General features: G+C 74.1%; 42 protein-coding genes and 1 pseudogene (1 of these 43 running past the window's edge). 18 read left to right on the top strand and 25 right to left on the bottom strand.

The genetic code is table 11. The features are described 5' to 3' along the window. A protein-coding gene (locus HCK00_RS24690) for a YcxB family protein (protein WP_168104250.1) crosses the window boundary here: on the top strand, positions 1-542 show its 3' portion. It extends 37 nt beyond the left edge of the window; only the last 542 of its 579 coding nucleotides appear in the window; the start codon falls outside the window, past its left edge; its stop codon occupies positions 540-542. Between the two features lie 493 nt (positions 543-1,035). Here the strand turns inward: HCK00_RS24690 and HCK00_RS24685 are convergent, their stop codons facing one another. The 5 genes from HCK00_RS24685 to HCK00_RS24665 all read right to left on the bottom strand — a co-directional run bounded on the left by HCK00_RS24685 (position 1,036) and on the right by HCK00_RS24665 (position 7,186). Beyond that, a complete protein-coding gene (locus HCK00_RS24685; protein ID WP_168104249.1) occupies positions 1,036-2,163 on the bottom strand; it encodes an ABC transporter permease in 1,128 nt (375 codons plus the stop codon). Continuing rightward, positions 2,156-3,661, bottom strand: a complete 1,506-nt coding sequence (locus tag HCK00_RS24680) for a sugar ABC transporter ATP-binding protein (RefSeq protein ID WP_168104248.1) — start codon at positions 3,659-3,661, stop codon at positions 2,156-2,158. Before HCK00_RS24680 ends, HCK00_RS24685 begins: the two co-directional genes overlap by 8 nt. Positions 3,662-3,809: 148 nt before the next feature. Continuing rightward, entirely contained in the window at positions 3,810-4,874 is a 1,065-nt protein-coding gene (locus tag HCK00_RS24675) for a sugar ABC transporter substrate-binding protein (protein WP_168104247.1), read from the bottom strand. Between the two features lie 207 nt (positions 4,875-5,081). Beyond that, on the bottom strand, positions 5,082-5,882 hold the full coding sequence (locus HCK00_RS24670; protein ID WP_206320901.1) for an SDR family NAD(P)-dependent oxidoreductase: 801 nt from the start codon (positions 5,880-5,882) through the stop codon (positions 5,082-5,084). Next, entirely contained in the window at positions 5,879-7,186 is a 1,308-nt protein-coding gene (locus HCK00_RS24665; RefSeq protein ID WP_168104246.1) for an enolase C-terminal domain-like protein, read from the bottom strand. Before HCK00_RS24665 ends, HCK00_RS24670 begins: the two co-directional genes overlap by 4 nt. A gap of 351 nt (positions 7,187-7,537) precedes the next feature. Here HCK00_RS24665 and HCK00_RS24660 point away from each other — a divergent pair. The 5 genes and pseudogenes from HCK00_RS24660 to HCK00_RS24640 all read left to right on the top strand — a co-directional run. Continuing rightward, a pseudogene (locus HCK00_RS24660) lies at positions 7,538-8,227 on the top strand (FadR/GntR family transcriptional regulator); the annotation flags it as partial. 298 nt (positions 8,228-8,525) lie between these two features. Continuing rightward, entirely contained in the window at positions 8,526-9,383 is an 858-nt protein-coding gene (locus HCK00_RS24655; RefSeq protein WP_168104245.1) for a fumarylacetoacetate hydrolase family protein, read from the top strand. Beyond that, positions 9,380-10,495 (top strand): aldo/keto reductase, encoded by a 1,116-nt coding sequence (locus HCK00_RS24650; RefSeq protein WP_168104244.1) that lies wholly within the window; start codon positions 9,380-9,382, stop codon positions 10,493-10,495. The genes HCK00_RS24655 and HCK00_RS24650 overlap by 4 nt, the downstream gene beginning before the upstream one ends. Further along, positions 10,492-11,445 carry an amidohydrolase family protein gene (locus tag HCK00_RS24645; RefSeq protein ID WP_168104243.1) on the top strand — a complete coding sequence of 318 codons (954 nt, stop codon included), beginning with the start codon at positions 10,492-10,494 and terminating at the stop codon, positions 11,443-11,445. Before HCK00_RS24650 ends, HCK00_RS24645 begins: the two co-directional genes overlap by 4 nt. Positions 11,446-11,863: 418 nt before the next feature. Then, entirely contained in the window at positions 11,864-14,095 is a 2,232-nt protein-coding gene (locus HCK00_RS24640) for an alpha-L-fucosidase (RefSeq protein ID WP_168104242.1), read from the top strand. 296 nt (positions 14,096-14,391) lie between these two features. Here HCK00_RS24640 and HCK00_RS24635 read toward each other — a convergent pair whose 3' ends face one another. The 3 genes from HCK00_RS24635 to HCK00_RS24625 form a co-directional block, all read right to left on the bottom strand. Beyond that, complete coding sequence (locus HCK00_RS24635) at positions 14,392-15,237, bottom strand: oxidoreductase (protein ID WP_168104241.1); 846 nt, start codon at positions 15,235-15,237, stop codon at positions 14,392-14,394. A gap of 303 nt (positions 15,238-15,540) precedes the next feature. Further along, positions 15,541-15,738 carry a DUF397 domain-containing protein gene (locus HCK00_RS24630; protein ID WP_311765472.1) on the bottom strand — a complete coding sequence of 66 codons (198 nt, stop codon included), beginning with the start codon at positions 15,736-15,738 and terminating at the stop codon, positions 15,541-15,543. Next, the gene (locus tag HCK00_RS24625; protein ID WP_168104239.1) at positions 15,731-16,585 is read right to left on the bottom strand and encodes a helix-turn-helix domain-containing protein; all 855 of its coding nucleotides are present in this window, start codon (positions 16,583-16,585) and stop codon (positions 15,731-15,733) included. Before HCK00_RS24625 ends, HCK00_RS24630 begins: the two co-directional genes overlap by 8 nt. 356 nt (positions 16,586-16,941) lie before the next feature. Here HCK00_RS24625 and HCK00_RS24620 point away from each other — a divergent pair, with 356 nt between their 5' ends. Then, positions 16,942-17,397 carry an NUDIX hydrolase gene (locus HCK00_RS24620; protein WP_240966123.1) on the top strand — a complete coding sequence of 152 codons (456 nt, stop codon included), beginning with the start codon at positions 16,942-16,944 and terminating at the stop codon, positions 17,395-17,397. Positions 17,398-17,412: 15 nt separating this feature from the next. Here the strand turns inward: HCK00_RS24620 and HCK00_RS24615 are convergent, their stop codons facing one another. Then, on the bottom strand, positions 17,413-17,628 hold the full coding sequence (locus HCK00_RS24615; RefSeq protein WP_168104237.1) for a DUF397 domain-containing protein: 216 nt from the start codon (positions 17,626-17,628) through the stop codon (positions 17,413-17,415). Further along, positions 17,625-18,458, bottom strand: coding sequence for a helix-turn-helix domain-containing protein (locus tag HCK00_RS24610; protein WP_168104236.1), 834 nt, complete (start codon positions 18,456-18,458; stop codon positions 17,625-17,627). The genes HCK00_RS24615 and HCK00_RS24610 overlap by 4 nt, the downstream gene beginning before the upstream one ends. A gap of 236 nt (positions 18,459-18,694) precedes the next feature. Here HCK00_RS24610 and HCK00_RS24605 point away from each other — a divergent pair, with 236 nt between their 5' ends. The 7 genes from HCK00_RS24605 (at position 18,695) to HCK00_RS24575 (ending at position 26,662) form a co-directional block, all read left to right on the top strand. Continuing rightward, positions 18,695-19,270 (top strand): hypothetical protein, encoded by a 576-nt coding sequence (locus HCK00_RS24605; protein ID WP_375782002.1) that lies wholly within the window; start codon positions 18,695-18,697, stop codon positions 19,268-19,270. Positions 19,271-19,882: 612 nt separating this feature from the next. Continuing rightward, entirely contained in the window at positions 19,883-20,170 is a 288-nt protein-coding gene (locus HCK00_RS24600; RefSeq protein WP_168104234.1) for a hypothetical protein, read from the top strand. Positions 20,171-20,484: 314 nt separating this feature from the next. Next, entirely contained in the window at positions 20,485-20,715 is a 231-nt protein-coding gene (locus tag HCK00_RS24595; protein WP_168104215.1) for a hypothetical protein, read from the top strand. 350 nt (positions 20,716-21,065) lie between these two features. Further along, positions 21,066-21,686 (top strand): hypothetical protein, encoded by a 621-nt coding sequence (locus tag HCK00_RS28585; RefSeq protein ID WP_311765471.1) that lies wholly within the window; start codon positions 21,066-21,068, stop codon positions 21,684-21,686. A gap of 148 nt (positions 21,687-21,834) precedes the next feature. Then, positions 21,835-24,228: a hypothetical protein gene (locus HCK00_RS24585; protein WP_168104233.1), complete on the top strand. Its 2,394-nt coding sequence runs from the start codon at positions 21,835-21,837 to the stop codon at positions 24,226-24,228. A gap of 418 nt (positions 24,229-24,646) precedes the next feature. Next, the gene (locus HCK00_RS24580) at positions 24,647-25,477 is read left to right on the top strand and encodes a GNAT family N-acetyltransferase (protein WP_168104232.1); all 831 of its coding nucleotides are present in this window, start codon (positions 24,647-24,649) and stop codon (positions 25,475-25,477) included. Positions 25,478-25,660: 183 nt separating this feature from the next. Next, positions 25,661-26,662 carry an ArsR/SmtB family transcription factor gene (locus HCK00_RS24575; RefSeq protein ID WP_311765470.1) on the top strand — a complete coding sequence of 334 codons (1,002 nt, stop codon included), beginning with the start codon at positions 25,661-25,663 and terminating at the stop codon, positions 26,660-26,662. 178 nt (positions 26,663-26,840) lie between these two features. On the opposite strand, the gene HCK00_RS24570 is transcribed toward HCK00_RS24575, so the two are convergent. Further along, positions 26,841-27,260, bottom strand: coding sequence for a hypothetical protein (locus HCK00_RS24570; protein WP_168104231.1), 420 nt, complete (start codon positions 27,258-27,260; stop codon positions 26,841-26,843). A gap of 643 nt (positions 27,261-27,903) precedes the next feature. On the opposite strand from HCK00_RS24570, the gene HCK00_RS24565 reads away from it, so the two are divergent. Then, positions 27,904-28,824, top strand: a complete 921-nt coding sequence (locus HCK00_RS24565) for a methyltransferase domain-containing protein (protein WP_168104230.1) — start codon at positions 27,904-27,906, stop codon at positions 28,822-28,824. Between the two features lie 341 nt (positions 28,825-29,165). Here HCK00_RS24565 and HCK00_RS24560 read toward each other — a convergent pair whose 3' ends face one another. From HCK00_RS24560 to HCK00_RS24525, 8 genes are all read right to left on the bottom strand, one after another. Beyond that, entirely contained in the window at positions 29,166-29,600 is a 435-nt protein-coding gene (locus HCK00_RS24560; protein WP_168104229.1) for a hypothetical protein, read from the bottom strand. 93 nt (positions 29,601-29,693) lie between these two features. Continuing rightward, positions 29,694-30,761: a hypothetical protein gene (locus HCK00_RS28300; protein ID WP_168104228.1), complete on the bottom strand. Its 1,068-nt coding sequence runs from the start codon at positions 30,759-30,761 to the stop codon at positions 29,694-29,696. Between the two features lie 8 nt (positions 30,762-30,769). Beyond that, the gene (locus tag HCK00_RS24550; protein WP_206320899.1) at positions 30,770-33,046 is read right to left on the bottom strand and encodes a hypothetical protein; all 2,277 of its coding nucleotides are present in this window, start codon (positions 33,044-33,046) and stop codon (positions 30,770-30,772) included. 292 nt (positions 33,047-33,338) lie between these two features. Continuing rightward, complete coding sequence (locus HCK00_RS24545; protein WP_168104227.1) at positions 33,339-36,149, bottom strand: aminotransferase class III-fold pyridoxal phosphate-dependent enzyme; 2,811 nt, start codon at positions 36,147-36,149, stop codon at positions 33,339-33,341. Continuing rightward, the gene (locus HCK00_RS24540; RefSeq protein WP_168104226.1) at positions 36,146-37,777 is read right to left on the bottom strand and encodes a cytochrome P450; all 1,632 of its coding nucleotides are present in this window, start codon (positions 37,775-37,777) and stop codon (positions 36,146-36,148) included. The genes HCK00_RS24545 and HCK00_RS24540 overlap by 4 nt, the downstream gene beginning before the upstream one ends. A gap of 444 nt (positions 37,778-38,221) precedes the next feature. Continuing rightward, positions 38,222-39,499 carry a polyprenyl synthetase family protein gene (locus HCK00_RS24535; RefSeq protein WP_168104225.1) on the bottom strand — a complete coding sequence of 426 codons (1,278 nt, stop codon included), beginning with the start codon at positions 39,497-39,499 and terminating at the stop codon, positions 38,222-38,224. A 164-nt stretch (positions 39,500-39,663) separates the two neighbouring features. After that, positions 39,664-40,983, bottom strand: coding sequence for a terpene synthase family protein (locus HCK00_RS24530; RefSeq protein ID WP_168104224.1), 1,320 nt, complete (start codon positions 40,981-40,983; stop codon positions 39,664-39,666). Next, on the bottom strand, positions 40,980-42,410 hold the full coding sequence (locus tag HCK00_RS24525; RefSeq protein WP_168104223.1) for a cytochrome P450: 1,431 nt from the start codon (positions 42,408-42,410) through the stop codon (positions 40,980-40,982). Before HCK00_RS24525 ends, HCK00_RS24530 begins: the two co-directional genes overlap by 4 nt. A 603-nt stretch (positions 42,411-43,013) precedes the next feature. On the opposite strand from HCK00_RS24525, the gene HCK00_RS24520 reads away from it, so the two are divergent. Next, positions 43,014-44,546 carry an MFS transporter gene (locus HCK00_RS24520; RefSeq protein WP_168104222.1) on the top strand — a complete coding sequence of 511 codons (1,533 nt, stop codon included), beginning with the start codon at positions 43,014-43,016 and terminating at the stop codon, positions 44,544-44,546. Positions 44,547-44,915: 369 nt separating this feature from the next. Here the strand turns inward: HCK00_RS24520 and HCK00_RS24515 are convergent, their stop codons facing one another. Beyond that, positions 44,916-47,213, bottom strand: coding sequence for a glycoside hydrolase family 9 protein (locus tag HCK00_RS24515; RefSeq protein WP_168104260.1), 2,298 nt, complete (start codon positions 47,211-47,213; stop codon positions 44,916-44,918). Between the two features lie 598 nt (positions 47,214-47,811). On the opposite strand from HCK00_RS24515, the gene mgrA reads away from it, so the two are divergent. Beyond that, on the top strand, positions 47,812-48,804 hold the full coding sequence (mgrA, locus tag HCK00_RS24510; protein WP_168104221.1) for an L-glyceraldehyde 3-phosphate reductase: 993 nt from the start codon (positions 47,812-47,814) through the stop codon (positions 48,802-48,804). Between the two features lie 118 nt (positions 48,805-48,922). Here mgrA and HCK00_RS24505 read toward each other — a convergent pair whose 3' ends face one another. Next, positions 48,923-49,921, bottom strand: coding sequence for a phosphorothioated DNA-binding restriction endonuclease (locus HCK00_RS24505; protein WP_168104220.1), 999 nt, complete (start codon positions 49,919-49,921; stop codon positions 48,923-48,925). 416 nt (positions 49,922-50,337) lie between these two features. Further along, complete coding sequence (locus tag HCK00_RS28295) at positions 50,338-51,081, bottom strand: polysaccharide deacetylase family protein (RefSeq protein ID WP_206320897.1); 744 nt, start codon at positions 51,079-51,081, stop codon at positions 50,338-50,340. 559 nt (positions 51,082-51,640) lie between these two features. On the opposite strand from HCK00_RS28295, the gene HCK00_RS24495 reads away from it, so the two are divergent. After that, positions 51,641-53,260, top strand: coding sequence for an MFS transporter (locus HCK00_RS24495; RefSeq protein WP_168104218.1), 1,620 nt, complete (start codon positions 51,641-51,643; stop codon positions 53,258-53,260). A 248-nt stretch (positions 53,261-53,508) separates the two neighbouring features. Here the strand turns inward: HCK00_RS24495 and HCK00_RS24490 are convergent, their stop codons facing one another. From HCK00_RS24490 to HCK00_RS24480, 3 genes are all read right to left on the bottom strand, one after another. Then, the gene (locus tag HCK00_RS24490; RefSeq protein WP_168104217.1) at positions 53,509-54,906 is read right to left on the bottom strand and encodes a glycoside hydrolase family 6 protein; all 1,398 of its coding nucleotides are present in this window, start codon (positions 54,904-54,906) and stop codon (positions 53,509-53,511) included. 630 nt (positions 54,907-55,536) lie between these two features. Next, entirely contained in the window at positions 55,537-56,040 is a 504-nt protein-coding gene (locus HCK00_RS24485; RefSeq protein WP_168104216.1) for a DoxX family protein, read from the bottom strand. Further along, complete coding sequence (locus tag HCK00_RS24480) at positions 56,037-57,065, bottom strand: glycoside hydrolase family 6 protein (RefSeq protein ID WP_206320895.1); 1,029 nt, start codon at positions 57,063-57,065, stop codon at positions 56,037-56,039. Before HCK00_RS24480 ends, HCK00_RS24485 begins: the two co-directional genes overlap by 4 nt. Positions 57,066-57,671 lie beyond the last annotated feature (606 nt).

The following is a 57,671-nucleotide window of genomic DNA, read 5'->3' as shown; positions in this document are numbered from 1 at the left end:
TGGTGTACCAGCCCACGGCCGAGGACATCACCGAGGCCCTGCGCGCCCGCGCGCGGCTGGCCCGGACGCGGAACGCCGTACGGGCGGGCGTGGTCTTCCTCCTCATCTTCGTCTTCCTCACCGGTCTCGCCCACCTCTCCGGGGATCCCGACCCCGTCCTCTCCTCGGCGACCGGCACGGCGGTCGCGGCCGTGGCGGGTGGTGTGGCCCTGCTGCTGGGGCACCGGATGCAGGGCCGGATGGTGCGGCGGCTCGTCGAGGCCCAGGGCCGGTGCCGTACGACGGTGGACGACACGGGCATGCGCACGGCCGGTGAGCGCGGTGAGTCGACGGCCACCTGGGAGAACTATCCGCGCTACCTGGAGACGGAGAACCTCTTCGTGGCGCTGAGCCGGGACCGGCGTTCGACCGGGGTCGGCGCGCTGCCGAAGCGGGGCCTGAAGAAGGCGGCGGACGCCGACCGGCTCCGGGAGATCTTCGACCGCAACGCCCGGCGGGCCGGCCCGCCCGCCGCCGCGGAGGGCGCGGTCAGGGGCGGCTGAGGGGCGCGCCCGGGCTGCTGCCGGCCGTCCCGCCCGCGGTGTCCCGGCGGGGCCGGGGTGCCCCCGGGCCGGGAACACGTGTACCAGGGGCCGGCAGCCCGCTCCCCTCACGGGGAACGAGGGCTGCCGGCCCACGGTGTCATCCGGCGGCCGCGCGGGGACCCCCAGGCTCACACGCCTCTGCCGGAGGACGGGCTCATGCAGGGCCGCCGCGCCGGTGGAGCGCCGTGCGTGGCACCCTCCGGACGGCCGGGCGGGCCGTCGCGAACGCGAATGCGGGACCGGGGAGCGGCATGGTGGAACTCCCGGAAGGTGGGGGCCGGTCCGGTGCCGGAGAGCCGGGCGCCGGGTCGTGGGAGCGTTCCCACTATAGGAAGGGCCCGGTGCGGGTGCAATGCCGCGTACGGTCCCCGCCCGGCCCGGTTCCCCGGGTTGAGGAACTGTCCCGGCACGCGCTCCCCGGCACCCGCCGGGCCGCGCGCCCCGGCCCGGGTCAGTCCTGTGCCTTCCCTCCCGTCACGCGGGAGAGCGCCAGGGCGATCAGGATGATGGCGCCGTTCAGGGCACCGATCCACTGGGCGGGTACGCCGCCCAGGGTGAGGACGTTCTGGATGAGGAAGAGCAGGAGGATGCCGGTGAAGGCGCCGAACACGCTGCCCTTTCCGCCACTGAGGCTGATGCCGCCGATCACGGCCGCCGCGAAGACGGTGAAGATGTAGCCCTCACCCTGCGCGGACGCCACGGAGGCGAGGCGGCCGGAGAGCATCAGGCCGCTCAGCGCGGCCAGCCCCCCGGCGGTGACCATCACGGTCCACAGCACCCGCTCGGTCCGGATGCCGGCCGCCCGCGCCGCGTCCACGTTGCCGCCGATCGCGTACAGGGAGCGGCCGAAGCCCGTGAAGCCGAGGACGACGATGCCCACCGCGAAGAGGACGAGGCACACCCACACCGACGCCGGCATCCCGAACCACTGGGCGGTGCCGAGGTAGAGCATGGACTCGGGCAGATGGAAGAAGGTCTGCCCGCCGGAGATGCCGGTGAGGATGCCGCGGAGCACGATCAGCATGCCCAGGGTGACGATGAATCCGTTGAGGCCGAAGTTGACGATGAACAAGGCGTTGACCGCGCCGATGAGCAGCCCCACGGCGAGGGTCACGGGCACCGCCCAGCCGCCGGGGAGGAGGCCGAGGCCGTGCCCGGCGCCCACCGGCACGACCAGCCAGGCCGCGATGCCGGGGGCGAGGCCGCAGGTGGACTCCAGGGACAGGTCCATCTTCCGGACGATCAGGACCATCGTCTGGGCCAGTACCAGGACGGCGATCTCCGACATGGTCTGAAGGACGTTGACCAGGTTGTCCGCGCGCAGGAAGACCGAGTTGACCATCTGCCCGACGATCGCGATGACGATGATCGGCGGGATCAGCGCCAGGTCGCGCAGGCGGGCGAAGGCGATCCGCCGCTCGGCCCGGCCCGCCGGGAACTCCGGTGGCGCGGGGGCCTCGGGGCCACCGTCCTTCCCGCCGCCGTGGGCGCCGCCGGAAGTCCCGGGGGCGCGTGCGTCCACGCCGGTTCCGGCGCCTCCGGCGTCGTCCGCCGCGCCGGTGGCCACACGCTCAGGCATCGAGGTCCACTCCTTCCATCGCGGCCACGAGTTCGTGGTCGTCCCAGCCGCCGGCCATGGTGGCGACGACGCGGCCCCGGAGCATCACCAGGACGCGGTCACAGACCCGCAGGTCGTCGAGTTCGTCGGAGGCCAGCAGGACGGCCGTGCCGGCGGCGGCCGTCTCCTCGACCTTGTCGAGCAGGAACTCCTTGGAGCGCACGTCGACACCCGCGGTCGGGTTGATCAGGACGAGCAGCTTCGGGTCGTCGGCGAGCGCGCGGGCCAGCACGACCTTCTGCTGGTTGCCGCCGGACAGGCCGGCCACCGGGAGCTCCGGGCCCGGCGTCTTGATCGCCAGGTGCGTGATCATGGAACGGGTGAGGGAGTCCCTGCGGCGCGCGCTGAGGAAGCCGCGGGAGCGGATCCGGTGCGGCACGCTCAGCGTGCTGTTGTCGGCGACGGACAACTGGGGGACGAAACCCTGCTGGTGACGGTCGCGCGGGACGAACCCGGCACCGGCGGCGAGGGCCGCGGGCACGCTCCCGGGCCGGGGGCGCCGTCCCGCGATCTGCACGGTGCCGCTGTCGGCGGCCCGCAGCCCCACCACGGTCTCGGCCACCTCGTTCCGCCCGCTGCCCGCGGCCCCGGCCAGCCCGACGATCTCGCCCGCCCCGATCTCCAGGGAGACGCCGGCGTAACTGCCGTCGGCGGTCAGGGTGTCGACCCTCAGCGCGGTGGCCCGCTCCGGGCCGGGCGGGTGCCGGACGGTGCGCCGCTCGGCCGCCGCCTCGCCGGTCATGGCCGCCACCAGCTCCGCGCGGGGGAGGCCGGCCACCGGGGCGGTCAGGACGTGGCGGGCGTCGCGGAAGACGGTCACCGTGTCGCAGATGTCGTAGACCTCTTGCAGGTGGTGGCTGATGAACAGGAAGGTCACGCCCTGCCGCTGGAGGTCCTCGACGCGGTGGAACAGGCGGCTGATGGCCGCGGCGTCGAGCTGGGCGGTGGGCTCGTCCAGGATGACGAACCGCGCCCCGAAGGAGAGCGCCCGCGCGATCTCGACGAACTGCCGCTGCTCGATGGAGAGGTCCTTGGCGGGCAGCCGGACGTCCACCTCGACGGACCACTTCTCCAGCAGGTCGCGCGCGTCGCGCCGGACCCGGCCCCAGTCGACGAGGCCGAGCCGGCCGCGGTCGAGGCGGTTCAGGAACAGGTTCTCCGCGACGGTCAGCTCGGGGATGACGGTGGACTTCTGGTAGACGCAGGCCACGCGCCGCCGCCAGGCGTCGCGGTCGGCGGGGCGTGGCGCGGGCTCGCCGTCGAAGAGGACGGTTCCCCGGTCGGGGGTGAGCAGCCCGGTCAGGATGGCGACCAGGGTGGATTTCCCCGCGCCGTTGCGGCCCACGAGGGCGTGTGTCTGGCCCTGGCCGACGCGGATGCGGGCGTCGTCGAGCGCCACGGTGGAGTCGAATCGCTTGACGATTCCCGACGCCTCGGCGACGGGCGGGGCCGGGTCCATGGCTGCCTGTGCCTTCCGGATCGCAGGGTGGGTACGGACGGGTCGAGTGGACGCGGGCGGGGCCGACCGGGGCTCCGCCGAAGCGGCCGGCCGGGCGCGGGCGGGGCCGGCGCACGCGGGGGACACCGCCCCGCGACGCCCCGGCGGCCTAGAGCTGGTTGCCCCAGAGGGAGGTGTCGGTGCTCTTCAGACTGGGGACCCCGTCATAGGTGCCGCCGTCGGCCGTCACCAGGGGCGCGGACAGCTGGTCCTCCAGCAGGCCCGGCCGCACCTCGATGATCCTGCTGTTGTGGTCGGTCTCGCCGGGCTCGAACTTCTCGCCGTCGAGGGCGGCCTTCAGGTAGTACAGGGCGTACTTGGCGTACTGGTCGGCGGGCTGGGAGACGGTGGCGTCGATCTTTCCGTCCGCGATGCCCGAGAGCTCCTCGGGGATGCCGTCGTTGGACACGACGAACACGTGCTCGGGGTCGTCGGGGTCGACGAGCAGGCCCTTCTGCTTGAGGACCTGCAAGGTGCCGGAGAGGGCGAAACTGGACTGCATGTAGACGCCCTTGATGTCCGGGTGCTGGGTGAGCCGGGCCTGGAGTTTCTGCGCGGCGGTGGCGCCGTCCCAGTTGGTGGCCTCACCGAACACCGTGATGCCGGGGTACTTCTTCTTCATGCACGCGTTGAAGGCCTCGGTGCGGTCGCGGCCGTTGATGGAGGAGAGGTCACCCTGGAGCATGACGACCTTGCCCTTGCCGTCGAGCCGGGAGCCGAGGAACGCGCAGGCCTTCTCGCCGTAGGCGCGGTTGTCGGCGCGGACGACCATGTAGACCTCCCCCGAGTCGGGGCGGGTGTCCACGGTGACCACGGGGATCTTCTTGTCGGCGAGCTGCCGCAGGGTGGGGGCGATGGCGGCGGTGTCCTGCGGGGCCATGGCCACGCCCTTGACGCCCTGGCTGATGAAGGTCTGGGCGTTCGCGGCCAGTTTCGCCACGTCGTTCTGGGAGTTCGTGGTCTTCACGTCCAGGCCGGACTCCTCGGCGTACCGGGGCGTGTACTTGATGTAGGAGTTCCAGAAGTCGGTGTCCGAACGGGGATAGTCCACGCCGACGACGGCCGTGCCGCCGGAGCCGGCGGACGAGCCGCCGCAGGCGCCGAGCAGGGGCAGGGCCAGCACGGTCACGGCGGCTCCCAGGACGGCGCCTCGTCGGGTGTGGGTGAGCCTCATCGCTCTCCTCCTCACGGGAGTGGTGCGCGAACGGGTGCGGGACGATCCGGGCGGAAACGCGGTGGTGCGGTGGGCGGCCGGCGGGTCGGCCCGCCGTCGGGCGGGGTGCTCGGGGGCGGGCGGTCAGGTGGCGAGCGGTGGGGCGGGGGCCCGGTGGGCCGGGGCGAGGGGCCGGCGCCGTGGCGGGGGCCGCCGGCCGTTTCGGGGTCAGGTGCGGGGGCGGAGACGGAGTCCGCTCATGCCGCCGTCCACCGGGAGGGCGGTGCCGGTGGTGGAGCCGGACAGCGGGCTCGCGAGATAGGCGATGGCGGCCGCCACCTCGTCCGCGTGGACGAGCCGGCCGATGGGCTGGCGGGCACTGAGCGCGGCGCGCTCGGCCCCGGGGTCGGGGGCCCGGTCCAGCAGCCGCCCGATCCACGGGGTGTCGACGGTGCCGGGGTTGACGCAGTTGACGCGGATGTTCTCGGTCACCAGGTCGGCCGCCGAGGCCAGGGTCAGCGACAGCACGGCGCCCTTGGTGGCGGAGTAGAGCGCCCGCTGCGGCAGTCCGGCCGTCGCCGCGATCGAACAGGTGTTGACGACGGAGGCGTGGGCGGAGCGGCGGAGGAAGGGGAGCGCCGCGCGGGTGACGCGGACGACACCGAAGACGTTGACCTCGAAGACCCGGCGCCACTCGGCGTCGTCGTTCTCCCCGATGGCGCCCTGCGCCCCGATACCGGCGTTGTTCACGAGGATGTCGACGCCGCCCAGTGACGCGGCGGCCCGCTCGACGGCCCCGGCCACCCCCGCGTCGGACACGTCGGCCCGGATGCCGGTCAGCGGTGCGGGCAGGCCGTCCGGGGCGAGGTCGAGACAGACGACCCGGGCGCCCCGTGCGGCCAGCAGCCGGGCGGTGGCCAGGCCGATGCCGGACGCCCCGCCCGTGACGACGGCCCGGAGCCCGTCGAGCTCCCGCACGGGCGGGTCCCCCGCCCCGGGGACCGGCTCCCTCTCCGCCGCCGCGTTCATCGCGCGTCCTTCCGCCGCCACACCGCTCCGTCGGGATGGCGGTGCGCCGCGGCCGAATCCGCCCGGAGTTCCGCGCTGAGACCGGGGGCGGACGGCGCCAGGTAGCGTCCCCCGCGGACCCGCACCGGGTCGGTGAAGTGCTCGTGCAGATGGTCGATGTACTCGACGACCTGGCCCTCCGCGCTGCCCGACACCGCTACGTAGTCGAACATCGCCAGGTGCTGGACCATCTCGCACAGGCCCAGGCCGCCCGCGTGCGGGCAGACCGGGACGCCGAACTTCGCGGCGAGCAGGAGGACCGCGACGTTCTCCGTCACGCCCGCCGTGCGGCTGGCGTCGAGTTGCAGCACGTCCAGGGCGCCCGCCTGGAGGAACTGCTTGAACATCACCTGGTTGTGGATGTGCTCCCCGGTGGCCACCTTCACCGGGGCCACCGCCTCGCGGACCGCCGCGTGGCCCAGGATGTCGTCGGGGGAGGTCGGCTCCTCGATCCAGTAGGGCTCATACGGGGCGAGCCGGCGCATCCACTCCACCGCCTGCTCCACACCCCACGCCTGGTTGGCGTCGACCGCGATCCGGATGTCCGGGCCGACGGCCTCGCGGGCCAGCCGCAGCCGCCGGACGTCCTCCTCGGGGTCCGCCCCGACCTTCAGCTTGATCAGCGTGAATCCGTCGGCCACGGCCTCCTTCGCCAGCCGGACCAGTTTCTCGTCGGAGTAGCCCAGCCACCCCGGGGTGGTGGTGTACGCGGGGAACCCCTCCGCGAGCAGCCGCTCGGTGCGTTCCGCACGGCCGGGTTCGGCGCGCCGCAGGATCTCCAGCGCCTCCCCGGGGGTGAGGGCGTCCCGCAGGTAGCGGAAGTCGACGAGGGAGACCAGGCGTTCCGGCTCCATCTCCGCGAGCAGCCGCCAGACGGGCTTGCCCTCCCGGCGGCCGTACAGGTCCCACACCGCGTTGACGATCGCGGCGGCGGCCATGTGGATGACCCCCTTCTCCGGTCCCAGCCAGCGCAGTTGGCTGTCCCCGGTCAGGCGCCGGGAGAACGCCCCGAGGTCGGCCAGGACCTCCTCCACCGGCAGACCCGTGACCAGCTCCGCCAGGGCGCGGACGGCGGCGACCGTCACCTCGTTGCCGCGCCCCACGGTGAACGCCAGGCCGTGGCCGACGGCTCCGGCACCGGTCCGCACGGTGACGTAGGTGCCCGAGTAGTCGGGCTCGGGGTTCATGGCGTCCGAGCCGTCGAGGTCGAGGGAGGTCGGGAAGCGGATGTCGGCCGCCTCGACGGCGGTGATCAGCTCAGCCATGGACGGCCACGCGCCCTTTCCGGGAACCGGTGGCGCCGTGCCCGGCGCGGTCCGGTGTCGTCACGTGCGGTACGTGCTGGACGTGCGGTGCGAGCGGTGCGTGCGGTGCGTGAGTCGTCGGTGTCGAGGTCGCGATCTGAGGAATCACATCCCGTGACATGGGATGGATTTATACGTGGGGGGTGGAGTGGTGTCCAGGGGGCGGTACGGAACTCACCGCCGATTCCCGAAAGTTCGCGGCTGAACGGTGGTGGCGCGGGCGGCCCGTGACGGATCGTCCTCCGGCGCCGTTCCGGGACATGGGATGCCCTGTTAGCCTGACCCCGCACAACAGGGGGTGTGGAGCGACCGATGTCACTGACCGACAAGGCCATCCAGCGGATCCGGGAACTCATCCAGTCCGGCGAGCTGCCCCCCGGGGCGAAACTGCCGCCCGAACAGCAACTCGCCGCCGAGCTGGGCCTGTCGCGCAATCTGATGCGCGAGGCGGTCAAGGCCCTCGTGGTGGCGCGGGTGCTGGAGATCAGGCGCGGTGACGGCACCTATGTCACCAGTCTGGAGCCGGCCCTGCTGCTGGAGGGCCTGGGCTCGGCCGTGGAGCTGCTGCGCGGTGACACCCTGCTGGAACTGACCGAGGTCCGCAGGCTGTTCGAGCCGGTGGCCACCGGGCTGGCCGCCGCCCGCATCACGGACGAGGGGCTGGCCGAGGTCAAAGGCCACCTCGACGCGATGACGGCGGCCCGGGACGACGCCGAGCTGCTCACCCGGCACGATGCCGCCTTCCACCGCGCCGTCGCCGCCGCCACCGGGAACAGCACCCTGGTCACCCTGCTGGAGGGCATCTCCAGCCGCACGATCCGGGCCCGCGTCTGGCGCGGGCTGGTCGATTCCGACGCGGGCGAGCGCACGCTCGCGGAGCACCGGGCGATCCACCAGGCCCTCGCCGCCCGGGACCCGGCGCTCGCCGAGGCCGCCGCGCTGCTCCACGTCAGCACGACGGAGCAGTGGCTCCGCGAGCATCTGACGGGCGGCGACGCGTCCGCCCACCGCCCCTCCGGCCACCCTCCGCCGTCCGAGGGCCCCCCGCCCTCCGACCGCCACCGGCCCCCGGACGCCCCCCACCCGCCGGACATCCACCGCCCCCCGCACCGGGCCCACCGGCACCCGGCAGCGCACCGCGGGGCGGACGGCGCGTGAGCGCCTGACCGGTGGCGGCGCACGGCCCGGGACCACCCGCCGCCCGCACCCGCCCCCTCGCACCCGGGGCCGCCGGTACCGGCCCCGGCCCCCGACACCCGACACCCCGCACCCCGCCACCAGGAACCCCAGGAGTTGCCCTGTGAGACTCGCTCGTGTGGGCGCGCCCGGCGCCGAGACCCCCGTTCTGCTCGACGGCGAGGGAACGGCGTGGGACCTGTCCGGACTGACGACCGACATCGACGGCCCCTTCCTCGCCTCCGGCGGCCCCGGGCGGGCCGCGGCGGCGCTCGCCGAAGGGCGGCTGCGGCCGCTGGACCTCACGGGCCTGCGGTTCGGAGCGCCCGTGGCCCGGCCCGGCAAGGTGGTCTGCGTCGGCCTCAACTACACCGACCACGCGGCCGAGACCGGCGCCGAGCCGCCCGCCGAGCCGGTCGTCTTCATGAAGGCGTCCAACACGGTCGTCGGTCCCGACGACGAGGTGCTCGTCCCGCGCGGCTCCACCAAGACCGACTACGAGGTCGAACTGGCCGTGGTGATCGGCGCGACGGCGCGCTACCTGGAGAGCCCGGCGGACGCCGGGCGGGTCATCGCGGGGTACGCGATCGCCGACGACGTCAGCGAACGGGAGTTCCAGCTCGAACGCGGCGGCCAGTGGGACAAGGGCAAGTCCTGCGAGACGTTCAACCCCCTCGGCCCCTGGCTGGTCACCGCCGACGAGGTGGGCGACCCGCAGAACCTGGCGATGCGGCTGTACGTCAACGACGAGCTGCGCCAGGACGGCCACACCAAGAACATGATCTTCGACGTGCGCCATGTGGTCTGGTACCTCAGCCAGTTCATGGTGCTGGACCCCGGCGACCTCATCAACACCGGCACGCCCGCCGGGGTGGCGCTCGGTGCGGGCAACGACTTCCCGTATCTGCGCGCCGGGGACGTGGTGCGGGTCGAGATCGAACGGCTGGGTGCCCAGCAGCACACCATCGGGCAGGCCGGATGAGCGGCCCGCCCGCGCGGCGGCCCGCCGGCCCGCACTCCGGCCCCCGGTCCGGCCCGCACTCCAGCCCCCACTCCAGCCCCCAGTCCGGCCCGCAGTCCGGCCCCCAGTCAGGGACGCCCCAGGAGCCGCCCGCCGCTCCGTCCACCGGTCTGCTCGCCGAGCGGGTGGCCATCGGCCGCCGGGGCGCGACCGTCGGCCGTCTCGGCCTGGGTACGGCGCCGCTGGCCGGGCTGTTCGCCGCGGTCGGGGCGGCGGAGGCCGAGGAGACGCTGACGGCCGCCTGGGAGGCCGGCGTCCGCTACTTCGACACCGCCCCGCACTACGGCGCCGGCCTGGCCGAACAGCGGCTCGGCGCGTTCCTGGCCGCCCGCCCGGCCGGACGGGCCACGGTGTCGACCAAGGTGGGCCGGCTGCTCGTGCCCGGCGACCCGGCCGACGGCGACGAGGGCTTCCACGGGGCCCCGGGCCTGGTCCGCGTCCGGGACTACAGCGCGGAGGGCGTGCACCGCTCCGTCTCCGAGAGCCTGGAGCGCACCGGGCTGGACGCCTTCGACATCCTCCTCGTCCACGACCCCGACGAGCACTACGCCGAGGCCCTGACCGGCGCCTTCCCCGCCCTGGCGCGGCTGCGGGACCAAGGTCTCGTCAAGGCGATCGGCGCGGGCATGAACCAGACCCGGATGCTGGTCCGCTTCGTCGAGGAAACCGATCTGGACTGCGTCCTCGTCGCCGGACGGTACTCGCTGCTCGACCGCTCCGCCGAGGCGGAACTGCTGCCCCTGTGCGCGCGCCGGAAGGTCGGCGTGCTGGCCGGCGGCGTCTTCAACAGCGGTGTCCTGGCCGATCCCCGTCCCGGCGCCACCTATGACTACGTCCCGGCGCCCCGCCCGGTCCTCGACCGCGCCCGCGCCTTGTCCCGCGTCTGCGCCGACCACGGGGTGCCGCTCGCGGCGGCGGCGCTCCAGTTCCCGCTGCGGCACCCGGCCGTCTCCTCGGTGGTGGTGGGCGCGCGCAGCGCGGCGGAGGTACGGGAGAACGTCGCGCACGCCACGCTGGACCTGCCCGAAACGCTGTGGGACGACCTGACGGCGGCCGGGGCGGTGGGCCCATGACGCGGGGTGAGGAGCCGGCGCGCCGTGCCGGTGACGGAGGCCTGCCCGAACCCGTGGCCGGTGCGGGAGAGGTGCCCGCGGCCGGGCCCCTCAGGGTCGACGCGCATCACCACCTCTGGGAGCTGTCCCGCCGCCCGCACGGCTGGCTGGACGCCCCCGAACTGGCCGCCGTGCGACGGGATTTCACCCCCACGGAACTGGCGGAGGCGGCGGGCGCGGCCGGAATCGGCCGCACCGTCCTGGTGCAGGTCCTCGCCGATGCCACCGAGACGCGGGAGTTCCTCGCCACCGCCGAGGACCAGGCGCTGATCGGCGCCGTCGTCGGCTGGGCCGACCTCACGGCCCCCGGCCTGGCCGGTGAACTGCACGCCCTCCGCGAGAGCCGCGGCGGACGGTACCTCGCCGGGATCCGCCACCTCGTCCAGGGCGAACCGGACCCCGCCTGGCTGGCGCGCCCGGAGGTCGTCGCCGGGCTGCGGACCGTCGCCGCCCACGGCCTCGCCTACGACCTGCTCGTCCGCCCCCACCAGCTTCCCGCGGCGATCGCCGCCGTGCGCGCCGTTCCCGAACTGACCTTCGTACTCGACCACGCCGCCAAGCCACCCGTCGCCTCCGGCGCCCTGGAACCCTGGGCCTCCCTCACCGCCGAACTGGCCGCCGAGTCGAACGTCTCCTGCAAGCTCTCCGGCCTGGTCACCGAGGCCGGTCCCGGCGCCTGGACGGTGACGGGCCTCCGCCCCTACGCCCGCGCGGTCCTGGACACCTTCGGGCCCGCCCGGGTGATGTTCGGCTCCGACTGGCCGGTCTGCCTGACGGCCGCCGGCTCGTACGGCGAGGTCCTCGCGCTCGCCGAGGAGCTGACGGCCGGCCTCTCCGCCCCGGAACACGCGGCGGTCTTCGGCGGCACGGCCGCACGCGTCTACCGGCTGGACGAGCGCCCAGGGCGCTGACCCGCGGGCCCGGCCCGGCGGGCCGGGCAGGGCCTCGGCCCCGGCCACGGCCGCTCACGGGCTTTCCCGGAGGGGCCGGCCGCCGTGCGCCGGGCACCGGGGCGGAACCGGCCCTGTGGCCGGACGGATCACGCCCGCCAGGGGCCCCGCGGGCGGCCGGCGGCCCCGGCGGGCGTGACGCGGGCCGGCGCCACTCCTCCCCAGACATGTGATGTCGCATCTGCCGCTTTGGCGCGCCTTTCAGGCGCTCTGTCAGCGAGTCCTGACCCCCTTCATTCGGGTCACCCGAGCGCAAAGCGTTGACAGGCGCGCGAGGAGATGGGATTTCTGATTCGACATGGGATGTATCGGTGCCGTGCCGGAGCGCGGCGCTACCCCCATGTCCTCCCCCTCATGTCCCACCGCCGAAAGGCCCCCCATGACGATCAACAGACGCGTCTTCCTCTCCGCGGCGGCCGGGGTCGCCGCCGCCACGACGGCGAACCTCACGCTCGGTGCCCCGCGCGCCCACGCGGCCGCGGCCGCGTACTTACCGACGTGGCCCTCGATCGACCAGCACACGGCGGCCCCGGAATGGTTCCAGGACGCCAAGTTCGGCATCTACTTCCACTGGGGCGTCTTCAGCGTCCCCGCGTACGACAACGAGTGGTACCCGCGGAACATGTACCTCTCCGGCAGCTCCGCCAACAACCACCACCGGTCCACCTACGGCGAGCCGGCGGCGTGGCCGTACCACAACTTCATCGACGGGGCCCGGGACCGGGCGGGCAACTTCGTCCAGTTCGCCCCCAAGCTCGCCTCCGCCGGTGGCGCCTTCGACCCCGACGACTGGGCGCAGCTCTTCGTCGACGCCGGAGCCAAGTTCGCCGGCCCGGTGGGCGAGCACCACGACGGCTTCTCGATGTGGAACAGCTCGGTCAACGAGTGGAACTCGGTCCAGCGCGGCCCCCGGCTGGACCTGATGCGCATCTTCCGCGACTCCATCCGCGCCAAGGGGCTGAAGTTCCTCGTCTCGCTGCACCACGCCTACCAGTTCACCGGCTACTTCGAGGGAGTTCCCGCCCAGTCCACCGCGAGCCTGCGTAAGCTCTACGGCCAGCTCGGCAGCTCCGCGCACAACCAGCTCTGGTACGACAAGCTCAAGGAGGTCGTGGACCAGGGCCAGCCGGACATCATCTGGCAGGACTTCGCCCTGAACCGCATCGACGAGTCCCGCCGCCTGGAGTTCCTGGCGTACTACTACAACCAGGCCGAGAGCTGGGGCCGCGAGGTCGTGGCCACCTACAAGGACGGCTTCACCAACAAGGGCCAGGTGTACGACTACGAGCGGGGCGGGCCGGCGGAGATCACCGAGCCCTACTGGCTCACCGACGACTCCATCTCCAGCTCCAGCTGGTGCTACACCCGGGGCATCGGCTACTACAGCACCGCGCAGATGCTGCACTCGCTGATCGACCGGGTGAGCAAGAACGGCAACATGCTGCTCAACATCGCCCCCATGGCTGATGGAACGATTCCGCAGGGCCAGCGCACCGTGCTGCTCGCCATCGGCGACCACCTCAAGCGGTTCGGCGAGGCCGTCTACGCCACCCGCGCCTGGGCGGTCCACGGCGAGGGGCCGACCAAGATGGGCGGCGGTTCCTTCGTCGCCCCTGTCGCCGGCACCAACCGGGACATCCGCTTCACCCGCAACAAGGCGGGCACCGTCCTGTTCGCGACGATCCTGGGCTGGCCCGGCGGATCGACGACGATCAGCACCCTGGCGTCCGGCCGCTTCGACATCTCGTCCCTCTCCCGCGTCCAGCTGCTCGGCTCCACCGCGGGCACCTACACCGACCTGCCCGCGCCCACCCAGGACGGCTCGGGCCTGCGGGTCACCCTGCCGTCCTCGGCGCCCTACAGCGCCCTCGCCTACGTCCTGAAGTTCACCTTCTCCGGCCCGATACCCCCGCTCACGGGCGGTGGCGGCGGCGCGTCCGTATCCGCCCACGCGGATGTCTCGTTCGCCGGGGCGGCCGCCACGCTCCCGCTGGGCACCTACACCGCGGCCCAGCTCCAGTCCCGGGGCCTCGCGGCGCGCACCATCTCCTCGCTGCGAGTGCCCGCCGGCTTCCGGGTGATCGGCTACGCCGGGGACAACTTCTCCGGGACGGCGTGGACCTTCGACGCCGACAACGGCGACCTGCGCAACAGCGGCGGCAACGACGCGATCACCTCCCTGAAGGTCACCTTCAACCCCGCCACCTACTTCCGGATCGCCAACGCCACCAACGGGCTCGCCCTCGACAGCGGGGGCAGCACCACGGCCGGCAGCGACCTCAAGCAGTGGACCTGGAACGGCAACCACAACCTCCACTGGCAGGCCGTGGACCTCGGCACCGGCTACCACCGCCTGGTCAACCGTGGCAACGGCATGGTCGCCGACAGCTACGGCGCCGCGAGCGGCACGACCGTGCGCCAGGCGTCCTGGAGCGGCGGCAACAACCAGCAGTGGCAGATCACCGACCGCGGCAACGGCCGGTACAGCATCATCAACCGCGGCAACGGGCTCGCCCTCGACGGCGGCGGCCAGGTCGCCTCCGGCTCGACTGCCAAGCAGTGGACCTGGGACGGAAGCTCCAACCTGCTGTGGACCTTCATGGCCCAGTAACGCCCCGCACGTCTGTCCCATCCCTCCTGGCGCGGCACGGCGCGTCCGCTCGCGCCGCGCCGGGAGGGCCTTCCCGGCATCCGGGCAGCGGAGGATTACCTGGTGCTCGGTGCTCGGTGCTCGGTGCTCGGTGCTCGGTGCTCGGGGCGGGGGCGGCGGAGCCGCACACCCCGGGCCTCCGGGCTTCCGGGCCCCGGGAGTCACGGACGGGCTCCCGGCTCGCCGGACGGCCCGGTGCTCGTACCGCTACCGCGCGGACGCCGGGCCGCTCCGCAGGGCCACGCGCCCGCCCGCGCTCAGATGCCCATCCCGCGGCGGACCACACCGTCCCAGGCGCGGCCGGGGAGCAGGGCCCGGGTGGTGATCAGGGCGCGGGCGGCGGCGTTCCCGGCGTAGCGGGTGCGCGGCCGGCGGGCGGTCAGCGCGCGTTCGATCGTGGCGGCCACCGCGTCCGGGCCGGCCGTCACCCGGCGGTTCCGGTAGGAGCGCACCGTGGAGGCGCCGAAGGCCGCCGCCGACCGGTGGTAGACCGAGCCCGGCGGGACCGCGTCGGTCAGGTTCGCCATGGCCGTGTCCAGGAAGGGGGTGGCGACCGGGCCCGGCTCGATGACGGAGACCTCGATGCCGAAGGGCGCGACCTCGGCCCGGAGGGTGTCCGACAGCGCCTCGACGGCGTACTTCGACCCGTGGTAGGCGCCGCTGAACGGCAGCGTGAGCCGCCCGGCGACGGACGACACGTTGACGATCCGGCCCCGGCCCGCCGCGCGCATCGACGGCAGGACGAGCTGCACCAGCCGCATCAGCCCGAAGACGTTCGTTTCGAACTGGGCGCGCACGGCGCTCATCGGTATCTCCTCGAACGCGCCGTAGGCGCCGTAACCCGCGTTGTTCACCAGCGCGCCGACCCGTCCGTGGAGCTCCACGACGGTCCCGACGGCGGTACGCATCGATTCCTCGTCGGTCACGTCCAGCGGCAGCGGCCGGGCGCCCAGCTTCTCCAGCTCCGCCAGCGCGCCGATGTCGCGCGCCGTGGCATACACGGTGTGACCGGCCCGGACGAGCCGCGACGCGGAGGCGGCCCCGATCCCTTTGGAGGCCCCGGTGATGAGGACGGGGCCGAGATCCGGCGGGGACAGGGGCATGGGCTGACCTGCTTTCGGGGGACGCCGGCGATGACGGGGCAGCGGCGATGACGGAGCAGAGGAAAGGGGGGAGGTGAAAGGGGGCAGGCGGCGGGGGACGGCGGGCGGCGTGCGCCGGACCGGGACCGGCGCCGGTCCACCGGCCGCTGGACGAGACCGCGGACGGGCCCATCCTGTCAGCAGGCCCCGGCGCTCCCCGAGCCCCACCCGCCTTCCCCGCTCCGCTGCTCAGTCCTGCGTCCCCGCAGGGGTCCCGAAGGAGATCCAGACGTCAGAAGGCAGCTCGGGCCGACCCGGCCCGTCTCAGCGGAGGGGGAGGTCGCCTGACCGCAGTGCCGTGACGAAGGCGGCCCAGCTGGAGGTGGGGAAGGCGAGGGCGGGGCCGGTGGGGGCCTTGCTGTCCCGGACGGGGACGAGGCCGGGGAAGTTGGGGGCCACTTCGACGCAGCTGCCCCCTTGGCCGTCGCTGTACGAGGACTTGTGCCAAGTGGCGTCACTCACGTCGTGTGCAGAGCTCATCGCTTCCGTAGTCCTCGGCCACTGATTCCAGCAGGGTCAGAGAGGCAACCGGTGACAGAGCGGCGGCCCTGACCAGATCGTATGACCTCTGTCCCTGCTCGACCAGAGCCGGATCCTCGATGAGTTGGCCGGTGCCCGCGCCCTCCGTGTAGATGATCGGCGGTGCGTCGTGAAAGCTCAGCAGGGACGCCATGCCGTTGAACAGGGCATGGGATGCGGCGTCGAAGGTCAGTACTTGCAGGATGATCCTGCGGTTCCGGACGAGGGTCGCCAGATGGAGAAGCTGCTCCCGCATGGTCGACGCCCCGCCCATGGGGACACGGAGCACTGTCTCGTGGAGTACCGCCCACAGCCGAGGCGTGGCGGATTCCGCGAGGAGAAGCTGCCGGTCCAGGCGGGCCCGGACGTGCTCCTCCACCTCCGTGTCCGGGGCCAGAGGCAACGTGGCCCTTGTGACGGCCCGTGCATAGGCCTCGGTCTGGAGGAGGCCGGGGATGAGCATGGGGGCGTATTCGCTGATGGTGGTGGCGAGTTTTTCGAGTTCGGCGGCGTCGGCGAAGTAGTCGGGGTGTTTGGAGCGTCGGGCGAGTTTGCAGAGGCGTTGGAGGTGCCGGCCGGTGTCGAGGGCTTCGTCGAGGGATTTGGAGACGTCGGGCTGGGGGCGGCGGACGGCGGCTTCGAATTGGCCGATGTAGGTGCCGGAGCAGAAGACGCGTTCGCCGAGCTGGCTCTGGGAGAGGCCGGCGGCTTCGCGGAGGCGGCGGAGTTCGGCGCCGTAGAAGGTCTTGGGTGAGGTGTAGGGGTCGAGGTCCTTGGGCTGCTGGGTCATGGTGACGCGTCCCCCTTGTGAATGAAGTCGCGTTCAGGCCGGTGAACGCCTGGGCGGGTTGCTCATTGTAGTGTCGTGTGCGCGTGAAGTGAGTTCGTGTAGGTCATGGGGCCCGGGCTGCCATGACGGAGTGCACGTCGACCTGGCCGCCGGAGGGGAAGGCGAACGAGTTGGGTGGGACCGCGCCTGAAGGGGCCCATAACGGCGATGTCCGGAGTCCGGAAGATCCGCGCCCGTGAGGCGGAGCATGCCGCCGGTTCCGGCCGGGGTGGCGCCCGGCATTTCAAGCAGTCGGACGATGCCACGGCTGTGCTGGTGGAACTCCACGGTGCCCATGGTGAGGAGAGATGAGGACGATGAGCAGCGCGCAGCAGCCGTACCTGGTCGAGCGCGGACCGGGGCGCTTCGAGTACCAGCTTCCCGTGTCGGTCAAGATGGTGATCGACCTCAAGGGCAGGGTGCCCCTGCTGAGGAATGAGCGGGAGGAGTGGGAACTGCCCGGCGGAAAACTGGAGTTGGGCGAGTCGCCGGAGTCCACGGTCGTGCGGGAGGTCGAGGAGGAACTGGGACTCGAAGCGGATCTGCTCGACGGCCTCGACGTCATCGACACCTGGGTGTACCGGATCTTCCCGCACCGGCACGTCTTCATCGTCAGTTACGGAGCGGAGTACAGGGGGGCGAGGGAGCCCAGGGTTTCGCATGAGCACAAGGCTCTCGGGCTCTTCACCGCGTCCGAGGTGAAGGATCTGACCATGCCTGCCCCGTACAAGAAGACGATCGAGGCGTGGTGGCGGAGACGATCTGCTCCGTGACCGGCCTGGCCGGATTCAGCGGAGGGGGAGGTCGCCTGACCGCAGTGCCGTGACGAAGGCGGCCCAGCTGGAGGTGGGGAAGGCGAGGGCAGGGCCGGTGGGGGCCTTGCTGTCCCGGACGGGGACGAGGCCGGGGAGGCCGTCGGCTATTTCGAGGCAGGCCCCGCCATCCCCGTTGCTGTACGACGATTTGCGCCATGTGACCGTGTCCCGGGCTGAGTCGGTGCTCATGGTGTCTGATCCTCCACCGCCGATGCGATCAGGGCCAGGGAAGCTTCTGGCGATAGCGCGGCCGCCCTGATGAGATCGTATGCCTTCTGGTACTGGGCGACCAGCGCCGGTTCCTCGATGAGTTGTCCGGTATAGGCACTCTCGGTGTACGTCACCGGCGGGGCATCCGCGAAGGTCATCTGAATCGCCGTGCTGTTGAGAAAGGCTGCCGCTCCGGCCTCCGAAGGCAGCACTTGCAGAACCACGCGATGGTGGTCGCGGCCCACGTGGTGCAGAACCCTGAGCTGTTCGCGCATCACGGCCTGGCCGCCGACAGGGATACGCAGCGCGGCCTCGTGAATCACTGCCCACACCTCGGGAGCTGTCGGCGCCTCCAGGAGACGCTTGCGCTCCATCCGGATGGCGACCCTGTCTTCCACTTCCTCATCGGGCGCGAACGTCTGGGCCGCTCGGGTGAGTGCCCGTGCATAGGCCTCGGTCTGGAGGAGGCCGGGGATGAGCATGGGGGCGTATTCGCTGATGGTGGTGGCGAGTTTTTCGAGTTCGGCGGCGTCGGCGAAGTAGTCGGGGTGTTTGGAGCGGCGGGCGAGTTTGCAGAGGCGTTGGAGGTGCCGGCCGGTGTCGAGGGCTTCGTCGAGGGATTTGGAGACGTCGGGCTGGGGGCGGCGGACGGCGGCTTCGAATTGGCCGATGTAGGTGCCGGAGCAGAAGACGCGTTCGCCGAGCTGGCTCTGGGAGAGGCCGGCGGCTTCGCGGAGGCGGCGGAGTTCGGCGCCGTAGAAGGTCTTGGGTGAGGTGTAGGGGTCGAGGTCCCTGGGCTGCTGGGTCATGGTGACGCGTCCCCCTTGCGTGCGGGGCCCGTGACGGCCGGTCTCGCTTGCGTTGATCGCCCAGCGTATCGGTGCGGGTGCGGAACGTGCTCCACCTTTCGTCTGAGGCGCAACAGGTGGCCTGTTGAGTGGGAGAGCGGGTGAACTCCTGGAGCCGCCGGTGCCCAACTCTGTCCGTACACGGTCATGGTGCGGCACCATGCGGTGAACCGGTTCCGATATCCGGAGTCGGTGCGATGGGATCCCCACTTGGAGGAGCGCTAGTGAAGAGAACCGCTCTGCTCGCGACGGCCGCGTCCACCCTGGCCCTGGCCACTGTGCTCGGCACGCAGGCGGCCGCCACCGCCGCGCCGGTCAGCGCCGCGCCCGCCGCCGCCCCGGCCGCCGAGCAGGCCGCCGCCGTCACCAAGCTGACCCACTCCCAGGCCACGACCCGGCTCCGCAACGCCGGGGTCTCCTGGACCTCCAGCGGCGGGTGCAGCAACCGCAACCAGTCCAACTGCACCTCGTTCGAGCAGGTCAACCTGGCCACGATCCAGGGGGCCGAGACGCTGAAGTCGGCGAGTGGCTGCGCGCTCACGATCACCGGTGGCACGGAGACCGGCCACGCGTCGGGCACCTACAGCCACTGGAACGGCTACAAGCTGGACTACTCCCTCAGCACCTGCGTCAACAACTACGTGACCGGCAACTTCACGTACATCGGCACGCGCAGCGACGGGGCCGCCCAGTACCGGTCCGGCGCCGGCAACATCTACGCCAAGGAGGGCAACCACTGGGACGTCCTCTACTACAACTGCGGTGGCTGCTGACTGTCTTGGAGCCGCCTCGGCGGTGGGAGCCGCCCGGCCGTGAGTTCCCGGGCTGTTGAGTCGCCGAAGGCTCCCCGGCCGTAGGGAGGGGTGCGGGTGTGCGGCCCGCTGCTCCCGCCCGCCGCCGTGACGCGGTCGTCGTCCGGTGTGACGGGCGGGGTGCGGACGGCGGTGAGACATCCACTGGAGGGTGAGGGGTCCCGCCGCTCGCGGGCCTGGTCCGGCGTTCCGCGCGCCGGACCAGGCCCGTTGTCGTGTCCCGGGTGGAGGCGCGGGGGCCTCCGCGCTGCCCTGCCATCCCCCGGCTGGGTGAACGGGGCGCGGACGGTGACGGGAACCCGGGCGCGGGCGGGAGGACCGGCGACGGCGCTCCCCGGCCGTCTCCGTGGCCGGCCGGCGGGGCGCGGGTACAGCCACGCTGCTGGGGGCGGCCCTCTGGTCCGCGGTGTTCGCGGGCTGTGACGCTGAGTGCGCAGCCGGTTCGCCCACGGGAGCGGGGCCGGCCCGCGGGGCGTCCCTCCCAGGCGGGTCCGCCGGCCCTCACCGTTCCCCGGACGCGGGTCGTACCGGCGTGTTCAGACGTCACCCCGGTACACGAAAGGCCCGTTCGTCATGGAGTCACCGACCTCCCGCGTCGTCCCCGGCGATCCCTCCGGCGGCACCTCGGAGCCCGCCACCCGTGGCGCCGAGACCGTCGACGCCCTCAGCGCCGCCACGCAGGCGGCGGACGATCTCCGCGACGCCCTGGCGGCGGTGGGGATCACCCTGCCCTCCCTCGGCGCCGATCTCGTCTCCTGCACCTCCGCGTGGTGCCCCAGGCCGCTGGTGGAGCTGGGGCGGTGCAACCTTCTGACGGCCCGTGCGCTGACGGCCGCGTTGCGGAAGGCCGGTGGGAGGTGACGGGCCGCGACGGAGGGGAGCTGGGCGGAGCCGGGCCGGAAGCGGCAAGTGTGCCCGGAGACGGGCGGGGAGGGGCGGGGCCGGGCGGCGGAACGGCCCCCACCGGCGGCCCGCGCGGTCAGGCGGGCGGTAGGGCGGGTGGTACGGCAGGCGATACGGCGGACGGGGCGGCGGACGGTGAGGGAGACGCGGGCGGCGGCTCCCGGCGGACGGCGCCGGCCTCCGGCGTGGGCCTCGCGGAGACGCCGCCGCCCGCCGGTACTCCCACGGGTGGCACCGTCCCGCCGTGTCCCCCGGTGCCCGCGCGGGGGCCTGTGGCGACGCTGAGACCGGGCGTGGTCGTGGTGGACGAACAGGCCGGACGGGCGGCCGAGTTCCGCCGCGCCGTCGGCGGGGAGGGCGGCGTCCGGCTGCGGCTGTGTCCCGTCGGGGGCGGCCGGGAGTGGGAGGCGGACCCCGGCCGCGTCCGTCCCGCGACGCCGGCCGAGCGGCTGAGCGCCACGCTCGCCGCCGCCAACGCGGTCAGCCGGGGCGAACGGGTGTGAACGGCTGGGAACGGGCGAGGGGGGTGCGAAAGGGCGTGAAGGGGAAGGCCCGGCCCGGGGCGCTGCCCCGCCGCGGGCACGGTGATGCGGCCGGGCAGGCAAAGAGCGGGGCGCCTCGATCCCCTCGGGAGAGTAAAAGGCTTATCGGAAGAGCAAAGGGGAGAGGGCCCCATCCGCCTTATCCCGTCCCCTCTCACACGGGCAGTCCAAATCCCCGCCAAATAGGGGCCGCACCCGGTGCGATCACCCTGCCCGGAGGAGTTCCCTGGTGGCGGGAGATTTCCTCCCGACGCCAGGCCCGGGGCGCGGAGAACGGGTCTGGTCCGGCCGCGGACGAGAGGAAGCCGGCCATGAGTGAGAACACCGGGGGGACACCGGCGCGGACCGTGCGCGAAGCCTATGCCTTCGCCTGCCTGAGCTGTGGTCACGGCTGGGAGCGGTCCTTCGACATCGAGCACCACGTGGACGGTGACGGACGGCCGTTCGTCACCTATGTCGCGGAGGGGGCGCGGGTTCCGTCCCCGCTGACCCGGCCCGACTGCGGGAACTGCGGGAGCCGGGTGCTGCGCATCATGCGGTCCGGCACGGTCACCTCGGCCGCGAACCCGCCCTGCCCGGCCGGTCCGCCGGTGCCCGGCGTCCCCCGTGCCGGTACCACTCCGGCCGGGACGGCTCCGGACGGAACGCGGGCGGTGAGCCCGCCTCCGGACGGCGCCCTGTCCGGCGGCGCCCGGGCGGCCGGTGCGGCCGGCGGAACCGGGAGCCCCGGGGGTGGGGCGGCCGGCGGGCGGACCGCGGCGGCCGGGCGCACCGCCCGGGACAGGCGCCAGGGGCGCCTGGCCGGACGCCCCGGGAGCGCCGGGGAGGGGGCGCCGCCTCCGGTGCGGCGCCGGCACTGGCACCTCCCCGGCCTGTTCCGCCCGGCCCGGCTCCGGCGCCACGAGGAGCAGGGGCACCCCGGGCGCGCGTGAGCCGGCCCGCCGGTCCCCGGGTGGAGGACCGGCGGGCCGGTCCCGCCGTACCCGCCGCTTCCGGCGGCACGCCGGGTGCGGTGACGGCCGGCCGCCGGATTCCGGCGGATCCCTCCCCAGGCCCGGATCCGCCCGCTAATCTGGCGAAATGTACGGGGACCTCATGGAGGCGCTGCGCGCGGGTGACGCGCGGCCCCTCTCCGGCTGGCTCGCCGAACGCGGCGTCGACACCGAGGCGTTATGGCGCCTTCCGCGCTGGAACACCGCACCGGCCCCGGGCACCGGGCCGGCGGACCGCCGTCCGCCCGACCGCGCCCGGGCCGCGCGCCGCGTGGTCGCCGAGCAACTGCCCAAGGTCGCGGACGAGCCGTGCGGCCCCGCCCTGCTGCTGCTCGCCGTCGTCGGCTACGTCGAGGACGCGTGGGACATCACGTATCACTTCGGGCCGCTCTGGCAGACGTTACGGGCGGCCCGCGCCGTGGTCGCCGAGCACGGCACGCCCGCCGGTCCCGGGAGTTCCGGGAGCGCCGGGAGTTCCGCCGGACCCGTGGACACGGCGGTCTCGGCCGCGGTCGTCCGGGGCGCCCTCGCCTGGACCGAGTGGCTCGACGCGGCCATCACCGTCGAGAACATGCTCTCCTGCGGGCTCCGCCCCGCCCAGCTCCGCGCCGCCGAGTCCGCCTGCGCCGCCGCCGAGGCCGTCATGGCCGCCGTCCGCCCGGCCGAGACCGCCCACCCGGAACTCTGCGCCTATCTGCGCGACAGCGCGGACCTCCAGCGCGACTACTACCGGGCGGTGGCCGAGGCCGTCCGCGCCGTCGACGCGTTCCTGACGTCCGGGGCCCCGCTCGACGCGGCGATCGACCGCCTCGCCGGTACCGAGCGCCGACTCGCGCCCCGGGGCAATCTCTACGCCAGCGAACTGCGCGCCCACCGCTTCGCCCTGCAAGCGCTGCGGGACCGGGCCGACGCGGACTGGTTGCGCGTCGAGCACGGCAAGATCGTGTACGTCCACCCCTTCGCCCTCCGGGACGCCGCGCCCTCCGAGGTCGTCGCGGCCGTCCGGCGAGCGGCCCACGCCTGGCCGCTCGCCGGGGCCCGGCCGCGCCAGGTGCACGCCTCGCTCAACCTCAACGACGTCTGGCACGGCGGCGACATCCTCGGGCGCCGTTACGAGGGGGCGCTCGCCGAACTGCCGGACGTCGTCCTGGAAGGACTCGGCGGCGAGGACATCGGCCGGCTCACCGCGGAGATCCGTTTCTCCGAGATGGGCAACCACTACGTCCGGTTCGAGGCGGAGCTGTGGGACGCCTCGCCGGACGACGTCTACCACCTGATGTGCCATGCCGGACACCAGTTCGGCGCCTGCCGCGTCACCTTCGGCCCGGAGCCCGGCGCGGCGGCCCCGGACGGTGCCCGGCCCGGCGTGGTCCCCGACCCGGGCCGGCCCGACAGGGAGCCGCCCGGCGGGGGCGGACGGGACGGGGACGGGTGGGCCGGGCACGGAGGTGACGGGGAGGGACGCGACGGGACCGCCGGGCTGTCCTTCCCCCGGCTGGCGGACCTCGCGATGGCCCTGGTCACGGATGTGACGACGGCGCTGCGTGCCGAGCCGGCCACCGCGGACGTGTGGCTCGTGGCGCGCGCCGGCCAGTCGCAGCTCGTGCTCTGCGTGGACTCCGCCTCCCTCACCCGGGGGCCCGCGCCCACCGGCCCCCGCCGTGAGGTGCGCACCGCCGAGGAGCTGACCGGCGCGATGGGCGCCCAGGTCCTCACCAACCCGGTCTCCCATCTCGTCGGCGCGATCGCCGAATGGGCGAGGTTCCCGGTCAGCCACGCGCTCGCGCACGGCTCGGTGCTGGTGCACGACGTGTACCTCGTCCGCACGCCCAACACGACCCTGCTGGCCGCCCCGGGATCCGCCCAGTGGACCAACGGCACCCGCGGCACGACGGCCGAGTTCGCCGCCTCGCTCGACGGGCTGTTCGCCGGCTGGCTCGCCGAGCTGGCCGTGCACCACGAACGCACGGGCGCGCTGCGCCGCCGGCTGCCGGGCCCGGAGTCGGGCACGGAACTGCACGCGGACGAACTCGCCGCCATCGCGGCGGAGGTGGACGCGGAGAAGCTGCGCCTGGACAACTTCGCCATCGAGACCCGCGCCCTGGTCCTGATGGTCCAGTCGCCCTCCCTGGTGTCCTCGCCGGTGACGGCGGAACTCCTCCGCCTGCTCCTCGACGGCTCCGGCTTCCGGCGGCGCTCCGAGGAACTGCGCCTGCAAACCGACGAGGTGGCCGGTGAGCGCCTCGTGCTCCTGCTTGACAAGCTCGCCGCGCGCCGCGCCGCCCGGCAGCGCGGCAAGCTGGAGGTGCTGCTCGCGGTGATCGCGGCGGCGGGCGTCTCCGGCATCGTCCAGGTGCTCCAGGCCGGGCTCGGCAGTGGCGGCCCCGCGGCCTCCTGGGCGCTGATCGGTGTCACGGCGATCGTGCTGGCGGCGGCCGGGGCCGGGTACTGGGCGGCCCGCTCGATCGGGAAGACCTACTGACCGGGAGGGCCCGCTGACCGGGGAGGCCTGCCGGCCTGGTGCGCCTGCCGCCCGGGAACCCCGTCGAGCGGGAGGGCGTACCGGCCGCGCGGCGGGACGGACGGCGGGCCGGGTGGTCCGTCCGGGCGCCGGGCCCGGCCACCTGGCGGACCGGAGGCCGGGAGTGGTGGTTGACGGCGGCCGGGAGGCCGGGAGTGGATGGTGGACAGGGGAGCAGCCGGGCGCGGGTGGCGCAGGCCCGGAACCGGCGAGGCGCCACGTCGGCCGGGAAGGCGTGCCGGCCGCGGCCGGCGGATAGGCTCCGTAGGCCCCGTCCCCCCGCTCCGCGCGCCCGCCCCCGCTTCGCGCGGGCCCGCGCCGCGGCCGCCAGCCCCCGGAGGCCGTCCTGCGCACCGTCGACCTGCCCGCCGACAGCCCGTTGCTCGACGCCGTCTACGACGATCTGCTCCGCCCGGGATTCCCCCCGGAGGAACTGTTCCTCCGTGAGCAGTTGCGGGCGGTACCCGCGGGCGGCCGGGGCGTGGTCACGGTCGTGCTGGACGGGGAGGGCGCACCGGCGGGCGCGGCGGTGGGTGAGGTGTTCGCGGACTCGGGGGTCCTCCTGCTGTCCTATCTGGCCGTCCGGGAGGACATGCGGGCGGCCGGTCTCGGCGGCCGGCTGATGGCGGAGGTGACCGGTGGCTGGCAGCGCCGGTTCCGGCCCGCCGTGACGCTCACCGAGGCCGACCACCCGCTCGCGCACGCCCCCGACGACGGCCCGCACGGCGACCCCACCCGCCGGCTCCGCTTCTACCACCGCCACGGCGGCCTGGCGCTGGACGTCCCCTACGCGCAGCCCGCGCTCACCCGGGGCGGGCTGCGGCGCTACGGCATGGTGCTGATCAGGCTGGCGCCCGGGCCTGCCGGGAACGGGGCCGGCGCGGGGGAGTGGCCGGCGGAGCGGCCGGGGAAGCGGGGCCTCGACGCGGCCGGAGACGACGCGGCCGGAGACGACGCGGGCCGAGACGGCGCGGGCGGGGACGGCGCGGCCGGCGGCGGTACGGCCGATACGGCCGGGGTGAGGGAGGCCGCCGTGGCGGCGTCCCCCGTCCGGGAGTTCGCCGAGAGCTACTACTTCGCCACGGAGGGGCCGCCGGCCCGTACCGATCCCGTGCTGCGCCCCCTGTGGCGCGCGCTGAGCGGCCGGGACTCCATCCGTCTGCTCTCCCTGGCGGACCCGGCGGCCCTGCCGCTGCTCACCGCGGGCTGACGGAGCGGAACCGCCGGACGGACCACCGGCGGACAGCCCGTTCCCGCCCCGGAACCGGTCACGCTCTGCCGGGAGCCGCGGCCGCGCTCGATTCTCTGTTCGACTCTCGCGTCTGTTCACGCCGGTGCGGGCCGTGCAGAATGGCGGCAATCGGCGGCCGGGGGCCGCCGGAACGGGGGGACCGTGGTGCTTCGTGTGCATTTCACCGGCGAGGATCTGTCCCGCATCCGGTTCGCCGGTGCGCCTGACCCGCTGTGGGAGACGGTGCTCAGCCTCGCGCTCGTGGGGACGGGCCGGGGGCGGGCGGTCTTCGACCCGTGGCGCGCGCGGGTCCGCGCCGGGCTGGCCCGTCTGCCCCGGTGGCACCTGAGGCTCCTGCGTCATCTGGCGCCCCCCGTGGGCGACTTCCCCGACTTCCTGACGCCGCAGGAGGCGTCCGGGGGGATGACGGCGGGCCTTGACGCCGTGCTGGCCACCCCCCGCCGCCGGCTGCGTGAGGAACTGGCCGTCCTGCCCGCCGCGCCGGCCTGGGCGCGTCCCCTCGCCGACGGGGACCGGGCGGCGCTGGCCGCGCTGGGCGAGGCGATCCGCGGCTACCACCACGCCGCCGTCGCCCCGGTCTGGCCCCGGCTGCGCGCCCTCGTCGAGGCCGAACGGGCTGTACGCGCCCGGGCCCTGCTGGACCGGGGCAGCCAGGGAATGCTCGGCGGACTGGGCCCGGCCATGCGCTGGAAGGCCCCGGTGCTGGAGGTGGACTATCCCCGCGAGCGCGACATCCATCTGGAGGGACGGGGACTGTCGCTGATCCCCTCCGCGTTCTGCTGGCGCACGCCGGTGACCCTGATCGACCCCGGTCTCTCCCCGGTGCTGGTCTATCCGGTCCCCCGGGGGCCGGAGTGGTGGACGGCGCCCGGGGGACCCGCCGGCGCCCCGGCCGCCTCCGGCACCCGCACGCTCGCCAAGGTGCTCGGCCCCACCCGGGCCGCCTGTCTGCGCGCCATCGAGGACGGCTGCACCACCGGAGAGCTGGCCCGCCGGACCGGCGTCGCCGAACCCACGGCCAGCCAGCACGCCACGACCCTGCGCGAAGCGGGCCTCAGCGCCTCGACGCGTCACGGCAACACCGTTCTGCACGTGCTCACCCCGCTCGGCGCGGCCCTCCTCCGGGCCAACCCCGGCCGGTGAGCGCCGGCCGCGAGCCGGAGGACGGCGCCGGGGCCGCCGGGTACGGGACGGCGGCCGTCCCCCGTGGCCGTGGGTCCCCACCCGGGCTGCCGTACCCGGTTGTGGCGGTTGTCCGGACGGCGCCGGGCGCTGCCGGCCCACGGCCGCCACGGCGGCGCCGGACGCGTCTGCCGGACGGTCAGGCGTACCCCTTGTGCGTGGAGCCGCACCGCACGTTCCGGCCGCGCTGGGTGTAGCAGAGCTGGAGCCACACGGGGGTGCCCTCCGCGATGGCGAGCCTCTTCTCGTCGGTGGAGTTCCGGCCGCCCCCCGCGTACACGGACACCTTCCGGCCGCCCCAGGTGAGGTAGGCGCGGGCGCCGTAACCGTCGGCCCGGTAGTCGGAGACGACCAGACTCTCGCTGTGGTGGTAGAAGTACGCGCCCGCGCGGTCCGTGCGGATGGAGACCGTACGGCCCTGCGGCCCGGAGCCGAGCGCCCGCGCGGGGGCCGTCGCGAGAGCCAGGACGCACAGGGCGGTGACCCCGGTGACGGCGGCGCGGCGGACGCTCCCGGCACGGGCGCCCCCGCGGCCGGGGCGGGGGAGAGGCGTCGGCATCGGTGTCCCTTCCTGCTGCGCGGGCCCGGCGGACCGAGCCGACCGAGCCGTTGTCACGGTGCTCGTGTCACTTCCGGCGTCCGCGCGGTTCACGGCGTTCACGGCGTTCACGGCGTTCACGGCGTTCACGGCGTTCACGGTGAACGCGGTGAACGCGCCGCACATGGTGCCCCGCCGACGGGCCGCGGACGGCGGGACGGCGGGGCCGACACGGGGCGCGTACCACGATTGGCGGAGGAGAACGTGCGGTGCGGCGGGTTGAACGGGGTGGGACGGACGACGGGGTGGGACGAACGGGGACGCGTCCGAAGGGAGCAGCTCGGCGGCAGAGGGGCGGGGGCACCCGGCACCCGCGTCCCTCGGGGGGACGGGCGGATCAGCCGTAGGTCCGCGCGCCGGTCTGCCCCGCCGGTCCGCCTGGTGACCGGCCCGCCCGCCGGTCCGGCCAGGGCGGTGCTCCGCCCGGGGCGGTGCTCCGGGGCTGCGGGCCCGGGACCGCCGGCGGGACGGATGGCCGGGCCCTGCCCCGGTCGCGCCCGGCGCCGCGGGGCAGCCGGACGCGCACTCCCGGCCCGGCGCGCTGCCCCGACGCCTGCCTGTTCTCCGATTGCCGCACCCCGCCACGGCTGGGGAGGATCCCCGTATGACCGAGCCCAGCCAGTCCCAGCGTTCCGCCCCGCCGACCCCTTCCTCGGAGGACGTCGGCCGCCTCTACGACGAGAACACCGAGGTCGTGGACAGCGCCGCAGGGGGCAACATCCACTCCGGGTACTGGGAGAACGACGCGGACACCAGCTCCCTCGACAAGGCCACGGACCGGCTCACCGACCTCGTGGCCGAACGGCTCGATCCCGCCGCCGGAGGGCGGCTGCTGGACATCGGCTGCGGCACGGGCAGCCCGGCGTTCCGGATCGCCACCGGATGGCAGGCGCGGGTCACGGGGATCACCGTCAGCCGGGAGGAACTGGCCGTCGCCCAGGCGCGGGCCGCCGGGGCGGGGCTCACCGGCACGGTGTCCTTCCACCACGCCGACGCCATGGACCTGCCCGTCGGCCAGGAGCCCTTCGGCGCGGGGGAGTTCGACGGCGCGTGGGCCATCGAGTCGCTGATGCACATGTCCGACCGGGCCGCCGCCCTGACCGGCGCGGCCCGCGCGCTGCGGCCCGGCGGGCGCCTCGTCGTCGCCGACGTGCTGCTGCGCCGGCCGGTCACGGGGGAGACCAAGGAGTTCGTCGACCGGATGTGCCAGGCGTTCCAGGCGCCCTGGCTGCCCGGCCCCGACGAGTACCGGGAGGCCGTGCGGGCCGCCGGGCTGGAACTGGTGGAGTTCACGGACATCGGGGAGAACGTCCGCCGCACCTACCGGGCCTTCTCCGAGATCCTGGGCGACGCCGCCGCCCACGGGGCCCCCGGCCCCTCCGGCGACGAGGCGGGCGCGGGAGCCGGCGGGAGCACCGAGGACTCCGGGAACGAGTTCCTCGGCTCCACCGACGACCTTCCCCGCTTCGGTGACCTGCCGGAGATCGGCTACGTCCTCCTGGTCGCCCGCCGCCCGGACGCGTGACGGCGGGAGCCTGACGCCTGACGGCGGGGCCGGTGGAGTTCCGGCGGGGTCCGGCGGCGTCCGGTGGAGTTCGGCGGGGTCCGCCGGGGCTCGCGGGAGCAGAGCCCCGGCGGACCGGGGGTGTGGGCGGCCGGTACACCGGCGGCCCGGTCGCGGCACGAGGGCGACACCGCCGCGCCCCGCCTTCGGCGCCCTGCCCCTCAGAGCCCCTGCCCCTCAGAGCCCCGGCCTCGCCCCCCGGCCCGGCGACCGGATCACCGCGCCGGGAAGGGAAGGGGAAGAGACACCTCAGGCACAGCGGGGGGCCCGCGCCCCCGGCGCCCCTCGGTACCCGGTGCCCGTCAGTACCCGTCGAAGGCCGAGGGCGGGCGCAGCAGGTTCTGGCCGACGCCGAGGTCGTTGTTCTGGAACACCGTGTTCGTCGCGCGCAGCGCTTCCTTCTCCGACTTCAGCCGGTTCATCAACGTGGTGACCTGCGTGCCCCAGGTGGTGTGCGCCTTCTTCAGCGCGCCGGAGGTCTGCCAGCCCTCGCCGTCCTTCGCCTCGAAGGCCTTGACGGCGGACTCGGTGGCCTCCTCCGCCCAGTCACCGGCCTTGCGGCTGTCCGGTTCGATGTCCTTCTCGATCGCGTTCGCCGCCGCCCGCTTCTGCTCCGGGGAGGAGCCGAAGGTCGGCAGCCCGCCGGGGAACGGTGGGTTGTACGGGCTCCCGCCGGGATCGCCGGGCGTCTGGTTGAGGCGCAGGGCGGTCGGGTCGCCGCTGTCGTTTCCGCTCATGTTCTGTCTCCCCCGGATGATTCTCTCGCTGGTACGGCTGGTGATCGGGGTTCGGGCCGGCGCTCCGCCACCGTGGCGGGTGCCGGTCCTGGTTCAGGTGGCGCACTCCAGGGCCTTCGCGGCGGCCGCCTCGTAGCGGTCCGCGAGCGCGGCCGTCTCCGGCAGGCCGGTGGCCTCCCGGTCCTCCGGCTCCAGGAGGGAGGAGACGTCGTCGAAGGCGAAGACGGTCTCCCGGCCGGCGCACCGGGCACTCGTGAAGCCACGGTTCCCCAGGGCGGCCACCAGCCGGGCGTCGCGGACGACGGCGAAACGCGCGAGCGTCACGTCCTTCCCGCGCGGGCCGGCCGCGCGGAAGGAGAGGTCGCAGAACCAGTCGGCGTCCGGCGAGGTCAGCTCGCCCGAGGTCTGCTGCCGGAGCTGCTCGCCGCGAGGGCCGGTGACCCGGCCCAGCCGGAAGCCGGGCAGGCCGCAGGCGGCGGCGGTGTTCGTCCGGGCGACGGCGGAGGGGGCGTACAGGGGCTCCGGCCCGCCGGCGCTCTCCTTCCCCTCGCCTGTGCCGCAGCGGGACCCCTCGGCGATGGACCGGGCCGCCGAGGCGAGCAGCCGGGCCGTGGCGGCGGGGTCGGCGGTATCGGAGGGATCGGAGGGGGAGTTCACCGTGGCCGAGAGGACCGGCGTGGCGGACCCGGCCGCCTTCGCCGGCTCGATCTCCTTCGCGCAGGACGCCGGCAGCAGGGTCCAGCCGCCCGTGGCGTCGTAGGCTCCCGGGGCGCCCCCGGCGGCCAGATGGGTGGCCCCGGTCATCTCCCAGGCATCCCGGCCGAACGGGTGATCGGCGGACTTCAGTTCGGCCCGCACCGTGAGCCGGGCGTCTCCGGAGCCGGGGAACCACCCCGTCCGCTCCACGGTGCACCACCACGGCGAGTCCTCGTCGGCGCTCACCCGCCCCGGCGAGCCGCCGAGGACCTCCCGCGCCTCGTCCGCCGAGATCCAGCCGTGGCACAGGCGGTCGCCGGCGAACGCGTTGGTGTTGAAGTAGGTGAAGGAACCCGCCAGGACGGCGAGTACGGCGGCGAGGGCCCCGGCCGGCCACCACCGGCGGGCCCGGCGGGACGGGGCCGGGCCGGAGGTGGCGGGCGGGGCGCCGGTGTCGTCGTTCATGCGGTCGGTCACTCCCAGCCCAGGTTGACGGCGGCGTCACCGCGCGACGCCGAGTAGGTCTGCTTGGCTTCGCGCCGCATGGCCTGCCACGCGTCCCAGTTCGGGTCGTTCGCCGCGTTCGTCTCGTCGTTGATGTCCACTCCGCGGTCCTGGGCCCAGCGGTCGATCAGGTCGTAGGTGCCGGTGACTCCGGCCGAGTAGTGCTCGGAGTTCTGTTCCTGGGCCTTGGACTCGGCGGCGGAGATGACGTCCTGCGACCACTCGTAGGTCGCCGCGTCGACGAGGCGCTGCGCCGTGTCGCCGAAGACCGGGAGGCCGGTGATGGGCGCGCCGATGACGTGGTAGGCGTACTTGGCCTGGTCGTTGGCGGCGGAGATCTTCCCGTCGCGCTCGTCGAAGATGACGTCGGAGCCGATGGAGTTCATCGCCCCGGTGACGGCCGCGAGGTCGCTGGCGGGCTTCTTCCAGCTCTCGTGGCCCTCCCCGCTGCTCTCCGGGGCCCGCGCGAGCTGGTCCATCGCGTACATCCGCTGGGTGTCCTGGAGCAGGGCGTAGGTCTGGTCGTCGGAGGACGCGCCGCGCATGACCCGCATCAGGCTGTCCTTGCCGACCGTGATGCCGGCGTCCTCGCCGTTCTGCCAGGGCTGTTCCAGGCCCCCCGGGCTGCCGTACTTGGTGCCGTTCTCGGCGAGGATGTTGTGGTTGTCGGCGGCGTAGTCGGCGAGGGCGCGGCCCACGCTCCGCTGCAGGTTGTGATGGATCTCCTCGCCGCCCGCGCCCTGGTCGAGGATCTCGATGGTGTTCTGCATGACGCGGGCCTGCGCCGGGGTGTGCGGACCCGGCTCGCCGGCCCGCTCCCCGTCGGCGAGCGGCGGGTGGCCGGTGGTGGCCGCTTCGAGGGCGGCGCCCAGGCCCAGCCGGCTGGTGTAGTCCTCCATTTCGGTGACGGTGTAACCGGTGTAGAGGTGCTTGGGCCACTCGCGGGCACCGTCGCCCTCGCCCAGGAGGTAGGCGAGGTGGTCGTTGCCGACGTGGTTCGCTCCGGTGCCGTTCCCGTTCGGGTCGAGGAAGGCGGTCGCCGCGTCCGGGTTCCGGCTCATCACGGCGAGCAGTCCGTCGAGGGCGTCGTTCTCGATGCCCTTGTGCCCGGAGCCCCACTTGGTGAAGATCGACGGCGTTTCCTTCTCGGCCGCGATGAGGTCGTCACCGAGGTCGTACAGGAACTGGTCGTCGAACTCCGCGTCCGCGTGCTGCATCAGGGAGACGAACGACTGGTAGCCGCGGAGCGGCTGGGTTTCCTCGCCGAAGTTCTTCGTGCCGGACTCGTCCAGCGACTCCTTCCACTCCCGGTAGAACTTCCCCTCGGGACTCTCCAGCCACTGCTGGAACTTCGGGGAGCCCGGGGGCGCCTGGGCGATGGAGCCGGGCACCGTGGTGGCGGTCGCGACGGAGTTGGCCAGTTCGCGCTGGATCTCCCGGTAGCGGGCGCGGTCGGCGCCGTCGGAGTCGAGGACCCGGTCGTTGAGCTCGTTGCCGAGCCTGATCGTGCCGTCCGTGCCGAGGGTGGTGAGGAGGGTCTGGGTGAACGCCGTGTCCTCGCTGTTGTCGCGCAGGGCCCGCTCCAGCGCCGCCAGGTCCTCGGCCGAGACCTTCTTGCCGTCGGCGATCCGCTGGGCGGTGTCCGCGACCGCCTCGGCCTCGTACACCTCGACATCGCCCTGGGCGTCGGCGTTGAAGCCGTTCATCGTGCCGTCGTTGGGGTTGGAGTCCTTGACGACCTCCGTCAGGGCGATCTTGACCCCGGCGTCCGCGTCGTCCACCGCCGCCACGGCGGTGGCTATCCGCGAGGTCCACGACCGCTCGATCTCCGGCAGATCGGGATCGTGGCGGATGGTGTAGGCCTCCTGCTGGGTCAGCTCGGAGAAGTCGTAGCGGCAGGTCCCCTGGGCGGAGACGGCCATCCCGGCCCGGACCGCCTCGTCGCGCGCCGCCTCGACCTTGCGCTTGAGCTCGGTGAACTGGGTGTGGGCGTCGCGCAGGATGGAGGCCACGGCCTTCGCCTCGGTCTGCGCGGCCTGCAACTCCTTGAGCGTCTGGTCGAAGCGGACAGCCGCGGTGGTGGCGCTGAACCCGATCCAGGGGCCCCCGCCCAGCGAGATGCCGTGCACATCGCGCTTGTACTGCCGCTCCACCGCGTTGAACTTCTCGGCCATGCCGTCCCAGCGGTCGGCGGCCGTGGTCAGCTTGGACAGGTCGGTACTGATGATCTCGTGATAGGTCGGCACGCCGTTTCGCTCCCCCGTCGGCATCACTGCTCACAACCGGCCGGGGCCCTTCCGCGTCGTGCTGGATCCCCGACCGGCTCAAACTTATCGCCATCCCGTCCGGTTCGCATCGGTGGGGATCTTCCGGAACCGGCCCGGGGCCGATCGCGGTCCGGAACGGCCGGTAACGGCCGGTCCGGACCGGCCGGCCCGGGTGACGGCTCCCCGGACGGTGCCGGAGCGGCGGGACGGGGAGACGGGACGGTGACGGGGGAGGCGCCCGGGGCCGGGCCGGAGCGCGGCCCCGGAACGCTCAGAGCACGAAGAGACCGGCCTCCTTCATCTCCCCGACCGCGCGGTCGAAGACCCGGACGACCTCCGCCACCTGCGCGTCCGTGTGCGCCGCGGAGAGCAGGAAGGCGTGCAGCTCCGGCAGGTAGACGCCGTACATCCGCATCCAGTAGGCGAGCACCATCGTCGCCTGGAAGTTGACGCCGTGCAGGGTGTCCCGGAAGTACGCCGGGTCCTTGTGGGTGAAGGTGAGGGAGAAGACCGAGTGCCGGGCGGTCAGCCGCAGCGGGACGCCGTGCGCCGCGGCGGCCCCCCGCAGCCCGTCCGCGAGGAGGCCCGTGCGGCGCTCCAGCTCCCGGTAGATCTCCGGGTGGTCGCGGAGGTGGCGCAGGGCCGCCAGCCCCGTGGTGCAGGTCAGGTGGTTGCCGCTCATCGTGCCCCCGAGGAAGCCGCGTTCCTCGGCGTCCCGGAAGGGGTCGCCCGTGGCGCGGCCGTACTCGATCACCTCGGCCTTGCCGACCAGCGCCCCGCAGGGCAGCCCGCCGCCGATGACCTTGCCGAGGACGGTGAGGTCCGGGGTGATGCCCGTCAGCGTCTGCACCCCGCCGTACGCCACCCGGAAGCCCGACACCACCTCGTCGAAGACCAGGGGGATGTCCAGCTCCGTGCACAGCTCCCGCAGCGCCGTCAGATACTCCCGGTCGATCTGCCCCGACGTCGTCGGCAGCGGCTCCACCAGCACCCCGGCCACATCCGCCGCGTGCCGGCGCAGGATCTCCAGACTCCGCGGGTGGCCGAACTGGAGGACGAGGGTGTCACGGACCGCCGCCGCCGACGTGCCCGGGGAACCGGCGATCGGCTCGGGCTCCTCCCGGGGGCCCGCCACCCGGAACCAGGAACTCACCATCGCCTGGTCGGAGAAGCCGTGGAAGTGCCCCTCGAACTTGGCGATCCGCCGCGCCCCGGGGCGCCGCGCCCGGCAGAGCCGGACGGCGTGCAGCGTGGACTCGGTACCGGAGTTGGAGAAGACAGCCCGGTCCGCCCCCGGGAACGCCTCCGTCAGCAGCTCGGCGAGGGCGATCTCCGACTCGTGGCCCAGCGCGTTGATGTTGCAGGTGGCCGCCGCCTCCCGCAGGGCGTCCCGCACGACGGGGTGGCCGCGGCCCAGCAGGGCCGGCCCGCCGCCCCCGCCCAGGTCGATGTAGCGGTTGCCGTCGACGTCGGTCAGCTCCGCGCCGTCGCCCTCCGCGACGAAGAGCGGGTAGGCGCTGGGGAAGAAGTAGCGGTCGAGGTGGGTCGCGGCCACCAGCGAGCCCCGGGCGCGCTCCCGCAGCGCCAGGGAGGTGGGCGTGGCGGTGGCGAAGTGCGCGTCGAAACGCTCCCGCACGGCGTCGCTGAGCGCCGGCGAGTAACGGTCCGCGAACCGGCGGGTGTTCTCCCAGATGTCGAGTTCCGGGTCGATCTGGGCCATGAAGCCCTCGCAGGAGAGCATCGCCAGCTCACCCTTGGTGTACGCGGCGGTGTACCCCACGCCGTGGCGGGTGAGGACCTCGTTGACGTCCTTGAAGAAGTCCGTGCCCGACCACTGCCCGGAGGCCGTCTTGAAGTGGTGGACGAAGACGGCGGTGAGGGCCTCCACATAGCCGGGGTCGGCGAGGAGGCGGGCGGCGCCCGGGTTCGCGGCCGTCCGCGCGCCGGTCTCCGTGCCGGTGTCCGCGGCCTTTCCACGCCCGCGGCCCCGGCGGCCGGCGGGCCTGCCGGCGCTGTCACCGGTTTCGACGAAGTACTCCGTGAAGCGGCGGACCGCCAGCTCCCAGCGGTGGTTGATCGCCGCGCTGTTGAAGGAGGTCAGGCCCCACTTCTCGGCCTCCGTGTAGTACGCGGCGATACCGAAGTCGATCAGGGTGAAGCGGCCGTCCCGGCTGAGCAGGATGTTGCCGGGGTGGAGGTCGCCATGGCAGGCGCCGTCCAGGTAGAGCATCGTCAGCAGGATGTCCTGGAGGCGGCGGGCGAGTTCCCGCGGCGCCAGGTCCACCTGTGCGAACTCGCTGCCCTTCAGCCCCTCCACGTACTCCATGACCAGCACCCGGTCGTCGGACAGCTCCGGGAAGGCGCGCGGGATGCGGACGAAGGGGTGACCGGCGAAGTTCGCCCCGATCACTTCCATGTTGGAGCGCTCGTTCACCATGCTGAGCTGCTCGCCGAGGAGCCGGGCGATTTCACCGACGCGCTGGGGCATCCGCATCCGGCGCAACGGCGGGAGAAGGGTGTGCGCCGTGCGGACGAGTCCGGTGAGCAGGGCGAGGTGCACCCGCATGCTGGTCCGCACCCCGCGCTTGACCACCTTGACGGCGACGCGGGTGCCGGGCGGGGCGGTGGGCCCGGTCCTCTCCGCCCCGGCCCCGTGCGTCCCCGTTCCGTCCGTTCCCGCCCTGTCCGTCCCCGTCCCGTCCCGGAGGACGGCGAGATGGACCTGGGCGATGGAGGCGCTCGCCACCGGCACCGGGTCGAAGGAGGCGAAGACCTGGTCGAGCGGCCGGCCGTACGCCTTCTCCAGCGTCCGCACGGTGCGTTTCGGGCTCATCGCGCGCCCCGTGTCCTGGAGGACCCGCAACTCCTCGACCGCGCCCGGGGGGAGCAGATCCGACCGGGTGGAGAGGATCTGCCCGAACTTGACGTACATCGGGCCGAGCAGGGTGAACACGCGGCGGAGCCGGCGGCCGAGCTTCCGGCCGTCCGCGTCCCGGCCGCCGGGCGCTGCACCGGAAGCGGGGGATCCGCCATCGGCGGGGGAGGTGCCGGAGGTGTGCGAGGCGGCGGGTGCGGCGCTCACGACGCGGCCCTCCCGTCCGCCCCGGGGAGCCCGGTGCCGCCGTCGCCGGTGGCGCGCGGCCGGACCTCCAGATGGACCCCGCCACCGGGGTGCAGGGTGGTCAGCGGCTTGGGCTTGACCGGTGGCTGGCCCGCCGGCCGGGTGAAGCGGTAACGCTGGGCGATCGTCAGCAGCACGAGATGGAGTTCGACCAGGGCGAAGTGCTGGCCGATGCAGATGCGTTCCCCCGCGCCGAACGGCATGTAGGCGTGCTTGTGACGGCCCGCGGAGCGCTCCGGGGTGAAGCGGTCGGGGTCGAAGACCTCCGGGTTCTCCCAGTACTCGGGGCGGCGGTGGAGCAGGTAGCTGTTCATGTAGATGTTCGCCCCGGCGGGGATGCGGTGGCCGCCGACGGTGTCCTCCTCCCGTGCCCGGCGCATGAACTGCCAGGCCGGTGAGTACATCCGCAGCGTCTCCTCGACCACCCGGCGCGCGTACGGCGTGGAGCGCAGGTCGTCCATGGTGGGCGGCCGGCCCGCGAGGACGGTGTCCACCTCCTCGTGCAGCCGCGCCTCGATCTCCGGCTGCTCCGCGAGCACCTGGAACGTCCAGGCCATCGCGTTGGTGGTGGTCTCGTACGCCCCGACGACGATGTTGAGCACCTCGTGGTGGAGCTGTTCGAGGTCCATGGAGCCGCCGTCCTCCTCGTCGACGGCGTTCATCAGCAGATGGAGGAGGTCGATGTCCTGGCCGCCCCGGGAGGGGGAGCCGGACGTCCCGTCCTGCCCGGCCTGTGCCGTCTGCCCGTCCGTCTGCTCGGCGGGCCGGGTGGTGGTGCTGTGCTCGATGAACTCCGAGACGCACGCGTCCATCCGGCCGATGGCCTCCCGCAGCCGCCGGTGCGCCGGGGTCGGCACGGACAGCGGCGGGAAGGGGAAGCGGAAGAAGCGGCCGAGGATGTCGTTGGTCTCGGTGAAGGCCGCGGCGAACCGCCGGGCGGTCTCGCCCACCTGCGCGCTGAACAGGGTGCGGGTGACGATGTGGAGGGTCAGCTCGCTGAACTCCTGGCTGAGGTCGGCCACCTCCCCGGGGCGGTAGCGCTCGCCCCAGGCGTCGAGCATCCGGGTCGTCTCGTCCGTCATGCCCTCGCCGAACCGGGCGACCACGGCGGGGCGGAAGGCCGGCTGCATCATGCGGCGCTGCCGCATGTAGAGGGCGCCGCCGGGGTTGGTGATGAGGCCGTTGCGCAGGACCGGGCGGACCAGCTTGTAGAGCAGCACCTCCTTGTCGTACTTGTGCCGGTTCCCGACCAGGACCTGATGGATGTGGTCCGGGTTGTTCAGCACGATGACCGGCATGCCGAAGAGGCGGAACCGGAAGATGTCGCCGTACCGGTCGGCCGCCTGCTCCAGGAAGCCGACCTGATCGCTGCTGAAGCGGGGCCGGCTGCCGTCCGCGCGCCGGGACGGACGCGCCGTCGGTATGGGGCGCGGAGCGGCGGACGGTGACGGGCCGGAGGGGGAACCGGAGGGGGAGGGATCGGTGGACGGCCGGGCGGCGGCGCCGGAGGCCGCTTCCGCCCGGGCGGAAGCCCCGGTGGGTGCGGGTGTCCGAGCCGGGGCGCTCTGCCGGAAGAAGCGCGGGGCCATGCCATGCGCCCTTTCTGTCGGTGGGTCGGTCGGGGGGTCTGTCAGGGGGAAGTCGGCGGGGGACGGGGACCGGGGCGGGGGCGCCGGCCGGAACGGAGGCGGCGGAGACGACGGGGAGACGGGACGGCGGGCAACGGCGGGCAACGGCGAGGCGCGGGACCGGGGAAAACCGGGGAGGACCGGGGCGGGGCGCCGGGCGGAACGGTCGCGGAGTACGGGACCGGCCCCGCCCGGCGGCTGACGGCCCCGCCGCCACCGCCCCGCCGCCACCGCCCCTCCGTCAGCCGCCGGGACGGGGGAGCGGCCCGTGCCGGGTGTGGCGCCCCGGCCGGGGACGGGCGGCCGGCCGGGGCCCATGGGGCTCCCGGGCCGGTACCCGGCGGGCGGCCGGGCCGGGCGGTCCGCCGGGCATGCTGCCGGACGTGCCGGAGGGGCCTCCGCGGATCACGAGGAACGGCCGGTCAGCGAGTCCACCACCTCACGCAGCCCCGCGGGATCGACCAGCGGCGGGCCCAGTTCGCTCAGGCTCCGCCAGGCTTCCTCCTGCCGGCGGCGGGCTTCGGCGAGGGTTCTCTCCCGGCCGCCGGCCTCCTCCACGAGCGTGGCCGCGTACGGGATCTCGTCCTCGGTGAGCGGCTCGGGCCGGGCGTAGAGCGCCGCCAGCCGCCGCCCGGCCGGGGTGCCGGAGGCGAGTGCGGCGACCACCGGAGCACTCCGCTTCCGCTCCCGGAGATCGGAGCGGGCGGGCTTGCCGGTGTCCGCCGGCCGGCCCCAGATGCCGAGGAGGTCGTCCTGGAGCTGGAACGCCAGCCCGAGCCGGGAGCCGAACCGCTCGAACGCCTCCAGCGCGGCGGGCGGTGCCCCGGCGTAGGCGGCGCCCGCCCGGCAGGCGAACCCCAGCAGCGCCCCCGTCTTGGCTTCGAGCATCCGCAGGCAGGCGTCGAGATCCGCCTCCGTGGCCGCCGGTTCCGCCGCCCGGCCCGGCTCCCGTTCCGTGCCCTGGCCCGTCTCCCCGGCCGCCCCCGCCGGTCCGCGCCGTGCGGCGGCCAGCAGGTCCTGCCCCTGGCCGAGGCAGAGCCGGCGCAGGGCGACGGAGAGATCGGCGGTCAGGTCGGCCGGGCCGGGGGCGGGCTGCGAGGAGAGCACCTCGAACGCGAGGGCCAGCAGCCCGTCGCCGGCCAGGATCGTCAGCGGGGTGCCGAACCGCACCCAGGCGGAGGGCCGGTGGCGGCGGACCCGGTCACCGTCCATCACGTCGTCGTGCAGCAGGGAGAAGTTGTGGACCAGCTCCGTGGCCACCGCGCCCGGCAGCGCCACCTCCGGCTTGGCCCCCACGGCGGCGGCCGAGGCCAGCGCCAGGGCGGGGCGCACCAGCTTGCCCGAGGACGCGGCGCCCGGGGCGGCACCGGCCCCGGCGCCCGGTCCGGGAGCCGGCGTCCTGCCACCGGCGCCGCCCGCGCCGGGCGCGGGATCCGCGATCGGGAGCCCGTCCGCGTCGCACAGCCCCATCTGGTAGCCGCAGAGCGTGGCCAGTTCCGGGCCGAGCAGGGCGGTCCACTCCCGCAGCGCGGGGCGGACCTCCTCCCGGGCCCGGCGGACCGCCCGGGAGACGGCCGCGTCCCGCTCGTGTCCCTCCGCGCCGCCGGCGGGGACGCCCGCCGGGAGTCCGGCCGGCGGAGCCGCCGTGACCAGGACGGCCGCCGGGGCCCCGGGCTCCGGCAACGCGGTCCCCGGTGCCGCCGGTCGTGCCACCGCCGGTGCGGGCGCCGGTGCCATCGCCGCCGCCGGTGCGCCCGCCGGTGAGGTGACCGCCGGCGCCGCCGTGGTCACCGCGGACACCCTCGCCGTGGGCCGTTTCCCCGCCGTGGAGCCCCCCGCGCGCCCGGTCACCGGGCCACCCCGCGGGGAGCACCGGTACTCCCGGTGTCACCAGGGCCGCCGGTGTCGCCGTGGCTCCTGGCGACCGCGGGGTCCCGGTGGTCCCCGGAGCCGTCCGGGCTCTCCGCCGCGAGGGTCGCCTCCAGATACGCGGGGAGGCCGCCGTTCTCCCGCTCCCGGTAGCGCAGGGTCGCCCGCGACCAGTCGAGGTTGCCGCGCATCCAGGACTCCATGCCCGCCAGATACGTGGTCAGCCCGGCCCGGTGCGCGGGGTGGGCCTCCAGCAGGCGTTCGCGGTGGCGCAGGTAGCGGCGGGTCTCCGTGTTGATCGCCTCCGCCGTGTGGACCAGGGCCTCGGGCTGGGAGAGGCCGCGCTCGTGCTCCACCACCCGGACGAGGTTGTGGTACTCGCCCAGAGCCATCTCCTTGCCCAGCGAGTACCAGTCGTTCGTCCACACCACCACGTCGCTGGAGGAACGCAGCGCCGCCTGGAAGAGCTCGTCCTCGTACACCTCTTCGGGCAGGTCGAGGCCGGCGACGATGTCGATGAGGTCCATGCAGACGTAGATGGCGCCGGTGTGCCGGCGCTGCTCGATGTACTCGGCCTCCCCGGGCCACACGCCGGTGATGCGGTTCTCCGCCTCCCAGCAGGCCGCGTCCAGGCAGGCGGCGAGGTGGCCGCGGAAACGGCGGCGCCAGGCCGGGGTGGCGCCGGTGGCCGTGCGGTGCCACAGGTCGCGCAGGGCCCAGGCGAGCGGCGGCTCGCCGGGCCCGCGCGCCCCGGCCGGTCCGTCCTGCTCCAGGACGGCGAGCAGGCCGGCCATCGCGCTCCGGGCGCTGTCGATGTCCCGGCCCACCCGGCCGTCGTCGAGCTGGTCGTCGACGAGGAAGAGCCAGCCGAACCAGTCGGCGACGAGGTTCAGCCGCGTCCGGTCGGCGGTCGGGTAGGTACGGGCGGCGAACTGGCCGAAGCCCGCGCGGGCGAACCGCTTCCGCGCCACCTCGCTCGTCACCACCTCGAACCGGACCACCCAGTCGTCCAGATGCGCCTCGGCCTCCGCCGCGTACGGGCTGACCTCGGAGGGGAACGGGCAGTACAGCCCGGGGGCGCCGGGGGAGCCGCCGGGCGCGGCTGCCGTCCCGTCGGTCCCTTCCGTCCTCCTGTCCGTGTCGCCGGAGGGCCGGCCGTTCGCGTGCGTGTCCGTGTCCGTGTCGGTCTCCCTGGTCGTGGCCGCGGAGGTCTTCTCGCCGGCCGGGGCCGGGGCCGGGGCCGTGGCGGTTCGGGTGGCGGGGGCGTGGTCCGGCCCCCGCCGTGACGGTCCGGTCACCGGGGATGCACCTCCAGCGGGACGCCGCCCTCCGGGTGAAGGGTGATCAGCGGCTGCGGACGCACCGGGGGCTGCCCCGCGGGGACCCGGAAACGGTGCCGGGCGGCGACCGTCAGCAGCACCAGATGGAGCTCGGTCAGCGCGAAGTTCTGGCCGATGCAGACGCGTTCACCACCGCCGAAGGGCATGTAGGCGTGGCGCGGGCGGCCCGCCGAGCGCTCGGGGGTGAACCGGTCCGGGTCGAAGGTGTCCGGCTCCTCCCACAGCTCCGGGTGGCGGTGGAGGACGTAGCTGTTGAGGTAGATGTTGGCGCGGGCGGGGATGTGGTGGCCGCCGATCCGGTCCTCCGCCTTCGAGCGGCGCATGAACTGCCAGGCGGGGGAGTAGAGCCGGAGCGTCTCCTCCACCACCGAACGCGCGTACGGAGTGCGGGCCATGTCCTCGAAGCCCGGGGTGCGCCCGCCGAGCACGGCGTCCGCCTCCTCGTGCAGCTTGCGCTCCACCTCGGGGTGGGTGGCCAGCAGGTAGAAGATCCAGGACAGGGCGTTGGTGGTGGTCTCGTAGGCGCCGATCACGAGGTTGAGCACCTCGTGGTGGAGCTGCTCCGGGTCCATCCCCTTGCCGTCGCCCTCCGAGTCCACCGCGTTCATCAGCAGGGTGAGCAGGTTGACCTGCTCGGCCTCATCGGCCGGACCGGTGATCCCGGCGGGGTCCGGGCCGGACGCGCCGCGCCGGATGACCGACGAGATGAACGCGTCCATCCGGCCGATGGCCCGGCGCAGCCGCAGATGACCCGGGGTCGGCACGGACAGCGGGGGGAAGGGGAAGGTGAAGAACCGGCCCAGCAGCGCGTTGGCCTCGGTGAACGCCTCCGCGAACTCCCGCGCCCCCGACCCCACCCGCGCACTGAACAGCGACCGGTTGACGATCCGCAGGGCCAGCTCGCCGAACTCCTCGTGGACGTTGACCACCGCGCCCGGCGCGTAGGACTGCTCCCAGCGCTCCAGCATCCGGGTGGTCTCCTCGGTCATGTTCCGGGCGAACCGGGCGACGACCACCGGGCGGAACGACGGCTGCATCAGCCGGCGCTGGCGCTGCCACAGCTCACCGCCGGGGGTGCCGATCAGCCCGTCCCGCAGCACCGGGCGCACCAGCCGGTAGAGGAGTGCGTCCTTGTCGTAGTTGGCGCGCTGCTCGACCAGCACCCGGTAGATGTGGTCCGGATGGTTCAGCATGATCATCGGAATGCCGAAGAGGCGGAACCGGACGATGTCGCCGTGCGTGCGCGCCGCCCACTGCAGGAAACCGAGCTGGTCGCGGCGGAAGCCGACCCCTCCCCGCAGCCGCTCCGAGAGCCGGACCGTCGGTACCGGTGTGGCCGGGCCGCCGTCGCGTGGCCCGCTCTCCGGGGACAGATCCAAGGTCATGGGTCCTCGCTTCCCTCGCGTCCGGCGCGGAGCCCGGCCGCGCCGTCCGTATCTGGCGCCACCCTGCCGCTCCGGCGGGCGCCCGGGCACGGCCCCAGGGGAAGACGGGACCAAGAGGCAGCCGGACGGGCACGCCGGCGGCCCTTCCGGGAGGTGGTCCGGGGAGCGGCGGAGGGACGGGGAGGGACCGGACGGCGGGGGCCGCCGGAGAGCGGCCGGTGGCGGGCGGCGGGGTCCGGGTGCCGGAAGCGGAGAAGGCCGGGTGACGGCGGGGGAGGGGCCCGGGCCGGGGACGGCGGGCCGGGCGGGAACCGGCCCGGGTCCACCGCCGGCGGCGGCAACGGCGCCGGGGCTCCGCCCGCTCCCCGGCGTGTCCCGGCTCCTGCCCCGGGCTCCGCCGATCATGTCCCGGCCGGGCTCGTGGTACTGCCCGCCCGCGGGAGGCGCGGGCACCGGCCGGTCACCCGCCGGTGGGGGTCTGCCCCGCCGGCGCGGCGAAGGGCCGTGGACGTCCCGACACCGGCCGGGGGTCCGCCCCGCGTCCGGCGGGCAGCCGCTCCCGTGCGTCATCCTCGGACGAGATGATCGGAGAAAGGCGGAGCAGTGAACTCACCGGCCGCAGGAGCCCCGGGACCCGGAAGCGCCGACAGCCCCGGCGGCGCCACGTATGTCCCCGACCCCAACCGCTGGAAGGCGCTCGCCGTCTGCCTGCTCGCGGGGTTCATCACGCTGCTCGACATCTCGATCGTCAACGTCGGCCTGCCGTCCATCCGCGCGGGTCTGAAGGCGCCGGAGAGTGACATCCAGTGGGTGCTCTCCGGATACGCCCTCGCGCTCGGGCTGCTGCTGGTGCCGGCCGGGCGGATCGGGGACGCCCGGGGGCGCCGGCAGATGTTCATGCTCGGGCTGAGCCTCTTCGCCGTGGCGAGCGCGCTGTGCGGGGCGGCCCAGTCCTCGGGCTGGCTGGTGTTCGCCCGGTTCTTCCAGGGCCTCGCCGGCGGGATCCTCACCCCGCAGGTGTCCGCGCTCATCCAGCAGATGTTCCGCGGGGCGGAGCGGGGACGCGCCTTCGGCTACTTCGGTACGGTCATCGGCCTCTCCACCGCGGTGGGGCCGGTGCTCGGCGGGGTCATCATCCAGGTCTTCGGCGTGGAGCACGGCTGGCGGTGGATCTTCTTCGTCAATCTGCCGGTGTGCTTGGTCGCGCTGGTACTGGCCCGCTTCCTGCTGCCGGGACCGGAGAGCGCCGCCCGGCCGTGCGCGCGGGACCTGGACCCGGTGGGCATCGTCCTCCTCGGCGCGGGGGTGGCGCTGCTGCTGATCCCGCTGGTCGAAGCGCAGCAGTGGAAGGGAGCGGGCAAGTGGCTGCTCCTCCCGGCGGCGGCGGTGTTCCTCCTGCTGTTCGTCCGCTGGGAACGGCGCCACGCGCGCACCGCCGAGCCCCTGGTCGACATGGGCCTGTTCACGCTGCGTTCCTACGCGCTCGGCTCGCTGATCATGCTCTTCTACTTCGCAGGCTTCACCTCGATCTTCTTCGTCTTCACCCTCTACCTCCAGGTCGGGCTCGGCTACAGCGCTCTCCAGGCCGGGCTGGCCATCACGCCCTTCGCCCTGGGCTCCGCCGTGGCCGCCGCGTTCAGCGGGCGGTTCGTCCACCGCTACGGGCGGGCCCTGGTGGTCGCCGGGCTGCTGGCGGTGGCCGCCGGGCTCGGCGGCGTGGTGCTCGCGGTGTACATGGTGCCGGGGCAGGCGGCCGGGTGGGCGGTGGCGCTGCCGCTGCTCCTGGCCGGGCTGGGCGGGGGCTCGGTGATCTCCCCCAACCAGACGCTGACCCTGGCCGAGGTGCCCCCCGCCCGCGGCGGCAGCGCCGGGGGAGTGCTCCAGACCGGGCAGCGCATCGGCTCGGCCACCGGGATCGCCGTGGCGGGCAGCGTGTTCTTCTCCTCCCTCGCCGCGGGCGGCAAGGGGCAGGACTGGGCCGCGGCCTTCCGGCACAGCCTCGGCATCTCCGTGGTGCTGGTCGGACTCGCCCTGGTGGTCGCCGTGATCGACCTGCGGGCCCGGCGGACGGACCCGCAGGAGGAGACCGCGGGCGCCGGGGACGCGCCCGGCCGGGGCGGCGACGCACGGGGCTGACGGGACGGGACGGGGCGGGGCGGTCGTGGGGTGCCCCGTGGTGGGCGACCGGCAGCGGGGCGGCCGGTCGCGGGGGCCGTCCCGCCACCGGTGGTCACTGCCCGCGGGGGAGCCGGGAGGGCGGTACCTGCCCGGAAGGCACACCCGGCGTTCCCGGCTCCCCCCGGCGGACAGCGGCCCGGCTGGACGGTGACGGCCGGGCGGTGCCCGGCCGGCCGGTGGGACCGGGCAGCCGGAACCGCGCCGTCGGCCCCTTCGGCACCCCGCCGGCCCACCGGACGGGGGCGGCGGGGGGCCGGACGGGGGCCGGCCGGTGGGCCGCCGCCGGAGCGCGGTTCATGCGTCCCACCGGCCAGGGTTCCCGATCGCTCAGTACTTCGTGAGGCCGCTGCCCAGGTCGTCCAGGTAGGAGGCGACCCACGCCAGCGGGGCGTTCCAGTTGATGGTGATCTCGTTGGTCGCCCAGGACTCGATGTCGTCGATGTAGCACATCGCCGGCGCGCAGCCCTTCAGCTTGTCCTGGGCCACCGGGTCCTCGATGCCGACGTTGGGGCCGCCCGCGACGGATCCGGGCGCCGGGTTCGGCAGCGACGGGTCGAGCTGGTTCGCCCAGAAGCGGTGGTGCTGGTTGTGCGAGTCCCGCTCGCCGTATCCGGTGACGTACGACTGGTTGAGCGGGTTGCGGCCCAGCAGGTACTCCATGCCGCGGAGCACCGCGTCCCGGTAGACGGCCTTGCCGGTCAGGTCGTGGGCGGTGCCGAGCACGATCATGTTGTTGAGGACCGAGCTGTTGGAGCCCCAGACGTAGTTGTTGCCCTCCGGCGCGTAGGGCACGCCGTAGGCCGACTTCCGGGAGTCCGCCGCGTAGCCGTCGGCCGCCTCGGTGAGCATGGCGCGGACCTCGGCCAGCTCGCTCTCGGAGATGTCACTGGGCACGGTCGCCAGGGTCAGCGCGCCGAGGCCGCCGGTGGCGAGCCAGCCGACGCCGCCGCGCGGGAAGACGGCGTCGGTGTCGCCGTGGATCGGCGAGTCGAAGACGGCGTCGTGGTAGGCGGCCTTGCCGGTGGTGACGAACAGTTCGGCCGCGGCCCAGTAGAACTCGTCCCGCACGTCGTCGTCGGCGTAGGTGCCGCCGCCGACGCCGTCGTCCGGGTCGGCGAGGATGTCCGGGTGGGCCTGCGCGGCCTCCCAGGCGGTCTCGGCGGCCTCCAGGCAGCGGGCCGCGAACTTCTCGTCGTAGGGCTCGAAGAGCCGGGCGCACTGGGCGCCGGTGGCCGCGAGGTTGAGGGTCGCCGCGGTCGTCGGCGGGTGCAGCTCCCGCGGCTGCGGGTCGTCGCTCGGCAGCAGCGGCAGACCCGTCCACTGCCGGTCGTGGATCTTGTGGTGGGCCATGCCGGCCAGCTTCTCGCCCGCCGGGACCTGCATCTTCATCAGGAAGTCGAGCTGCCAGCGCGCCTCGTCCAGGATGTCCGGGACGCCGTTGCCCCGCTCGGGCACCCGCAGCTTGCCGTCGCCGAGCTTCTCGCCCTTGGCCTTCTCGACGTGCAGGGTGCGCTCGTAGTTCGCCATCACCTGGGCGGCGGAGATACCGCCGTTGACGACGTACTTGCCGTGGTCGCCCGCGTCGTACCAGCCGCCGGAGACGTCCAGGCGGTAGTCGCAGACGCCTTCCTGGCAGGGGACGTCGGTGTCGCCCTGGTTGGGCGCGACCCCGATGTGGCCGGCCGGGCGCGCGTACTCCTCACCGACCAGATCGGCGTCGATCTCGATGCCGCTGCGGTTGTGGTAGAAGTACGCCAGCGCGTCGGAGCGCAGCCCGTCGTAGAGGCTGTCGCCGATGGAGAACGGCTCGCCGGTGTCCTCCCCGACGGTGACGGTGTAGCCGTCGCTCGCCCGTGTCACCTTGGAGAAGTCGAAGGTGTGGACGTTCTGCCGGGAGGTCGGGTCGGTCCCCTTGGGTACGGTCCGGCCGGTCGCCCGCGTGGTGCCGCCCGCGTCCTTCAGCGTCCAGGTGAGCGGCGAGGTGGCGTCCGTGACCACGGTGCCGCTCTTCACCCCGTGGGTGAGGTAGCCGACCTGGTTGACGCGGACGGGGGAGCCGGTGTCCGGCTCGTAGACGGGCGGTTCGGCGCCGCCGGTCAGCGAGACGTCGTCCACGCAGAACGTGTACGCCTGGGCGCTCCCGCCGATCTGGAAGGCGAGCTGCGCCTTCGGGTTGTCGGCGTTGGCGGTGAAGACGTGCTCGATCTCCTCGCCCGTCGCGTCGATCCGGTCCGCGGCGTTGAGTTCCGCGGTGTACGGGTCGGTCGCCATCTGCACGTTGGCGCGGATGGTGACCGGGGCGGTCGCGGTCGCGGTGTAGCGCAGGGTGTAGGCCTCGCCCGCGGTCAGCGGGATGTCGTTCTGGCCGAGGATCGCGTCCCAGGGGTTCGCGGTGCCCGCCGGGACCTCCGCGCACAGCCGCCCGTCGGTGACGGCGGCGGGGAGGTTCTCGGTGAACCACCAGCCGGTGGTGCCGCCCGAGAAGTCTCCGTTGGAGACCAGCTCAGGGCCCGGTTCGGCGCCGGCCGCCGGCCCGGACAGAACGGTACCGAGCAGGCCGGCCACGGCCACGGCGCCGAGGAGGCGGCGCCTGCCGCGGTGGGGGCGGCCCCTCTGAGGGGGGATGAGGGGCGGATGCTGTGTCACGGCTCGTTCCTTCCGCGCGAATGTGGGGTGGGCAGGAAGTACGGAGATGTATGGGAGCGCTCCCACGCATCGTCGTGGGCGCGTGGTTGCCCCGTCAAGATGTGTGTCCGGGGGAACCGGGCCGCCGCCGGGACCGGGCCGCCGCCGGACGGACCGGTCCCGGCGGCGCGCGTCCGGCGGCCCGCGGGATCGCCCGCACCGGCCGGAGCACCCGCCCCCGGACCACCCGGCTCCGGCGTGCCGGCGGGCGTCCCCTCTGACGTCCCGCCGGCGGGCGTCCCTGGTCTCCGTCGTACCGGCCGGCGGCTCCCGCGCCCGTCGTGGCCGGGCGGAGGGCCCTCCGCCCGCGGCCGCCGGGGATCTCCGGCGACGGGGCGCCGGCCCTCCGGTTAGGGTGGCCGGACGGCGCGGAACGTACCCGCGCCCCGGTCCCGGCCAGGGGTGACGGGGCGTCGCGGGCCACCCCGGCCGCCCCACCGGGGCCGGCCGGGCGAGCCGGGACGTTCCCGGGGCCGCCCCGGGCCCGCTCCCGCCGTGCCGCCGGACCGTCCCCGACCCGACCCGACCGAGGAGCACCGTGACCCACGTCGCCGCCGAACAGCGTTACGACGCCATGCCCTACCGCCGTGTCGGCCGCAGCGGACTCAAGCTGCCCGCCGTCTCCCTCGGGCTGTGGCACAACTTCGGTGACGAGCGGCCGCTGGAGACCCAGCGGGCGATCCTGCGCCGCGCCTTCGACCTCGGCGTCACCCACTTCGACCTGGCCAACAACTACGGCCCCCCGCCCGGCGCGGCCGAGCGCAACTTCGGGGAGCTGTTCGCGCGCGACCTCCGCCCCTACCGGGACGAGATCGTCATCTCCTCCAAGGCGGGTCACCTCATGTGGCCCGGCCCCTACGGCGAATGGGGTTCCCGCAAGAACCTGCTGGCCGGCCTCGATCAGAGCCTGGGCCGGATGCGCCTGGAGTACGTGGACATCTTCTACTCCCACCGCCCCGACCCGGACACCCCGCTCGAGGAGACCATGGGCGCGCTGGACACCGCCGTGCGCCAGGGCAAGGCCCTCTACGCCGGGATCTCCAACTACTCGCCGGAGCAGACCCGCGAGGCCGCCCGCATCCTCCGTGACCTGGGCACGCCGCTGCTGATCCACCAGCCCTCCTACTCGATGGTCAACCGCTGGCCGGAGGATGGCCTGCTGGATGTGCTGGACGAGGCCGGCGTCGGCTCCATCGCCTACTCGCCGCTCGCCCAGGGGCTGCTGACCGACCGCTACCTGAACGGCGTCCCGGAGGGGTCACGCGCCGCGGGCTCCAGCCCCTTCCTGACGGCCGAGCGCATCACCCCGGAGGCGCTGGAGCGGGTCCGCGCCCTGGGGGCGATCGCGGAACGGCGCGGGCAGACCCTGGCGCAGCTGGCGATCGCCTGGGTGCTCCGCGGCGGCCGGGTGACCTCCGCGCTGATCGGCGCCAGCAGCGTCCGGCAGCTGGAAGGCAATGTGGCGGCCGCCGCGAACCTGGAGTTCGACGCGGAGGAGCTCGCCGAGATCGAGAAGCTGGCCCCCCGCTAGCGGCTCCCGGGCCGGCGGCGGAACGTCCATGTGCCCGGGCGGCCGGGGCGGATCCGGGGAGGCCCCGGGGCGCCGGCCGGGGTGTGCGCGGAGCGCCGGTCGCCCCGGCGGCGCCCCGCTACCGGTCGCCGCCCTCCGCCTGCGCCGGTACCGCCCCGGACACCCGCTCCGGGGTGTGCTTGAAGACCTGGCGGGAGTGCCAGGCGACATGGCGTGGCCCGGGCGCCGCGCAGCCCGGCCGTGGCGGAGCGAGCGGCCGGCCGTGCAGTGCGTCCACCGCCCGGCCGGCCTCGCTCCGGGCCGTGTAGCGGGCGGACACCCGGACGCGCAGATCCTCGGTGAGCCCGAGGACCCCGAAGTCGAAGAGGGCGTGGTGCTGGGCGCAGAGGGCGAGGGCGTTCTCCGGTGTGTCCGGGCCGTCCTGGCTGTGCCACCGGATGTGCGCGGCCCGCAGCCCCACCGGGTGACGGCCGAGGGTTCCGTCGTAACCGCACATGGCGCAGGCGTGGCCGTAGGCCCGCAGCACCTCGTCGGCGAAGCCGCGGCGACGGGCCGGTGACGGAGACGGGGGCGGCGACGACGGCACGGACGCTGCGGGCGTTCCCGGGACGCACAACTCCGGTTCCTCCTTGGCGGCGGGCGCATCCAGCCCGGTGTCGGCCCGGATCGCCGCCTCCAGGGACGGGGTGAAGTGCTGCTCCAGCAGCAGCCGCACCGCGGAGGCGAGCGTCACCGGGTCGGTGAGGGCCTGCTCCACCCGCGGGAGCAGCCGGCCGGCCGCCCCGCGTTCCCGGAGCCAGCCGCCCCGCTCCGGGGCGTCCGGGCCGACCGTCCGCCCCTCGGAGTCGCACAACTCCCACAGCGCGCGGTCGAGCTGGACGAAGGGCAGCGCCGCGCGCTGGCGCGCCAGACGCGGGCTCATCACGGTCGGCCCGTAGTCGTTGATCAGCCGGCTGACCGGCGCCTCGGCCTCCTGGTACGCGACCGCGGAACCGCCCGTGGCGGCGAACCGGCCGAGCAGCCAGAGCAGGAGCAGCGGCTTGTGCGGGGCGCGGACAGCCCCGATGCGGGCCCGGCGCAGGGCGGCCAAGGCGTGCAGGAGTTCGTCCCGGGTCACCGGACCACTTTTTCACGGCCCCGGCCCCGGCGGGATGCCGGCGGCACGATCGGCCGGGGAAGGTGCGCCCCGGGCGTGGCCTGCCGTCAGCCGCCGCGCTCGCGCACCAGCGGGAACAGCGCGGCCCCGAGGATTGCGCATCCCGCATCCCGCGTCCCGCATCCGGGAGATCCGGCCCCCGGGCCGGGCACGCGTGGGGGCGCGCCCGGCCGTGGCGGGTGAGAAGGGGCGGGTGAGAAGGGCCCGGTGACGAGGCGGCGCAGGAGGGGACGGCACGGGAGGGGACGGCACGGCGGGCCCGGCGCCGTCCGCGCCACCCGGGGCGGCGCGTGACGCAGCGGTGGGGTGGCGCAGCGGTGGGGTGGCGCGTCACCCCACCGCTCGCGATCCGCCGTGCCGTCACCGCCGGCCCGCCGTCAGCGCGCGGGGAGGTCGAAGCTCCAGCCGCGGTTCCTGAACTCGGGGATGACGCGGTCCACGGCCGTGACCGTCTGGCTGCGGTCGCCGCCGCCGTCGTGCATCAGGATCACGGCTCCCTGGGTGATGCGTTCCCGCAGCCGCTGGGTGAGGGCGTCGGCGCCGGGCGGCTGCCAGTCGCCGATGTCCGCCCGCCAGCCCAGCGGCACCATGCCCATCTGTGCGGCCACGTCCGCGGCCTGGCCCCAGTTGCCGTACGGGGCGCGGAAGTAGGTGACGGTGGCGCCGGGCGCGGCGGACCGGATCGCGTCGTTGGTGGCCTGGAGGTCGGAGCGGATCCGGTCGGCCGGCCAGCCGCCCATGTCGGCGTGGGTCATCGAGTGGTTGCACAGCACATGGCCGTCGGCGACGATCCGCCGCACCATGTCCGGGTTCTGCCGTACGTGGTCGCCCCAGAGGCAGAAGACGGCCTTGACGTTGTGGCGGCGCAGGACGTCCAGCATCTGCCCGGTGTTCTGGCCGGGGCCGTCGTCGAAGGTGAAGGCGACGGAGTTGCCGACGCGGCCGGTGGAGGTGACGATCGTGGCGGCCGCGCGGCCGGCGTCCTGGGAACCGGCGGTGGCGGCGGGCGCGGTGGCGAGGGCGGCGCCACCGGCGAGCAGCAGGCCCAGCAGGAGCCGGACCGTGCGGCGCGGGCGCCGCGTCCGGCGGGCGGGCGGCCGGGGGTGGGGGGTCGTGGGCACAGCTCTTCCCTTCGTCGGGGTGGGTCCGGTGGGGTGCGCGCGGCGGCGGGACCGGTTCGGCCGCCGGGGCGGCACCGAGCGTCTCCGAAAGATTTCGGAGGTGTTACCGGTAAGAGCTGGCTCACCGTAGGGCGGTCCCGACGGGCCGTCAAGAGGCCCGGGAAGGAGGTCCACCGCGGCCGCGGAGCCGCTCGGCCGGGGGCTTCGTCGGCGGGCGCGCGCAGGGCGCGGGGCGCCGTCCCGCCACCGTGGTCCCGGGCCGGATCCGCCCTCCTCCGGGGAGTTGTGCGGGGGAGTGGGGGCGGCGGTGCCGGTCATCTCTTCCGCGCAGCGGAAAAACCACCGGGCGGCATTCCGTACCACGGTAAGCGCCTCTAGAGTCGTCCGCGCGCCGCGGGCGGACGACCCCACTCCGCTCCCGGCTCTCCGTCCCCGCGCGTCCCGGCGGGGAGAGGCCAGGGCGGCCCGCCCGGCCGCCGGCCCCCACCTCCGCGGCCGGTGCCCCGGCCCGCCCACGGCCCCCGCCCGGCGCACCCTCCCCCTCGTCAGGAGAACCCTCATGCAGGCCGCCTCCGGAGACACTCCACCACCCGACACCGGCCCCGGCTCCGGTTCCGGCACCGGCACCGGCCCCGGCCCCGGCACCGCGGCGCCCGTCACGCCCGGTGCGGGCATCCCGCCCCAGCAGGCCGCCTCCGGCGCGGCGTCCCGCGCCGCGCCCTCGGGAAGTGGTCCCGCCGACGGCACCGCCTCCGGCGGGCGCCGCTTCCCCCGCCCGTGGCACAGCCTCTGGCTGCTGCTCCTGCTCGGCTGGACGGTCAGCGCCGCCGACCGCGCCGTCACCGGACCCGTGGTCACCTGGATGATCGAGAACGGGGTCGGCTTCCTCGCGGACAGCGCCAACCCGCACGCCCTCGGCGGTCTCATCGGCGGTCTGTTCTTCGCCGGTTACATGCTCACCCAGTTCCCCGGCGGCTACCTGGGCGACCGCTACGGCCACCGCACCCTCATCGTCGTCAGCCTGTTCTGGGCCGGTATCGCCACCCTCGTCACCGGGTTCGTCGGCGGGCTGGTCGCGTTCATCGTCGTCCGTGTCGTCACCGGCCTCGGCGAGGGCGCGTACTACTCCAACGACCGCACGCTGATCACCGAGACCACCCCGGAGCGCCACCGCAGCCTCGGCATGGGCGTGGTCATCACCGGTCTCGCGCTCGGCATCACCATCGCCATCGTCTTCACCCCGCACTTCATCGGCCTCGGAAAGCTCTTCCTGCCGGACGTCGAGGCCTGGCGGATGGCGTTCTGGGTCCTCGGCGCGGCCACCCTCGCGGTCGCCGTCCTGCTGCTCCACCGGTTCCGCGCGCACCTCGGCGCGGCTCTCCTCGGCCGGGCCACGCTCCACCTCGGCGCCTACTCGGCCGTCGCCCTCGTGCTGATCATGGGCGTGTACGCCCTCGGCGACCTCGCCGGGCTCTCCGGACTGTGGATCGCCGTCCTCGAAGTCGCCCTCGCCGTCGGCCTGGTGCTCTTCGCGCTCTCCCGCAAGGGCGAGGAACTCCGCCCCGTCCTGCGGAACCGGAACCTCTTTCTCATCTACCTGGCGAACATCGCCATCCTGTGGAACCTGTGGTTCTTCAGCTTCTGGTCGGTCTCGATCGTCGCCGGAGCCGCGCACTCCTCCTTCACGGCCGCCGCGCTCACCGCCGGTTTCAACGCCGGCGCCGGCATCCTCGGTTTCCCCGCCGGCGGGCTCCTCTCCGACTACGGCGTCCGGCGCGGCTGGGGCCGCAAGGAGATGATGCTGACCTTCACCGGCGTCCAGGCCCTGCTCACCGTGGCCTTCGCCTGGTACCTGCAGGCCGCGGAGAAACCCTCCCTGCTCGTCATGGGCGTGCTGCTGTTCACCGCCAGCCTCTTCTTCAACGCCCTCCAGCCCATCGGCCACGCGCTCACGGCCGACATCGCCGAACCCCGCATGCGCGGCTCGGCGTTCGGCATGCAGAACCTCATCGGCGAGATCGGCGCCGTGCTCTCCCCGGCCATCAGCGGCGTGCTGCGCGACCGGACCGGTGACTGGACGGCGGCCGTGTGGCTGGACGCGGCCATCGTCCTCGCCGGGTTCTGCGTCCTCGCGTTCGTCCGCACCGGCCCCCGTACCCGCCTCGCCGGCACGGGCTGACCGCTTCCCGTCCTGCCCCGCCCCGTCTCGCCGCCCCGCCCCGCCGCACCGGCCCGGGGCCGTGCACGGGCAGGCGCGCCGACGGATGTGGCGAGGGGCACGACGGCATGGACGGCATGGACGGCAAGGGGGCCCGGCACGGCGTGAGCCGTGCCGGGCCCCCTCGGGCCGTCCGCGTACACCCGGGCCGGTCGCCGCCGGCGGCCGTACCGGATGCTCACCTCACGCGGTCACCAGGTCCGCCGGTTTCAGTTGGCCGGCGGGTAGGCGTTCCGGACCAGTTCCGAGAACTGCTCCTGGAACCAGTGACCGGAGACCGGCGCGCCACCCTTGGCGCCGGACGGGCTGTTGCCGTTGCGCGCGTTCCCCTGGTACGTCGGGTCGCACATCCGGTCGAAGCCCTTGCCCTCGTCGTTCGGGATCTCGCTCGCGGACCCGTCGGACTCACCCGGGGGCTTGATCCACGTGTAGGCGTCGATGCCGCTGGCGGGGGAGGCCTTCGGCCGTTCGCCGAGGCCGGCCCCGGCCTGGTTGCACCAGTTGCCGGTGTGGATCCGGCGGTCGACCCGGCTGCCGTTCACGTACTCGTCGGCCGTGCCGGTCTTCGGGGCCGGGCCGGTGGGCCGCTGGGAGCCGCCCCAGCCGTTGCGGGAGGTGTCGATGATGACACCGACGTCGCTGCGGAAGCCCTGGCTCACGGCCTCCTGGCGGAACGCCTGCGCGTACGACTGCTCGTCGACGTAGCGGTTCCAGTCCACCCACTTGGAGCCCTCGCGGACCGACTTGCCGCCCACGGTGTCGTCGATCTTGAAGTACGGCTCCACGGTGGCGCCGAAGTTGGCCACGTTGGCGGCGAAGCCGGCCACGTCGTCGACCGTGGCCCCCTCGCTGGTCGCGGCCTGCTTCAGCAGCTGCGCGGTGGGACGGAAGTTGTCGTCCCAGCCGATCCAGCCGTGGTGGCCGATGTCGATGTAGTTGTAGACGTTGCCGATGTCGCCGAACTTCGACAGGGCGTAGCCGACACCCTTGACGTAGTTGCCGTTGGCCTTCATCACGTCACACTCGGGGACGCCCGTCGGGCGGCCGCTCACGTTGGTGATGAGGTTGGGCAGCGAGTCGATCTCGATCACGTTGACGATCCGCAGGTTCGCGTACTTCGCGTCCGACAGGATCGCCGCGATCGGGTCGATGAACTCGCGCTTGTAGCGGTCGATCTCGGTCGGGCCGAGCTCACCGTTGGAGGCGAGGGCCGAGCAGTCCCGGCCGGGCAGGTTGTACGTCACCAGCTGGAAGGTGGTGGCGCCCTGTGCCAGCGCGGCGTCCAGGTGGTCCCGCAGGCCCATCGTGTTCGAACCCGCGGAGCCGGACTCGATCGCGGCGATGCGGTCCAGCCACACCGCGGTCGGCTGGTTGTAGACCGACGCCGGGGCACCGCCCTGGCGGGCCGCGGCACTCCAGTCGGGGTTCACATACAGCTTGGCACCGGCGTAGGGGTTGTCCACCCGGGCCGCGACGCGCGCTTCGTCACCGGTCGCCGTGTTCCCCGCGGCGATCACAAAACCGGAGGCGAGCGCCATCGCGCTCACTGCGGTAACGGCACGACGGAAACTGGTCTTTCGCTTTCCGCCTGGGGAATCGGTTGTCATGTGAGCTCCTCTTCGGTGTCACCTCGCGGTTATTCCCTCGGGTGTTCCCCGGTGCGAGGTGTGGGGGGACTGGGCAGCGCGCGCCGATAAGCTATGGGAGCGCTCCCACAAGCCAGGACGCTACCAGCGGCGTCCGGGGGTGAGAAGACCTTCGACACATGGAATTTCAATTACCGCAGCACCGTCGAAACATCGTCCGGGCAGCATTACGTGCGTGGGGTCCGAACCGGCCGGACCGTTCTTCGCCGGCACCGCGGGAGGACCGCCGTGCCGGGTGATGCCGTGTGGTGGAGCGCGGTACGGAGCGGTGGAACCGGCCGGAGGGCATTGAGGGAGCCCCGGGCGGAGCGGGCGGCATGGCGTCCGTCCGCCCGGGGAACGGGGAAACCCGGTGGGCGCCGGCGGCTGTGGGGGCCGTCCGGCGCCCTCAGCCGTTCAGCGCACGGAGAGTGCTGTGGCAGGCCGCTTCCCGGTGGTGGTCACCGCCGGACGGCAGGGCTTCCCCCGCCGCGGCCGACGCGACCCGGGGAACCGGGATCGCTTGTCCGTGAACCCCCGGAAAAGAGGGTGCGGTCCGGCGGGGGGACGAGCCGCTGGAATTCTGCTTCCGGTGATTTCGCGGAGGGCCGATCAAACAGCCAGGGCATTTCTTTCCCGGTTTCCCTCGGTGGTGCCGCCGGCGCGGGTGAACAAGGCGTCCAGGGCCCATCGCCCCGGCCCCATCACCGCGATGAGAAGGAAGGCCCAGCAGAACATCGCCGCGGCCTCGCCGCCGTTCTCCATCGGGAACAGCGCCGTCGCCTGGTGCTGCACGAAATAGGCGTACGCCATCGAGCCGGAACAGAGGGTGGCGGCACTGCGCGTCCAGGCCCCGATCACCACCAGGCCGCCGCCGACCAGCTGGATCACCGCTGCCCACCAGCCAGGCCAGGCGCCGGGCTCCGGCACCGGGCCGCCGTGGGGCCCGCCCAGGACGTCGAAGAGGGTGGCGGCCCCGTGGCAGGCGAAGAGGAAGCCGACGACCATCCGGAAGAGGGCGAGGACATATCCGCTGCCATCGCCCAGTGGGCCGCTCGTGCCGTTGTCCCGCCGTTCACCCGGGGTGATCAGGTGCTCGGGTCTGGGATCGTTCATCGTGTACCGCCCTGGGGCTCGGAACGGGAGGAGGAATCGGTGGAGGCGGTGGAACCTCCGCCTGCCAGGTCGTAGGCGAGCTGCGGCACGAACTGGCCCGCCGCGGCCGCGCACCCGTCGGCCTCGCCGGGGAGCTTCACCCACAGGTAGGCGTCGATGCGGCTGTCGCCGGTGTTCGCGGTGGTCGGCGTGCCGATCGCCCGGCCGGGCGGGTCGCACCACTCGCCCCGCGCGTCGGGACCGTTGCCGTTGCGGCTGGTGTCGATGACGGCGTTCAGCCTCTGGTCGCCGACGGCGTTCAGGACGGCCTTGCTGTAGATGACCTCGTCCGCCGTGCGGTTGTAGTTCGAGACATTGGTGGAGATGCCGTCCGCGCTGCCCCGGATGTCGGCGGCGTTCAGCCGGGCCGCCATGGTCTGGGGCGCCAGCCAGGTGGAATGGGCGGCGTCGAAGTAGACCTTCGCCGCGGCGGACCCCGCCTTGAGGGCCTTGCCGGCGTAGGCCATGGAGGCCGAGGTCTCCTGCTGCTGGCCCGCGTTCATGCAGTTCGACATCAGTGCGAGCACGTCGGGTTCGAGGATGATCGCCGCGGGCCGTCCGTTCAGGCCGGCGGCGATCTGGTCCACCCAGCTCCGGTACTCGTCGTGGCTGCGGGCGCCGCCGCTGCTGGCCCCGCCGCAGTCGCGGTTGGGCATGTTGTAGACGACGAGGATGGGGATCCGCCCTGCTTCCTGCGCCTCACGGGTATAGGCGTCGACCTCCGCGCGGATCGTGCCGGTGTTGCTCGTGGTGTACCAGCGGGGCTGGGGAACCGAGGCGATCCGGTCCCGGATCACCGGGGCCCGCGAGTCGCCCGGGTTGGCGGCCACCCACGTGGCGGCGTTGGTCGCGGGGTCGACGTAGTACGTGTCACCGGCGGCCGCCGCCGTGGTCCCGGCCGTGGTGGCGGCCGCCGGAGCGGGCATCAGCGCGGCAGCGGCCACGGCGGCCAGGGCTCCGGCCGCCACGGAAGGGGTTTTCTTCATCGGTGAAGCTCCATGGGGGTGGGGGTGGGGGCCCGTCCGCCGGAGCGCGTCCCCATGATGGAAGCGCTTCCAGGCGCGGTTCCGGCGTGGGGGAGCGGCAGCGACGGCGCGGGCGGCGCCACACCCGCCGGCGCGATGGCCGGCGCAGGGCCCCGAAGGGCCGGGGTGGGCGCCGCCCGGCCGCCTGATCCGGCGCGGACCGGGCGGGGGTCGGCCGTGCCGGAACTCTGGGCGGGCGGAGAGCTCGTGGTGCGCGCCGCGAGCCGCGGGCCGGACCCGGAGACGCGCACGGCGGGGCCGCGCCGTCCGTCCGCCGTGGTTCCGGCGTCCGGGGCCGCGGGAGAGACGGGCCGTCCGGTCGGTGGCCCGTCCCCCGTCCGCCGGGGGGTGGCGTCCATCGGCAAGCCTCCGTGCTCGCGGTGCGGGCGGTGCGGGTGGGGGGTGGCGCTCGCGGTGCGGTGCGCCGCTCCGGGGAGGGGGGGGTCCGGGGTCGCTGGGGGATGACGTGGTCGCGGGGGGTGGAACCGCGTTCGGGTGGGAGTGGGGTGGTAGGGCGCTGCTGCGGCGGTGCGGCGGTGCGGCGGTGCGGCGGTGCGGCGGTGCGGC

The sequence above is a fragment of the Streptomyces zingiberis genome, from assembly GCF_012034935.1.
Lineage (GTDB): Bacteria > Actinomycetota > Actinomycetes > Streptomycetales > Streptomycetaceae > Streptomyces > Streptomyces zingiberis.
Note: the sequence above shows the minus strand (reverse complement) of the source record. Positions and strands in the feature narration are given on the sequence as shown.

What these genes read in the sequence shown, in the direction of transcription:
- HCK00_RS24685 (WP_168104249.1), bottom strand. Translation starts at nt 2,163, where the DNA reads ATGCCTGAGCGTGTGGCCACCGGCGCGGCGGACGACGCCGGAGGCGCC.
- HCK00_RS24680 (WP_168104248.1), bottom strand. Translation starts at nt 3,661, where the DNA reads ATGGACCCGGCCCCGCCCGTCGCCGAGGCGTCGGGAATCGTCAAGCGA.
- HCK00_RS24675 (WP_168104247.1), bottom strand. Translation starts at nt 4,874, where the DNA reads ATGAGGCTCACCCACACCCGACGAGGCGCCGTCCTGGGAGCCGCCGTG.
- HCK00_RS24670 (WP_206320901.1), bottom strand. Translation starts at nt 5,882, where the DNA reads ATGAACGCGGCGGCGGAGAGGGAGCCGGTCCCCGGGGCGGGGGACCCG.
- HCK00_RS24665 (WP_168104246.1), bottom strand. Translation starts at nt 7,186, where the DNA reads ATGGCTGAGCTGATCACCGCCGTCGAGGCGGCCGACATCCGCTTCCCG.
- HCK00_RS24650 (WP_168104244.1), top strand. Translation starts at nt 9,380, where the DNA reads ATGAGCGGCCCGCCCGCGCGGCGGCCCGCCGGCCCGCACTCCGGCCCC.
- HCK00_RS24645 (WP_168104243.1), top strand. Translation starts at nt 10,492, where the DNA reads ATGACGCGGGGTGAGGAGCCGGCGCGCCGTGCCGGTGACGGAGGCCTG.
- HCK00_RS24640 (WP_168104242.1), top strand. Translation starts at nt 11,864, where the DNA reads ATGACGATCAACAGACGCGTCTTCCTCTCCGCGGCGGCCGGGGTCGCC.
- HCK00_RS24635 (WP_168104241.1), bottom strand. Translation starts at nt 15,237, where the DNA reads ATGCCCCTGTCCCCGCCGGATCTCGGCCCCGTCCTCATCACCGGGGCC.
- HCK00_RS24625 (WP_168104239.1), bottom strand. Translation starts at nt 16,585, where the DNA reads ATGACCCAGCAGCCCAAGGACCTCGACCCCTACACCTCACCCAAGACC.
- HCK00_RS24620 (WP_240966123.1), top strand. Translation starts at nt 16,942, where the DNA reads ATGAGCAGCGCGCAGCAGCCGTACCTGGTCGAGCGCGGACCGGGGCGC.
- HCK00_RS24615 (WP_168104237.1), bottom strand. Translation starts at nt 17,628, where the DNA reads ATGAGCACCGACTCAGCCCGGGACACGGTCACATGGCGCAAATCGTCG.
- HCK00_RS24610 (WP_168104236.1), bottom strand. Translation starts at nt 18,458, where the DNA reads ATGACCCAGCAGCCCAGGGACCTCGACCCCTACACCTCACCCAAGACC.
- HCK00_RS24605 (WP_375782002.1), top strand. Translation starts at nt 18,695, where the DNA reads ATGGGATCCCCACTTGGAGGAGCGCTAGTGAAGAGAACCGCTCTGCTC.
- HCK00_RS24600 (WP_168104234.1), top strand. Translation starts at nt 19,883, where the DNA reads ATGGAGTCACCGACCTCCCGCGTCGTCCCCGGCGATCCCTCCGGCGGC.
- HCK00_RS28585 (WP_311765471.1), top strand. Translation starts at nt 21,066, where the DNA reads ATGAGTGAGAACACCGGGGGGACACCGGCGCGGACCGTGCGCGAAGCC.
- HCK00_RS24585 (WP_168104233.1), top strand. Translation starts at nt 21,835, where the DNA reads ATGTACGGGGACCTCATGGAGGCGCTGCGCGCGGGTGACGCGCGGCCC.
- HCK00_RS24570 (WP_168104231.1), bottom strand. Translation starts at nt 27,260, where the DNA reads ATGCCGACGCCTCTCCCCCGCCCCGGCCGCGGGGGCGCCCGTGCCGGG.
- HCK00_RS24565 (WP_168104230.1), top strand. Translation starts at nt 27,904, where the DNA reads ATGACCGAGCCCAGCCAGTCCCAGCGTTCCGCCCCGCCGACCCCTTCC.
- HCK00_RS24560 (WP_168104229.1), bottom strand. Translation starts at nt 29,600, where the DNA reads ATGAGCGGAAACGACAGCGGCGACCCGACCGCCCTGCGCCTCAACCAG.
- HCK00_RS28300 (WP_168104228.1), bottom strand. Translation starts at nt 30,761, where the DNA reads ATGAACGACGACACCGGCGCCCCGCCCGCCACCTCCGGCCCGGCCCCG.
- HCK00_RS24540 (WP_168104226.1), bottom strand. Translation starts at nt 37,777, where the DNA reads ATGGCCCCGCGCTTCTTCCGGCAGAGCGCCCCGGCTCGGACACCCGCA.
- HCK00_RS24525 (WP_168104223.1), bottom strand. Translation starts at nt 42,410, where the DNA reads ATGACCTTGGATCTGTCCCCGGAGAGCGGGCCACGCGACGGCGGCCCG.
- HCK00_RS24495 (WP_168104218.1), top strand. Translation starts at nt 51,641, where the DNA reads ATGCAGGCCGCCTCCGGAGACACTCCACCACCCGACACCGGCCCCGGC.
- HCK00_RS24490 (WP_168104217.1), bottom strand. Translation starts at nt 54,906, where the DNA reads ATGACAACCGATTCCCCAGGCGGAAAGCGAAAGACCAGTTTCCGTCGT.
- HCK00_RS24485 (WP_168104216.1), bottom strand. Translation starts at nt 56,040, where the DNA reads ATGAACGATCCCAGACCCGAGCACCTGATCACCCCGGGTGAACGGCGG.
- HCK00_RS24480 (WP_206320895.1), bottom strand. Translation starts at nt 57,065, where the DNA reads ATGAAGAAAACCCCTTCCGTGGCGGCCGGAGCCCTGGCCGCCGTGGCC.